Origin of the sequence: Roseovarius azorensis, from assembly GCF_900109455.1 — a bacterium.
Classification (GTDB): domain Bacteria; phylum Pseudomonadota; class Alphaproteobacteria; order Rhodobacterales; family Rhodobacteraceae; genus Roseovarius; species Roseovarius azorensis.
The window spans coordinates 561,632-616,539 of record NZ_FOAG01000001.1 but is presented as its reverse complement, the minus strand read 5'-3'; the positions used below and the strand labels follow the sequence as shown (position 1 = coordinate 616,539).

Annotated in this window: 58 protein-coding genes, 2 tRNA genes, 1 other RNA gene and 1 riboswitch (2 of these 62 running past the window's edge); of the genes, 19 read left to right on the top strand and 42 right to left on the bottom strand. The window is 64.3% G+C overall.

From position 1 onward, the window contains the following. The 12 genes from BSG08_RS03125 to BSG08_RS03070 form a co-directional block, all read right to left on the bottom strand. Positions 1-401 carry the 5' portion of an aminotransferase class V-fold PLP-dependent enzyme gene (locus tag BSG08_RS03125; protein ID WP_093031770.1) on the bottom strand. Its footprint begins 820 nt before the window's first position, so the window shows 401 of its 1,221 coding nt (coding positions 1-401); it begins with the start codon at positions 399-401; its stop codon lies beyond the left edge, outside the window. 98 nt (positions 402-499) lie between these two features. Continuing rightward, on the bottom strand, positions 500-2,209 hold the full coding sequence (locus tag BSG08_RS03120) for a BCCT family transporter (protein ID WP_093031767.1): 1,710 nt from the start codon (positions 2,207-2,209) through the stop codon (positions 500-502). Between the two features lie 308 nt (positions 2,210-2,517). Beyond that, positions 2,518-2,733: a ribbon-helix-helix domain-containing protein gene (locus tag BSG08_RS03115; protein ID WP_093031764.1), complete on the bottom strand. Its 216-nt coding sequence runs from the start codon at positions 2,731-2,733 to the stop codon at positions 2,518-2,520. Then, positions 2,730-2,909 carry a DUF4169 family protein gene (locus BSG08_RS03110; RefSeq protein ID WP_093031761.1) on the bottom strand — a complete coding sequence of 60 codons (180 nt, stop codon included), beginning with the start codon at positions 2,907-2,909 and terminating at the stop codon, positions 2,730-2,732. The genes BSG08_RS03115 and BSG08_RS03110 overlap by 4 nt, the downstream gene beginning before the upstream one ends. Next, positions 2,906-4,297, bottom strand: coding sequence for a class II fumarate hydratase (gene fumC, locus BSG08_RS03105; protein WP_093031758.1), 1,392 nt, complete (start codon positions 4,295-4,297; stop codon positions 2,906-2,908). The genes BSG08_RS03110 and fumC overlap by 4 nt, the downstream gene beginning before the upstream one ends. 94 nt (positions 4,298-4,391) lie before the next feature. Further along, positions 4,392-4,850 carry an SspB family protein gene (locus tag BSG08_RS03100; protein ID WP_093031755.1) on the bottom strand — a complete coding sequence of 153 codons (459 nt, stop codon included), beginning with the start codon at positions 4,848-4,850 and terminating at the stop codon, positions 4,392-4,394. A gap of 74 nt (positions 4,851-4,924) precedes the next feature. Beyond that, positions 4,925-6,178, bottom strand: coding sequence for a chromate efflux transporter (gene chrA, locus BSG08_RS03095; RefSeq protein ID WP_093031752.1), 1,254 nt, complete (start codon positions 6,176-6,178; stop codon positions 4,925-4,927). Between the two features lie 2 nt (positions 6,179-6,180). After that, the gene (locus BSG08_RS03090) at positions 6,181-6,993 is read right to left on the bottom strand and encodes a chromate resistance protein ChrB domain-containing protein (RefSeq protein WP_093031749.1); all 813 of its coding nucleotides are present in this window, start codon (positions 6,991-6,993) and stop codon (positions 6,181-6,183) included. A gap of 119 nt (positions 6,994-7,112) precedes the next feature. Next, positions 7,113-7,464, bottom strand: a transfer-messenger RNA (tmRNA) gene (ssrA, locus tag BSG08_RS03085). Positions 7,465-7,473: 9 nt separating this feature from the next. Continuing rightward, positions 7,474-8,835, bottom strand: a complete 1,362-nt coding sequence (locus BSG08_RS03080) for a cytochrome P450 (RefSeq protein ID WP_093031746.1) — start codon at positions 8,833-8,835, stop codon at positions 7,474-7,476. Continuing rightward, on the bottom strand, positions 8,832-10,037 hold the full coding sequence (locus tag BSG08_RS03075) for a hypothetical protein (protein WP_093031743.1): 1,206 nt from the start codon (positions 10,035-10,037) through the stop codon (positions 8,832-8,834). The genes BSG08_RS03080 and BSG08_RS03075 overlap by 4 nt, the downstream gene beginning before the upstream one ends. Before the next feature lie 53 nt (positions 10,038-10,090). Further along, entirely contained in the window at positions 10,091-10,843 is a 753-nt protein-coding gene (locus tag BSG08_RS03070; RefSeq protein WP_093031740.1) for a cytochrome c biogenesis CcdA family protein, read from the bottom strand. Between the two features lie 92 nt (positions 10,844-10,935). Here BSG08_RS03070 and BSG08_RS03065 point away from each other — a divergent pair, with 92 nt between their 5' ends. Then, positions 10,936-11,172: a sulfurtransferase TusA family protein gene (locus BSG08_RS03065; RefSeq protein ID WP_093031737.1), complete on the top strand. Its 237-nt coding sequence runs from the start codon at positions 10,936-10,938 to the stop codon at positions 11,170-11,172. Between the two features lie 142 nt (positions 11,173-11,314). Here BSG08_RS03065 and BSG08_RS03060 read toward each other — a convergent pair whose 3' ends face one another. The 6 genes from BSG08_RS03060 to purC form a co-directional block, all read right to left on the bottom strand. Continuing rightward, the gene (locus BSG08_RS03060; RefSeq protein ID WP_093031734.1) at positions 11,315-13,900 is read right to left on the bottom strand and encodes an Rne/Rng family ribonuclease; all 2,586 of its coding nucleotides are present in this window, start codon (positions 13,898-13,900) and stop codon (positions 11,315-11,317) included. Between the two features lie 407 nt (positions 13,901-14,307). Further along, positions 14,308-15,642, bottom strand: coding sequence for a sigma-54-dependent transcriptional regulator (locus tag BSG08_RS03055; protein WP_175544672.1), 1,335 nt, complete (start codon positions 15,640-15,642; stop codon positions 14,308-14,310). A gap of 5 nt (positions 15,643-15,647) precedes the next feature. Continuing rightward, positions 15,648-17,411: a sensor histidine kinase gene (locus BSG08_RS03050; RefSeq protein ID WP_093031728.1), complete on the bottom strand. Its 1,764-nt coding sequence runs from the start codon at positions 17,409-17,411 to the stop codon at positions 15,648-15,650. Between the two features lie 39 nt (positions 17,412-17,450). Next, on the bottom strand, positions 17,451-18,119 hold the full coding sequence (gene purQ / locus BSG08_RS03045; protein ID WP_093031725.1) for a phosphoribosylformylglycinamidine synthase subunit PurQ: 669 nt from the start codon (positions 18,117-18,119) through the stop codon (positions 17,451-17,453). Between the two features lie 187 nt (positions 18,120-18,306). Then, positions 18,307-18,546 carry a phosphoribosylformylglycinamidine synthase subunit PurS gene (gene purS / locus BSG08_RS03040; RefSeq protein ID WP_093031722.1) on the bottom strand — a complete coding sequence of 80 codons (240 nt, stop codon included), beginning with the start codon at positions 18,544-18,546 and terminating at the stop codon, positions 18,307-18,309. A gap of 15 nt (positions 18,547-18,561) precedes the next feature. Then, positions 18,562-19,323, bottom strand: a complete 762-nt coding sequence (gene purC / locus BSG08_RS03035; protein WP_093031719.1) for a phosphoribosylaminoimidazolesuccinocarboxamide synthase — start codon at positions 19,321-19,323, stop codon at positions 18,562-18,564. A gap of 163 nt (positions 19,324-19,486) precedes the next feature. Here purC and BSG08_RS03030 point away from each other — a divergent pair, with 163 nt between their 5' ends. Together BSG08_RS03030 and bmt are read left to right on the top strand one after the other, a co-directional pair. Further along, the gene (locus tag BSG08_RS03030; protein ID WP_093031717.1) at positions 19,487-19,801 is read left to right on the top strand and encodes a DUF1476 domain-containing protein; all 315 of its coding nucleotides are present in this window, start codon (positions 19,487-19,489) and stop codon (positions 19,799-19,801) included. 163 nt (positions 19,802-19,964) lie between these two features. Next, a complete protein-coding gene (gene bmt, locus BSG08_RS03025) occupies positions 19,965-20,975 on the top strand; it encodes a betaine--homocysteine S-methyltransferase (protein ID WP_093031714.1) in 1,011 nt (336 codons plus the stop codon). A 45-nt stretch (positions 20,976-21,020) separates the two neighbouring features. Here bmt and BSG08_RS03020 read toward each other — a convergent pair whose 3' ends face one another. After that, the gene (locus BSG08_RS03020; RefSeq protein WP_245770580.1) at positions 21,021-22,124 is read right to left on the bottom strand and encodes a PA0069 family radical SAM protein; all 1,104 of its coding nucleotides are present in this window, start codon (positions 22,122-22,124) and stop codon (positions 21,021-21,023) included. A 194-nt stretch (positions 22,125-22,318) separates the two neighbouring features. Between BSG08_RS03020 and BSG08_RS03015 the strand changes: the two genes are divergently transcribed. Together BSG08_RS03015 and BSG08_RS03010 are read left to right on the top strand one after the other, a co-directional pair. After that, complete coding sequence (locus tag BSG08_RS03015) at positions 22,319-23,023, top strand: corrinoid protein (protein WP_093031709.1); 705 nt, start codon at positions 22,319-22,321, stop codon at positions 23,021-23,023. Positions 23,024-23,087: 64 nt separating this feature from the next. Then, positions 23,088-23,735, top strand: a complete 648-nt coding sequence (locus tag BSG08_RS03010) for a DUF1638 domain-containing protein (RefSeq protein WP_093031706.1) — start codon at positions 23,088-23,090, stop codon at positions 23,733-23,735. Between the two features lie 66 nt (positions 23,736-23,801). Here BSG08_RS03010 and BSG08_RS03005 read toward each other — a convergent pair whose 3' ends face one another. Continuing rightward, complete coding sequence (locus BSG08_RS03005) at positions 23,802-24,212, bottom strand: SufE family protein (RefSeq protein WP_093031703.1); 411 nt, start codon at positions 24,210-24,212, stop codon at positions 23,802-23,804. Positions 24,213-24,339: 127 nt separating this feature from the next. Here BSG08_RS03005 and BSG08_RS03000 point away from each other — a divergent pair, with 127 nt between their 5' ends. After that, a complete protein-coding gene (locus tag BSG08_RS03000) occupies positions 24,340-24,858 on the top strand; it encodes a hypothetical protein (RefSeq protein WP_093032010.1) in 519 nt (172 codons plus the stop codon). Positions 24,859-25,202: 344 nt separating this feature from the next. Here BSG08_RS03000 and rnd read toward each other — a convergent pair whose 3' ends face one another. From rnd to purM, 3 genes are all read right to left on the bottom strand, one after another. Further along, positions 25,203-26,360, bottom strand: coding sequence for a ribonuclease D (gene rnd / locus BSG08_RS02995; RefSeq protein WP_093031700.1), 1,158 nt, complete (start codon positions 26,358-26,360; stop codon positions 25,203-25,205). Between the two features lie 99 nt (positions 26,361-26,459). Continuing rightward, on the bottom strand, positions 26,460-27,053 hold the full coding sequence (gene purN, locus BSG08_RS02990; protein ID WP_093031697.1) for a phosphoribosylglycinamide formyltransferase: 594 nt from the start codon (positions 27,051-27,053) through the stop codon (positions 26,460-26,462). After that, positions 27,050-28,096 (bottom strand): phosphoribosylformylglycinamidine cyclo-ligase, encoded by a 1,047-nt coding sequence (purM, locus tag BSG08_RS02985; RefSeq protein WP_093031694.1) that lies wholly within the window; start codon positions 28,094-28,096, stop codon positions 27,050-27,052. The genes purN and purM overlap by 4 nt, the downstream gene beginning before the upstream one ends. A 111-nt stretch (positions 28,097-28,207) precedes the next feature. Between purM and BSG08_RS02980 the strand changes: the two genes are divergently transcribed. Then, positions 28,208-28,284 (top strand) — tRNA-Ile (locus BSG08_RS02980). 10 nt (positions 28,285-28,294) lie between these two features. Here BSG08_RS02980 and BSG08_RS02975 read toward each other — a convergent pair. From BSG08_RS02975 to BSG08_RS02935, 9 genes are read right to left on the bottom strand one after another with little or no spacing between them, the layout of a single operon-like run. After that, positions 28,295-29,140 carry an energy transducer TonB family protein gene (locus BSG08_RS02975; RefSeq protein ID WP_093031691.1) on the bottom strand — a complete coding sequence of 282 codons (846 nt, stop codon included), beginning with the start codon at positions 29,138-29,140 and terminating at the stop codon, positions 28,295-28,297. Further along, on the bottom strand, positions 29,137-29,520 hold the full coding sequence (locus tag BSG08_RS02970; RefSeq protein WP_093031688.1) for an ExbD/TolR family protein: 384 nt from the start codon (positions 29,518-29,520) through the stop codon (positions 29,137-29,139). The genes BSG08_RS02975 and BSG08_RS02970 overlap by 4 nt, the downstream gene beginning before the upstream one ends. Before the next feature lie 4 nt (positions 29,521-29,524). Further along, positions 29,525-29,902, bottom strand: a complete 378-nt coding sequence (locus BSG08_RS02965) for an ExbD/TolR family protein (protein ID WP_093031685.1) — start codon at positions 29,900-29,902, stop codon at positions 29,525-29,527. After that, positions 29,902-30,543, bottom strand: a complete 642-nt coding sequence (locus tag BSG08_RS02960) for a MotA/TolQ/ExbB proton channel family protein (RefSeq protein ID WP_093031682.1) — start codon at positions 30,541-30,543, stop codon at positions 29,902-29,904. Before BSG08_RS02960 ends, BSG08_RS02965 begins: the two co-directional genes overlap by 1 nt. Beyond that, positions 30,536-31,198: an adenosylcobinamide amidohydrolase gene (locus tag BSG08_RS02955; protein ID WP_093031679.1), complete on the bottom strand. Its 663-nt coding sequence runs from the start codon at positions 31,196-31,198 to the stop codon at positions 30,536-30,538. Before BSG08_RS02955 ends, BSG08_RS02960 begins: the two co-directional genes overlap by 8 nt. Then, a complete protein-coding gene (locus tag BSG08_RS02950; protein WP_093031676.1) occupies positions 31,195-31,953 on the bottom strand; it encodes an ABC transporter ATP-binding protein in 759 nt (252 codons plus the stop codon). The genes BSG08_RS02955 and BSG08_RS02950 overlap by 4 nt, the downstream gene beginning before the upstream one ends. Then, positions 31,950-32,933: a FecCD family ABC transporter permease gene (locus BSG08_RS02945; RefSeq protein WP_093031673.1), complete on the bottom strand. Its 984-nt coding sequence runs from the start codon at positions 32,931-32,933 to the stop codon at positions 31,950-31,952. Before BSG08_RS02945 ends, BSG08_RS02950 begins: the two co-directional genes overlap by 4 nt. Beyond that, the gene (locus BSG08_RS02940; protein WP_245770579.1) at positions 32,930-33,766 is read right to left on the bottom strand and encodes an ABC transporter substrate-binding protein; all 837 of its coding nucleotides are present in this window, start codon (positions 33,764-33,766) and stop codon (positions 32,930-32,932) included. The genes BSG08_RS02945 and BSG08_RS02940 overlap by 4 nt, the downstream gene beginning before the upstream one ends. Next, complete coding sequence (locus BSG08_RS02935; RefSeq protein WP_175544671.1) at positions 33,753-35,573, bottom strand: TonB-dependent receptor plug domain-containing protein; 1,821 nt, start codon at positions 35,571-35,573, stop codon at positions 33,753-33,755. The genes BSG08_RS02940 and BSG08_RS02935 overlap by 14 nt, the downstream gene beginning before the upstream one ends. Positions 35,574-35,705: 132 nt before the next feature. After that, a riboswitch (cobalamin riboswitch) is annotated at positions 35,706-35,914 on the bottom strand. Between the two features lie 177 nt (positions 35,915-36,091). On the opposite strand from BSG08_RS02935, the gene BSG08_RS02930 reads away from it, so the two are divergent. The 4 genes from BSG08_RS02930 to BSG08_RS02915 all read left to right on the top strand — a co-directional run bounded on the left by BSG08_RS02930 (position 36,092) and on the right by BSG08_RS02915 (position 40,788). Continuing rightward, positions 36,092-36,553: a (2Fe-2S)-binding protein gene (locus tag BSG08_RS02930; protein WP_093031664.1), complete on the top strand. Its 462-nt coding sequence runs from the start codon at positions 36,092-36,094 to the stop codon at positions 36,551-36,553. A 2-nt stretch (positions 36,554-36,555) separates the two neighbouring features. Then, entirely contained in the window at positions 36,556-38,796 is a 2,241-nt protein-coding gene (locus BSG08_RS02925; RefSeq protein ID WP_093031661.1) for a xanthine dehydrogenase family protein molybdopterin-binding subunit, read from the top strand. Positions 38,797-38,838: 42 nt separating this feature from the next. Next, on the top strand, positions 38,839-39,894 hold the full coding sequence (locus BSG08_RS02920; RefSeq protein ID WP_342742582.1) for an AbrB family transcriptional regulator: 1,056 nt from the start codon (positions 38,839-38,841) through the stop codon (positions 39,892-39,894). A gap of 138 nt (positions 39,895-40,032) precedes the next feature. After that, on the top strand, positions 40,033-40,788 hold the full coding sequence (locus tag BSG08_RS02915) for an SDR family NAD(P)-dependent oxidoreductase (RefSeq protein ID WP_093031658.1): 756 nt from the start codon (positions 40,033-40,035) through the stop codon (positions 40,786-40,788). Positions 40,789-40,794: 6 nt separating this feature from the next. Here the strand turns inward: BSG08_RS02915 and BSG08_RS02910 are convergent, their stop codons facing one another. The 4 genes from BSG08_RS02910 to BSG08_RS02895 all read right to left on the bottom strand — a co-directional run bounded on the left by BSG08_RS02910 (position 40,795) and on the right by BSG08_RS02895 (position 44,761). Then, positions 40,795-41,559, bottom strand: coding sequence for a potassium channel family protein (locus BSG08_RS02910; RefSeq protein ID WP_093032004.1), 765 nt, complete (start codon positions 41,557-41,559; stop codon positions 40,795-40,797). A gap of 61 nt (positions 41,560-41,620) precedes the next feature. Further along, positions 41,621-43,444 carry an ABC-F family ATP-binding cassette domain-containing protein gene (locus tag BSG08_RS02905; protein ID WP_093031655.1) on the bottom strand — a complete coding sequence of 608 codons (1,824 nt, stop codon included), beginning with the start codon at positions 43,442-43,444 and terminating at the stop codon, positions 41,621-41,623. Positions 43,445-43,485: 41 nt separating this feature from the next. After that, entirely contained in the window at positions 43,486-44,223 is a 738-nt protein-coding gene (locus BSG08_RS02900; RefSeq protein WP_093031652.1) for a GNAT family N-acetyltransferase, read from the bottom strand. 79 nt (positions 44,224-44,302) lie between these two features. Next, positions 44,303-44,761, bottom strand: a complete 459-nt coding sequence (locus BSG08_RS02895; RefSeq protein ID WP_093031648.1) for an outer membrane protein assembly factor BamE — start codon at positions 44,759-44,761, stop codon at positions 44,303-44,305. 88 nt (positions 44,762-44,849) lie between these two features. Between BSG08_RS02895 and BSG08_RS02890 the strand changes: the two genes are divergently transcribed. The 8 genes from BSG08_RS02890 (at position 44,850) to BSG08_RS02855 (ending at position 50,296) form a co-directional block, all read left to right on the top strand. Next, entirely contained in the window at positions 44,850-45,407 is a 558-nt protein-coding gene (locus BSG08_RS02890; protein ID WP_093031645.1) for a YceD family protein, read from the top strand. A 151-nt stretch (positions 45,408-45,558) separates the two neighbouring features. After that, complete coding sequence (gene rpmF / locus BSG08_RS02885; RefSeq protein WP_093031642.1) at positions 45,559-45,765, top strand: 50S ribosomal protein L32; 207 nt, start codon at positions 45,559-45,561, stop codon at positions 45,763-45,765. A 23-nt stretch (positions 45,766-45,788) separates the two neighbouring features. Next, the gene (gene plsX / locus BSG08_RS02880) at positions 45,789-46,895 is read left to right on the top strand and encodes a phosphate acyltransferase PlsX (protein ID WP_093031639.1); all 1,107 of its coding nucleotides are present in this window, start codon (positions 45,789-45,791) and stop codon (positions 46,893-46,895) included. Next, positions 46,892-47,866: a beta-ketoacyl-ACP synthase III gene (locus tag BSG08_RS02875; RefSeq protein ID WP_093031636.1), complete on the top strand. Its 975-nt coding sequence runs from the start codon at positions 46,892-46,894 to the stop codon at positions 47,864-47,866. The genes plsX and BSG08_RS02875 overlap by 4 nt, the downstream gene beginning before the upstream one ends. 111 nt (positions 47,867-47,977) lie before the next feature. Further along, complete coding sequence (gene ihfA, locus BSG08_RS02870) at positions 47,978-48,280, top strand: integration host factor subunit alpha (RefSeq protein ID WP_093031633.1); 303 nt, start codon at positions 47,978-47,980, stop codon at positions 48,278-48,280. Between the two features lie 14 nt (positions 48,281-48,294). Then, positions 48,295-49,014, top strand: a complete 720-nt coding sequence (locus BSG08_RS02865; RefSeq protein ID WP_093031630.1) for a MerR family transcriptional regulator — start codon at positions 48,295-48,297, stop codon at positions 49,012-49,014. Between the two features lie 55 nt (positions 49,015-49,069). Next, a tRNA-Pro gene (locus BSG08_RS02860) sits at positions 49,070-49,146 on the top strand. Positions 49,147-49,222: 76 nt separating this feature from the next. Further along, positions 49,223-50,296, top strand: coding sequence for a 2'-deoxycytidine 5'-triphosphate deaminase (locus tag BSG08_RS02855; protein ID WP_093031627.1), 1,074 nt, complete (start codon positions 49,223-49,225; stop codon positions 50,294-50,296). A gap of 8 nt (positions 50,297-50,304) precedes the next feature. Here the strand turns inward: BSG08_RS02855 and BSG08_RS02850 are convergent, their stop codons facing one another. The 6 genes from BSG08_RS02850 to argS form a co-directional block, all read right to left on the bottom strand. After that, positions 50,305-50,499 (bottom strand): hypothetical protein, encoded by a 195-nt coding sequence (locus tag BSG08_RS02850; RefSeq protein WP_093031624.1) that lies wholly within the window; start codon positions 50,497-50,499, stop codon positions 50,305-50,307. A gap of 90 nt (positions 50,500-50,589) precedes the next feature. Further along, the gene (gene scpB, locus BSG08_RS02845) at positions 50,590-51,249 is read right to left on the bottom strand and encodes an SMC-Scp complex subunit ScpB (RefSeq protein ID WP_093031621.1); all 660 of its coding nucleotides are present in this window, start codon (positions 51,247-51,249) and stop codon (positions 50,590-50,592) included. A 4-nt stretch (positions 51,250-51,253) separates the two neighbouring features. Beyond that, positions 51,254-52,042, bottom strand: a complete 789-nt coding sequence (locus tag BSG08_RS02840) for a segregation and condensation protein A (RefSeq protein ID WP_093031618.1) — start codon at positions 52,040-52,042, stop codon at positions 51,254-51,256. After that, a complete protein-coding gene (gene nagZ / locus BSG08_RS02835; protein ID WP_093031615.1) occupies positions 52,035-53,042 on the bottom strand; it encodes a beta-N-acetylhexosaminidase in 1,008 nt (335 codons plus the stop codon). The genes BSG08_RS02840 and nagZ overlap by 8 nt, the downstream gene beginning before the upstream one ends. Then, complete coding sequence (locus BSG08_RS02830; protein ID WP_093032001.1) at positions 53,039-53,980, bottom strand: SPOR domain-containing protein; 942 nt, start codon at positions 53,978-53,980, stop codon at positions 53,039-53,041. The genes nagZ and BSG08_RS02830 overlap by 4 nt, the downstream gene beginning before the upstream one ends. 83 nt (positions 53,981-54,063) lie before the next feature. Next, positions 54,064-54,908: the 3' end of an arginine--tRNA ligase gene (gene argS / locus BSG08_RS02825; protein WP_093031612.1), read on the bottom strand. The gene runs 901 nt beyond the window's last position; 845 of the gene's 1,746 nt are visible here — the last part of the coding sequence; its start codon lies beyond the right edge, outside the window; its stop codon occupies positions 54,064-54,066.

Sequence of the window (54,908 nt, the reverse complement as noted above, 5' to 3'; positions counted from 1 at the left end):
AAGCCGTCATCGGCAAGCCGCCGCCAGGGGCCGGAATTGGCCTCGTGATCCTGATTCGTGACAATAATGGCATCGCCCGGCTCCATCCATTGCCGGAACGCCTGCGCCAGCACATAGGTGTTCTGCGTGGTCGAGGGGCCGAAACTCAGCTCATCCGTGGCGACCCCCAGCATCGCCGCCAGCCGTGCGCGTGCCTCGTCCATTTCCGCCCCCGCCAGACGACTCGTCTCATAGGGCGCATAGGGCTGCACCTTGCGTTGCCGGTAGTAACGCTCTAGCCGGGCAATAACCGGCACACAGGTATAGGATCCGCCAGCATTCTCGAAAAACGCCTGCCCCTGCAGGCTTGGTTCGGCGAAGGCCGGAAATTGCGCGCGCACAAAGTCGATATCGAGTGCCATCGGATGTCCCCCTGATCCTTTTTCCCCGCACAAAACAACAAAGCCCCCCGACGCGCAAGCGTCGGGGGGCTGCCGGGCCGGATTGCAACCCGTGCGTGTCAGAGGATGCGTCTTTCCCCCTGTAGTCCGCGAAAGATCGCCCAGCACATCACCAGCAACACCAGCGTGAATGGCAGCCCGGTCGAGATCACCGCCGATTGCAGCGCCGCCAGACCGCCGCCGATCAACAGCACGATGGCCACCGCCCCCTCGAAGATGCACCAGAACACGCGCTGCGAGACCGGCGCATCGACCTTGCCGCCAGCAGTGATCGTGTCGATCACCAGCGAGCCGGAGTCCGACGAGGTGACAAAGAACACCACCACCAAGATGATCCCGATGGTCGAGGTGATCGTCGCCAGCGGCAGCGGATCGAGCATCTGAAAGAGCTTAAGTTCCAGCGGCGCGTTCTTGGCCGCCTCATAGCCGTCGGCCACCACCTGATTGATTGCGGTGCCGCCAAAGACGCTCATCCACAACACGCAGACCAGCGACGGAATGAGCAGGACGCAGATCACGAATTCGCGCACCGAGCGGCCCCGGCTCACGCGGGCAATGAACATGCCCACAAAAGGCGACCAGCTGATCCACCAGGCCCAGTAGAACGACGTCCAACCCTGCATGAAATTGGTGTCCTCGCGCCCGAAGGGATTGGACAGCGCCACGAGATTTTGCAGATAGGCCCAGAGACTGTCAAAAAAGAAGGTCAACAGAAAGATCGGCCCTCCCACGAGCAGCACAAAGACGAGCAAAAGCGCCGCCAGCCCCATGTTGATCTCCGACAGAACCTTGACCCCGCCGTCAAGCCCACGCACCACCGAGATGAGCGCAATTGCCGTAATGCCGGAAATCAGCAGCACCAGAAGCATGCTGGAATTTTCCACGCCGCTTTCCTCGGTGTTGCCATAGGTGATGCCCAGAAAGCTGCGCGTGCCGTCCGCCGCATCGCCACTGCCATAAAGAAAGGTCAGCCCCGAGGCCGCCTGTTCCGCGCCAAAGCCGAGCGAGGTGGCGAGGCCAAAGAGCGTGGCAAAGACCGCCAGCGTGTCGATGAGATGACCCCACCACCCCCAGACACGTTCGCCCAGAATGGGGTAAAAGGCCGAGCGTAACGTCAGCGGCAGCCCCTTGTTGTAGCTGAACAGCGCCAGCGCCAGAGCCACCACCGCATAGATCGCCCACGGGTGCAGGCCCCAGTGGAAAATTGTGGCCGCCATGCCAAGCCGCGTCGCCGCAGCCTCGTCTCCGCCCGCAGCCCCCAGCGGCGCCCAGTCTGTGCGTGCGCCGTTCTCTATGGCCGTACCACCCAATGAACTGGAAAAATGACTCATCGGTTCGGACACGCCAAAGAACATGAGACCAATGCCCATACCGGCGGCAAACAGCATCGCGAACCAGCCGACATAGCTGTAATCCGGCGTCGCCTCTGCACCGCCGAGGCGAACGTTGCCAAACGGGCTGACGATCAGAAAAAGACAGAAGAGCACGAAAATATTGGCCGCGCTGAGAAAGAACCAGTCAAAGCCCTTGGTCACCGCCGAAAACAGCCAGCTGAACACGCCCGATGCCTGTTCCGGCAAGGCAAGGGCGTAAAATACGAAAATCACTACGGCCAGCCCGGAGATGAAGAAGACCGGGTTGTGGATATCGAGACCGAACGGTCCCAGCCGTGGCTGCAGATTGTCCTGCCCGACCTCGAAATTCGTTTCAATCAGATCCGCCTGCCCTTCGGGTGCGGGTATGCCCTGGTTTGCTGTTTCGTCGGCCATGTAAATCCCCCTCTCGCGTTGATCCGTTACGCATGATTTTCGGTCTGCAACACCGGATGTTGCCGATGTCGTGCGATAACGCGGTCACACCGAAAGCGTCGGCAGCTTCTTCATTCAGGGTTCAAACAGCGGATTCCCAATGGATATGGCGGATAAATCCTGCCTTATGAACACCCTGTGAATGGGACGAGCCTAACAGGCAGTTTGCCTTGATCGCAAGCCAAGCACGAAGAATAATGGCAAAAAACGACATTCCATAGATGTCGCAAACGATACAATCTTCAGGATCAGGTCCGCAGCCCGTGCAATCAACCGGACCGATACCGCCGCAGGACATAGAGCCGAATGGCCGAGGCGAGACCGGTTTCAGTACCCCGGCCTGCATCAATTTCAGCCGCCAGGACATTGATTGTCATGCTTTTCTCACGCGCAATCTCACGAAAGGCCTGCCAAAATTCATCCTCGAGCGACACGCTTGTACGGTGGCCACGCAACGTCAGAGAATGTTTGACCGGGCGGCTCATTCACCACCCTTGTGGCTGTCGAGATCACGCGCGGCCTTGTCGGCGCGCGCCTGCTCCAGCGTCTTGCGGGCCTTGGTTTGGCCGAACTTGACGGCGTTTTGGGTAGCGCGGACTTTTTCCGCCGACCGCGCTTTGGCCTTGCGCATCCGGTTCAGATTGACCAGCTGATTGCTCATTTCGGGCCGATCATGTCCTCTGGCCGCACCACGCGGTCAAAGGTTTCAGCGTCGACAAACCCCAGCGCAATCGCCTCCTGCTTCAGGGTCGTGCCGTTCTTGTGCGCGGTCTTGGCGACCTTGGTGGCATTGTCGTAACCGATGGTTGGGGCGAGTGCCGTGACCAGCATCAGGCTCTCTTTCATCAGCCTTTCGATGCGCGGGCCGTTGGCCTCGATTCCCAGCAGCATGCGCTCGGTAAAACTGTCGGCGGCATCCCCCAGAAGCTGTATGGACTGCAAGAGGTTATAAGCCATCATCGGGTTGTAGACATTCAGCTCGAAATGCCCCTGCGACCCCGCGAACTTGATCGCAGCGTCATTGCCCATCACATGCGCCGCCACCTGCGTCAGCGCCTCGGCCTGCGTCGGGTTGACCTTGCCCGGCATGATCGAACTGCCCGGCTCGTTCTCCGGCAGGATCAACTCGCCCAGACCCGAGCGCGGGCCTGAGCCGAGAAAGCGGATGTCATTGGCTATCTTGTAGCAACTGCCCGCCACAGTGGCGAGCGCCCCGGACATGAAAACCATGGCGTCATGCGCGGCCAGCGCCTCGAACTTGTTGGGCGCGGTCACAAACGGCAGGCTGGTGATCCGGGCCATGTTGGCCGCCACTGTCTCGCTCCAGCCCGGCGCTGTGTTAAGACCGGTGCCCACCGCCGTACCACCTTGCGCCAGTTCATAGATGCCGGGCAGACAGGTCTTTATCCGCGCGATCCCCTGTCGGATCTGATGGGCATAGCCCGAAAATTCCTGCCCAAGCGTCAGCGGTGTCGCATCCTGCGTGTGGGTGCGACCGATCTTGATGATATCCTTGAACTGTTCGGATTTCTGCTCCAACCCTGCCAATAGCTTTTCCAGTCCCGGCAAAAGCACGTCACGCACGCTCATCGCCGTCGCTATATGCATGGCGGTGGGGAATGTGTCGTTCGACGACTGTCCCATGTTAACATGGTCGTTGGGATGGACCGGTTTCTTGGACCCGATGACACCGCCGAGAATTTCAATCGCGCGGTTGGCGATCACCTCGTTGGCGTTCATGTTGGATTGCGTGCCCGATCCGGTCTGCCAGACGACGAGCGGGAAATTGTCGTCGAACCGACCCTCGATCACCTCGCCCGCCGCCTGAATGATCGCCTCCGCCAGGCCGGCATCCAGCTTGCCCGACGCCTTGTTCGCCTCGGCGCAAGCCTGTTTGATGACGCCAAGCGCACGCACGATGGCGATGGGCTGTTTCTCCCAACCGATGGGGAAATTCATCACCGACCGCTGCGTCTGCGCGCCCCAGTATTTGTCTGCCGGTACCTCAAGGGGACCAAAGCTGTCGGTTTCGGTGCGGGTCGCGGTCATGGCAAAGACTCTCCTCGGCGGTTTCACGCGTTCATACCGCACGTACGCGAAAGATCAATGCTGCATACCGTGGGATACCAGATATCACAGCGCCCTATTTGCGAAAGCTGTCAAGGCTCACGACATCGGCTTCGGTCTTGCCGGCGACGGGCTTGGGACCTGCCGGATCGGTGGGATGATCGTCGTCTTCCTCATCCGATTCCTGCGTTTCGAACCGCAGGCCGAACTCGACGGAAGGATCGACAAAGGTCTTGATCGCGTCATAGGGCACATAGAGCCGCTCTGGCGCATCACCGAAATTCAGCGTGACCGAAAAGCCCTCATCGGTGACGTCAAGACCCTCATACCAGTGTTGCATCACCACTGTCATCTCGGACGGATAGCGTTCCCTCAGCCATGCAGCCAGCCGTGCGTCGGGATGGGTCGTGTCGAAGGTGATGAAAAAATGATGCGCCCCGGGCAGGCCGTCACGCTGCACCCCGCACAGCACCTCCTGAATGAGGCCACGCATGGCGCGGTGCATGAGATTTCCGTAATCGATCGAGCGAGACATGCCTTACCCCGGAGAAATTCTGACGATCAGCATAGGGGATTCGAAGCAAAACAAAAGACCCGCAATGCGCGTGCTCAGATCAAAACATGCCACGCGCCCGAGAGCGCTGCCATCAGACCCAGAACCCGCAGCATCGACAATTGTGCGCCCCACAACAGCAGGCCCGCCACGCTGATCATGCCAAGATTTACGGCCGAGAACGTGCTCCATTCGGGCAATGGACCAAAGCGGGTGCCGGTCACCCGCTCGAAGAGAACATGCAATGCAAACCACAGCGACAGGTTCAGGATGACTCCCACCACAGCCGCTGAAATCCCGGCAAGCGCACCCTTTAGGCGTGGGCGGGCGAGGATCGATTCGATATAGGGAGCACCGGTGAAGATCCAGAGGAAACAAGGAACGAACGTCACCCAGAGGGTCAGAAATGCGGCTGTGACCGCCAGTCCGGGACCACCTTGCGCATAACCCGCCAGCAGGCCCACAAACTCTGTCACCAGTATGAGCGGGCCGGGCGTCGTCTCGGCCAGTCCGAGCGCGTCGATCATCTGCGGTGTTGTCAGCCAGCCCTTGGTCGCCACCACCGTGTCTGTCATATAGGCCAGCACCGCGTAAGCTCCGCCAAAGGTGACCACCGCCAGTTTGCTGAAAAAGAGCGCAAGATCGCTCAGGAACGTGGCCCCTGCGGCCCAGGCGGCGAGGATCGGCGCTGCCCAGAGCGCGCCCCAGACCAGTGCGGTCGTCAACGTCGCGGTTGCCTTCACGGTGGGCGCCGCAACCGGGTTTGCCTTTGCCGCAACGCCGCGATGCGACCACCAGCCCCATAGCGCGGCAACGGCGATGATCAGCGGAAAGGGTACCGACAGAAAGAACATCGCCACGAATCCCGCGCCCGCCAGAACCCAGCTGTCGCGACCCACCAACGCCCGGCGTGCCAGCTTGAGCAGCGCCTGCAGCACGATCACCACCACCGCCGCCTTGACCCCCACAAACACCACCTGCACCAGCGGCACCCCGCCCCAGATCGCATAACCCAAGCCCAGCACAAGGATCACCGCCGCCCCCGGCAGCACAAACAGTAGTCCCGCGATCAGCCCCCCCGGCACGCCGCGTAGCCGCCAGCCCGCATAAGTCGCCAGTTGCATTGCCTCTGGACCCGGCAAAAGCATGCAGAAGGACAGCGCCCCCAGAAAATGCTCCTCGCTCAGCCAGCCGCGGCGCTCGACCAGTTCCTCATGCATCACCGAAATCTGCGCCGCGGGTCCGCCAAAGCTGAGCAGGCCGATACGCAGAAAGCTGCGGAAAAGCAGGTTCATGGAAATATCGGCCATTTTCAGCCCCTTGATGCCGGCCAGTCATGGCCTTCGTCATAACCATCGCGCGCCCAGCGGTACAAAGCATCATAGAGCACCATCCCAGCCTCCAACTGTGCATGATCTTCGCGATATTGACGCGACAACCCTACGGAGACCGCCAGCAACCCGGCCGCAGCCGGATGCAGATCGTGCCGGTTTGTATCCGCGCCACGCACGACCAGCCCCAGACGGCCCAGGGCGGCAGAGGTCAATGCAAAGGTCTCCAGCATCGTGTCAAAGGTGCAGCTATCGCCCCTGTGACTAAAGAAAACCCCCTCGATATCAAAGGGCGTAGCCCCGTAGCGATCGGCGACCGCAGGCACTTCGGACGGCGACACAAAGAGAAACCTCGCCGACGGGTCGACGAATCGCCGGATCAGCCATGGGCAGGCAATCCGGTCCACCTTGGGCCGGTGCCGCGTGACCCAGAGCGTCGCGCCATCGACCAGCGCGGGCAGCGCTGCATAAGGCACGCGCATCGTTCCCTCTTCCGCGCGCCAGGCATGGATGCCGCCCTGCAGATACTCTGCCCGATGCCCCTCCGATGCCAGCCAGGCCGCAAGCCCCTGGCTGAGTTTCAAACCCTTCTGGCAGACGATGACCGCGCGCCTGCCGTCGAGGCGTTGAATCAGGCCACGGATATCGGTGTGAAGATGGCGGATTGAGCCCGGGATAAGATGAGGATCGGCCTCGAAATCCTCTTTCAGGCAGATATCGACGATCGCCGGACAATCCGGTGTGCCGATCAGACGGTTGAGTTGTGTTACTGTGATTTCGTTGGTTGCAGGCATGGCACATCCTCTGGGATTTCAGTGGATGCGACTTTGGGCCTTGACCTCACGGGGCAGTCGCTTTCGGCCCCATGCGATCATCTGTGCGCAACCGGCGCATCATGTCAATACTGTAATGAAGTGCAGGCTTCTGTTGCCAGGTGCCTGCGAACCCCGCCTTACGCTGCTAGGCGCAAGGGCTTAGGTTTCGGTATGGTTACTGCTTACGCAGCAACGGCCACCGGAGCACGGTTGTCATTTGCAACTGTACGTTTCGGACCGATAACGGTGGTACCTCACCGGGACAAAGCATAACTCCTTTAGACGTTCGTCGATCCTGTTTCGACCCCATGATCCTCAAATGAAGGATTTTGGTGGAGTCGCCGGGTACCGCCCCCGGGTCCGATCCGCTTATTACGAGCGCGTTTATGTCCATAGTTCCATTGCGGGAACGCTTTGAATATAGGGACTTTCAGCGCGCTTGCAAAGGGGCCTGCGGCCTCAGCGTGGCGAAATCCTCAGCCAGATACCATCACGCGCCCTCACCGTGAGATACGCAACCGGCATCGCCGAACGCTCGGGCACCGGTTCGATCCGATAGGCACGCAGCAGCATCGCCAGCAGAAGCGGCCCCTCGATCATTGCGAAACCCGCCCCGGTGCAGACTCGCTGACCGGCGGAAAAGGGGATATAGGCACTGCGCAGACAGGACTTGCCGTTCTCGGTCTCGTAGCGCGCGGGATCGAATTCGTCGGGGTTATCCCAGAGCCGTTCGTGCCGGTGCAGATGCCACGGGCTGATCACCACCTGCGCACCGCAAGGAATGTCGCGCCCCCGGAACCGTTCCGCTTTCGTCGTTTCCCGCACCATCATTGGCACCGGAGGATAAAGGCGCAGCGTTTCGCGGAACACGTCACGCGCGATCCGTAACCGGGCCATGTTGCTGAAATCCGGCGAGGTCTCGCCAAAGATGATCTGTGCCTCTTCTGCCACCCGCTCCTGCCAGTCGGGATAAAGCGCCATGAGGCAGAGCGCCCAGGCAAGCGCCGAGGCACTGGTCTCGTGCCCGGCAAGAAAAAAGATCGCCACCTGATCGACCATCTCCTCGGCATCGAAGCGTTCGCCGGACAGCGGATCCGTGGTGGTCATGATCTTGGTCGCCAGATCGTCGGGCGCGGTGCCGGCGTCGATCTCGGCCATACGCCGTTGCGTCAGATCCGCCATGAGCGCACGAATGGCATTGGCCGTCCGTCGGGTTTGGCGGCGGTGAAAGCGCGGGAACCACCGTGGCAGGGGCACAAAGGCCGCCAGATTGAGCACCGGCTGGCTGCGCTGATGCTCTCTGAACTCGGCAAAGACGCGGGCCGCCACGGCGTTCTCGATCGGGATGGAAAACAACGTGCGAAAGATCACATCCGCCGCCAGATGGCTGGTTTGCGCTTCGATTTCAACGGGTTTTCCGGTCGCAACAGCCTGCAGGCGGGCAATCGCCCCCTGCCCCGCCGCGACCATGGCCGGAAATGTATCGCGCAATCGTCCTCCCTCGAACGCGGGGTCGATGATGCGCCGCTGCCGCTTCCAGAGATCACCGTTGGTGACAAAGATCGATCGCCCCAGAAGCGGGCGCAATCCTTCGCCGACACGGTTCGACTTGGGAAAATCGTCGGGGCGTTCACGCAGCACTACATCGACTAGGTCCGGCTGATTGCAGAGGTAAGAACGAAAGAACGGCGTACGAAATTCGGCCATCCATGCACGATAGAGCCGTGCGGGCTGAGCCGACAGAATATCGGACCGGAAAAGCCTCAGATAGCGCCAGAGCGAAACGCGCCCGGGCCTTGCCGGCGGTTTGGGCGGGATCATGATGCGAGGCTCTTGTAGCGTGAGGTGGCGCGCTCGATGCGGCTTTTCGACGGGGCGCGGGTTGCGAACCGCTCGGCCAGTGTCATCGGCCCGGCAGTGATCCGGAAATAGTCGTAGTCGCCGGGCCGGTCAAAGGCACAGAGATACTGAAAATGTAGCCGAAAGAACCGCCAGCGCAGCGATTTCCAGCGTTCCGGACTCAGTGTCCGGCTGAAGGCGGCCGAAATCACCAGCGGCCAGCGTTTGCCGGGTGGCGCGACGCCTGAGACGCTGACCGGATCGCAGAGCGCAAAGGCGCAGCCATCGCCGGGTGCGGTTATGTCAACCCATGTCAGTTCATCGCGCGCCGAGAGATAGGCCAGATCCGCGCGCAACCGCTCTGCGCGCGGCAGGAACGACACCATCGGCACGACCTGCCCTAGACTGAGGAGGGACAATGCAGGGCCACCGTCCGGTACGCGACCAGTGCGGATGAGATCCGCAAGGATCGACACCGCAAGATGTGCCCCCGAGGAGTGGCCAACCACCAGCACCTCGTCACACTCCGGCGTGAACGCCTCTGCAATGTGATCGGCAAATGTGCCCATCCGGACCTCGAGTTCCGGCGGATAGGCCCCCAGATGCCGCGCCGAATGGGCGTAGTCATGCATCAGGTAATAGGCAAAGAACCGGCTGTCCTGACGGCGAAACCAGAGAAGAATCAAGGGAACGATACCTAGGCCAGCCCAGACGGCAAGGGGATGCCAGAGCGCCAGAATCTGCCCCAGCCCCCACGCCACGGCAAGGGCCAGGGCGAGTTGCACCAGCAGGGCCGCCACCGGATACAGGGCCGCGATCACCGGCCCCTTGCGCAGCCGCATCAGGCGAAAGAGCGTGCCGGTCGCGATGTAGATCGCGGCGGTGCGGATCAGTTGGGCGTAGGTGCCGACGATACCCTGATCCATGCTGCGCTTGACGATATCCGACCAGACCAGGACCGCAATGTCGCTCTGCACCTCGGCATCCTCAATACGCGCCGTAACCCGCCAGCCGAAATCCACATCACCTTTCCACGGCAAGACGTTGATTTCATAGCCTGAAACGATTGCCTGCCCGGCACTTTCCCGGCGGTAAAGCTCGCGGTAGCGGCGCGGCGGAACAGGATCGTAGCCCGGAATGTAGAAGACGCGCCTGCGGCGCACGGGGTGGAAATTTCTGCTCATGGCCAACCTCTTGTGGCGATGAACCTAGCGCAGGATTTGGGTCAGCGTAAGCCTCAACCAAGCACGGCAAGCGCCGGAAAGACCTCAAGCAGCCAGAACGAGAATGCCGAGAACCCGCCGGTCAGCATCAACAGCCCGATGGTCCACAAAAGCAGGCCCATCACCCGCTCAACCTGTTCTGCGTGCCGCCTCATCCAGCCCATAAGCCCCTGAAGACGCCGAAGAAAAACGGCGACCAGAATGAACGGAACACCCAACCCAATCGCATAGACCCCAAGCAGCGCAGTGCCACGGGTGACCGACGCCTCCGATGCGGCAAGCGACAGGATCGCCCCCAGGATCGGACCGATGCAGGGTGTCCAGCCAAAGGCGAAGGCAAGCCCCATGACATAGGAGCCAAAGGACTTGCCGCCGCGGTCGCCCGCCTCAAGCCGAGCCTCGCGGTCGAGAAATCCGATACGGTAGACGCCGACGAAATGTGCCCCGAATCCCATCACAAGAATCCCTGCTATCGTATTGAAATAGATCTGGTTTTGCAGAAAAATCGTTCCAATCGCCGACGCGGTGAAGCCAAGGAACAGGAACACTGTCGAAAGACCCAGCACGAAAAACAGCGCGGGTACGAGGGCGCGGGTGCGATTAGCGGAACTGTCCGAGAGGTCATCGAGACTGACACCGCTCATATAGGCCAGATACGGCGGCACGATCGGCAGCACGCAAGGGCTTAAAAATGAAATGATTCCAGCAGCTAACGCCACGAATATGGCGGGCAGGAGGGCGGCGTCTATGATTTCGATTCCGAACATGAGGCAGACATAAAACTTTATGCCTGCCGCGTCATCTGCCAAAGCGTCACATGCCGGTGGACAGGCTGTAACAACCTCGCTATCTCAGCGTGATGATGCCGTTGAACACCCTCGATGCCTGTGGCCTGTTGTGCCCCCTGCCCGTTCTGAAGCTGCGCAAGCGGTTGAAATCGCTTGAAAAAGGTGACGTGATCGAATTGCTGGCGGACGATCCGGCAGCCGTTATCGACGTGCCGCATTTCTGCGCCGAGGCGGGGCATGACCTGCTGTCCGCGACCGAGAGCGAGGGTATGCAGGTCTATCTGATCCGCAAATCAGGCGGGGTCTGACTGCAATTCCAGGGCCCCCGCCGGGCAGAGTCTGGACAAGTCGACCCGTACGGTTCAGAGCGTTTTTCGTACGGAATTAACCATGCAGCGCGCGGTGGTGGTCCCGGCGCGTTGGCCGGGACACGCTGTCACGATACCGGCCCTAGCTGCTCAGGGACCACCAACCGCGGCGTTTCGGTTTGGTGTCGTCCTCGCCTGACGGCGCCTCTGCGGCGACCGGTTCGGAGGCGGTTGGCTGAGCGGCGACCGGTTCTTCGGGGGTCGGCGCGGGTTCCGGGGTGGCCTCTTCGGGAGCCGGTTCTGGCGTCACGCTCGTCGTCACCTCCGGCACAGCATCGGCGGTCGCTCCGGACGCCTTTTTCTTGCTTGGCGCGCGGGTGCGTTTCGGCTTGTCCTCGGCGACCGGCTTTGTGTCGGGCGTTTCTGCAACCGCATCATCCGATTCTGCTGCCTTCGACGCAGGTTTCTTGCGCGATGTGTTGCTGCGTTTCGATTTGGACAGGGGCTTTTGCTCTGCCTCAATCTCGGCCTCGGAGGTTTGCGTCTCCGCAGAGGGGTCCTGCTCTACCGCCACCGGAGCCTGTGCTTCGACCACCGCATCGTCGTCGCGTTCCGGGCTGTCGCCATTCGCATCCTGACCGTTGCCGCCAGACTTGGACTTACGGCGGCGGCTGCGGCGGCGGCGGCTTTTCTTGGGTTTGTCCTGTTCGTCGGAAACTTCTTGCGGAGTTGCCGTATCCTCAGCCTCGTCCCCGACCGCCTCGTCGTCTATATCCTTCATCAGAGAGGAACTGGCCGAGACGAACTGCGGCGCGGGCGCCTCGGGCACGTTGCGGGTCGCGGTCTTGAATTTCTCCATCGTGAAATCTGGACTGACCAGGCTGGGATCGCCCTCGATCCGCACCGAGAGGCCATAGCGCATCTCGATCTGGGCCACGTGCTCGCGTTTCTGGTTCATCAGGTAATTGGCGATACCCACCGGGCATCTGACCAGAACCTCGCGCGAGCGGCGGCGCACGCCCTCTTCCTCGATCTGGCGCAGGATGCTGAGCGCCAAGTTATCATCCGAGCGGATGAGGCCGGTGCCGTGACAGGCCGGACAAGGCTGTGTGGTCGCCTCGATCATCCCCGGACGCAGCCGCTGGCGGGACATTTCCAGGAGGCCAAAGCCCGAGATACGGCCCATCTGGATGCGCGCGCGGTCGGTCTTGAGCTTGTCCTTGAGCCGCTTTTCCACCGCCGTGTTGTTGCGGCGCTCGTCCATGTCGATGAAGTCGATCACGATCAGGCCCGCAAGGTCGCGCAGGCGCAACTGGCGCGCCACCTCTTCGGCGGCTTCGAGGTTGGTCTTGAGCGCGGTATCCTCGATCGAGCCTTCCTTTGTGGCGCGACCCGAGTTGACGTCGATGGCAACCAGCGCCTCGGTCACGCCGATCACGATGTAGCCGCCGGATTTGAGCTGCACCACCGGGTTGAACATGCCCGACAGGTAGCTTTCAACCTGATGACGGGCGAAGAGCGGCATCGAATCGCTGTAGTGTTTCACGTTCTTGGCGTGGGACGGCATGATCATCTTCATGAAGTCCTTGGCGATGCGATAGCCGCGCTCGCCCTCGACCAGAACCTCGTCGATGTCGCGGTTGTAAAGATCGCGGATCGAGCGTTTGATCAGATCGCCCTCTTCGTAGATTTTCGCGGGCGCGATGGACTTAAGCGTGAGTTCCCGGATCTGTTCCCAGAGCCGTTGCAGATATTCGTAGTCGCGCTTGATCTCGGCCTTGGTACGCTGGGCGCCGGCGGTGCGCACGATGAGACCCGCGCCGCGCGGCACGTCGATCTCGGTCGCGATTTCCTTGAGTTTCTTGCGGTCGGCGACATTGGTGATCTTGCGGCTGATGCCGCCGCCGCGCGCGGTGTTGGGCATAAGCACGCAATAACGGCCAGCGAGACTGAGATAGGTAGTGAGTGCCGCGCCCTTGTTGCCGCGTTCTTCCTTGACCACCTGAACCAGCATGATCTGGCGGACCTTGATGACCTCCTGGATCTTGTAGCGGCGCGCACGCGGTTTGCGGACCGGGCGGATATCCTCGCTGTCATCCTCTTCGGCGACAGACTCGATCTCGTCGTCGCGGTCGGCGTTATCGCGGGTGTCCATGTCAGAGCCGTCCGCCGACTCGTTCATGGCGGGGTTTTCCGTCGTATCCTCGGGTTCTTCGACCGGGGTTTCGGCGACACGCTCCATCGGCGAGGTGGCCTCCGGCGCGCCGGTAGCGTCCTCTTCGAGGTCGATGGTTTCCATTCCGTTGATTTCGGAAGAGACGACCGCATCGTCGGACCGTGCCTTTTCCGCCTTGGCGGGGGCGCGGTTGCTCGAATTCGAGCGCGACCGCGAGCGTGACCGGCTCCTGGGTTTTTCATCCTCTTCCGCCTGCGCCTCGGCGAGGGCCTGTTCCTCGGCCATCAGCGCCTCGCGGTCGGCGACGGGGATCTGGTAATAATCGGGGTGAATCTCCGAAAAGGCCAGAAAGCCATGGCGATTGCCGCCATAATCCACGAAAGCCGCCTGAAGCGACGGCTCGACCCGCGTTACCTTGGCGAGATAGATGTTGCCGGCAAGCTGGCGCTTGTTCTCGGATTCAAAATCGAATTCCTCGACCTTGTTTCCGTCGACCACCACGACGCGGGTTTCCTCCGCGTGGGTGGCATCAATGAGCATTTTACTGGGCATGATTTCCGTTCGCACCGCGGCGCGGTGACCGGCCCCGGTGGGGCGGCCCGTTGCGGCAGGTGTCTGATAGGGGCGAATGCGGGCGCACGGTCGAGGGGGCCGGTTGCGGCCCCTGCTCTGACATCGTGTTGTCTCGCGCGCTTCATCGCGGTTCTTCTTCTCCGACACCCATGGGGTGCCAATTCAAGGCCTGACTTGCCATTTTCAGGGGCTCAGGCGTGTATTTGGTCCTTTTTCAGGACCCAATCGGTCTGCTCAGATGTGAGGAAAGGTCTTCCACAGAATGTCTGAAACAGCGAATCTCTGCTGGCAGGGGCCGCTTGGACCCGGTTTTGCCATGCCCTCACACTAAAGCGTCAGAGGCAACAATTACAATGCTGAAAATGCAGATCGCCCGCAAAGTGCGCTCAGATATAGTCTGAGCGCTGCAGGCCATATTTGGCCATCTTCTCGTTCAGGGTGCGCCGCGGCAGGCAGAGTTCGTCCATCACCGCGGCGATCGAGCCCTTGTGGCGGCGCATGGTGTTGTCGATCAGCATGCGCTCGAACGCCTCGACATATTCCTTGAGCGGCTTGCCTTCGGTGGTCATCACCGGCTGCATGTCCTGATGGTCGGACATCAGCAGCGAGGTGAGCGTGCCGCTGCCCCGGCGCGATTGCAGCACCGCGCGTTCGGCGACGTTGAACAGCTGCCGCACGTTGCCCGGCCAGGGCGCCTGGAGCAGTTGCGTGGCCTCCTGCGCGGAAATCTGCGGCGCGTCGCAGCCGTAATCATCGGCGAACTGGTCGCTGAAACGGGTAAAGAGGGTGAGGATATCCTCGCCCCGCTGGCGCAGCGGCGGCACGATGATGCGCAGCGAGGCGAGGCGGTAGAACAGATCCGGGCGCAGCGCATCCTCGCAGGTGCGGCCCTCGTCCTGCATGTTCGAAATGGCGGTGATGCGGGTTTCGGGCGGCGTGCCCTCTTCGTTGATGAAGGTCAGCAGCCGCGCCTGGGCGGAGTCCGACAACGATTCGACATCCTCGAGCACGAGTGTGCCGCCACGGGCCTCTTCGACGGCGGGCAGAGTGCTGTCCTCGGGCTGCATCGGGCCGAAGAGGCGCTTGATCAGCGCGTCGTCCTCGAAGGCGGCGCAGGAGACCGACACGAATTTGCGGCCCGCGCGCGCGCCCACGGCGTGCAGCGCATGGGCCACCAGCGTCTTGCCGGTGCCGGTCTCGCCCTCGATCAGCACATGGCCATCGGCCTGACCGAGATCGAGGATGTCTTCCTTGAGGCGTTCCATCGCGGTGCTGGTGCCGATCAGTTTCTTCATCAGCTGGCCGCCATCGGACAACTCGCGGCGCAGCGCGCGGGCGTCGAGCACCATCCGCCGCGCCTTGGTCGCCTTTTTGGCCAGTTCGCTCATCCGGTCGGGATTGAATGGCTTTTCCAGGAAATCAAAGGCGCCGATGCGCATTGCCTCGACCGCCATCGGCACGTCGCCATGGCCAGTGATCATGATCACCGGCAGCGAGGAGTCCGCGCCCATCAGTTTCTTGAGAAACTGCATCCCGTCCATGCCGGGCATCTTGATATCGGTCACGACAATGCCCGGATAATCCGGTCCGAGCGATTTGAGCGCCTCTTCGGCGCTGGCGAATGCCTCTGTGTCATAGCCCGAGAGGGCAAGCCACTGGCTGATCGACTGACGCATGTCCTTTTCGTCATCGACGATGGCGATCTTCATGGCTGTTGGCATGTCACTTACTCCGCTGCACGGGTCTCTTCTGGCAAGATAGGCAGTTGCATCTCGAATACAGCCCCCCCATCAAGCGCATTGCGCGCCACAAGGCGTCCGCCAAGGTCGTTGACGATCCCCGAGGAAATGGCAAGCCCCAGACCCACCCCGTCACCGGGCAGCTTGGTGGTGTAGAAGGGCTCGAACAGCTTGTCCAGGTCAGTGATGCCATGGCCATTGTCGCGCACGGTCAGCACCGCCGTCTCGCCCGCGGCGAGCAGAATATCGATTGCCGGGTCGGTTTCATTCTCGGTGGCGTCCATCGCGTTGCGCAACAGGTTGATGATCACCTGCTCGACGCGCACCCGGTCGCCCATGATCATCACCGGCTCGCCAGGCAGGGTGCGGGTGATCCTGACCTTGCGCTGGCGCAGTTGCGGTTCCATCAGCGCAAGCGCCGAGGCCACCGCATCGCCCATGTTTACAGGGGAAAACACATCGCCCGACTGACGGGCATAGGACTTGAGCTGTTTGGTGATGGTGCCCATTCGCTCGATCAGGTCGTCGATCCGCTGGAACGACGACAGCGCCTCGTCCGGGCGGTTGCGGTTGAGCAGCAGGCGCGCGCCCGCAAGATAGGTCTTCATCGCCGCGAGCGGCTGGTTGAGCTCGTGGCTGACCGCCGCCGACATTTCGCCCAGCACCGCCAGTTTCGAGCTTTGCTGAAGGGTCTGTTCGGCCTGTGCAAGGTTTTCCTGAACCCTCTGGCGTTCGGCGATTTCCCGCTGGAGCCGTGCGTTCAATGCGCGGAGCTCTGCCGATTCCCGCTGAAACAGCGCCATGCGCAGCGCCGCCTTGCGGTTGAGAAAGTAGAAGGCCAGCGCCAGGAGAATCGCGAATCCCATGATCTCGAGCGCGAGATAGCCGTTCACCTTGTCGCGCACCGCCTGATAGGTGGTGAAACTGGCGATCCGCCAGCCGCGGAACGCCACCCGACCCTCGACCCGCATCACCGCCTCGCCGCGCACATAGGCATCTGCGGGCAGCGCGGTCCAGTCCGAGGTGGCCTGAAGCGCACGCTGAATGGCGCTGTTGGCCGGTTCACGGCGCAGGGCGTCGGCCTCGGTCAGGCCGCGCCACCGCGGCTCGGTCGCGAGGATGATCTGACCCTCGCTGTCGGCGACCATCACGGCATCCGATATCCCGGCCCAGGCGCGTTCGTATTTGCGCAGATCGACCTCGACGAGGATCACCCCTAGCACGCCGTTCTGGGTTTCGATCCGGCGCGAGTAGTAGAAGTTGAACTGCCCGCTTTCCTGGCGCAACACCTTGAAAACAGTATCTCTTGAACGCAGCGCATCGACATAGTAAGCGGCTTGCTTGTGGCTTTCGCCCAGCCGGTTGCGTTCGGTCGTGGCGACCGCGCGCCCGTCCTTGTCGAGAAGCGTGAGCGAGGCGGCCCCGATCTCTTCGATAAAGGAAATCAGGCGCTGCGTGGACTGGGCGTAATCCTGCGTGTTGAGCGCGGTGATCAGCGCCGGGTCGCGCGCCAGAAGCTGGGGCACAATGGCGTTCTGGCGCAATTCACTGAGCAGGTTGCCGCTGTAGAGCACGAGTCGCAGTTCGGCGCGGTTGCGGGTGTTTTCCGTAAAGCGGTCGGTCAGCAGGCGGTTGGTCGTGACCACCACCGCCACGGCCAGCGCGAAGAGCGCGATCAGCACCAGGCGCGCGCGCCATGAAATGGTGCGCGCGCGGGGCGCAGGAACTTTGCCGGGTTTGCGGGTGCTCATGAATCGAGATTAGGCCGACGCGCGTTCCGCCTCAAGCGTTCAGGCGTCGGTCAGCTGATCGACAAGGCCGCCGAACAGCGCGGCGCCGTCGCTGCCGCCATGCAGCGGCTCTGCCATGCGCTCGGGATGCGGCATCATGCCCAGCACCCGGCGGTTTCGCGACAGGATGCCCGCGATGCCGCGGGCCGAGCCGTTGGGATTGTCCGCATAGGCAAAGGCGATGCGGTCCTCGGCCTGAAGGCGGTCGAGCGTGGCGGTGTCGGCGAAATAGTTGCCGTCATGATGCGCGATCGGCACGGTGATGGTCTGCCCTGCCTCGTAGCGCCGGGTAAAGGCGCTGTCTGTGGTGGCGACGGTCAGGTGAACCGGCTTGCAGACGTATTTGAGGCCCGCGTTGCGCAACAGCGCGCCGGGCAGAATGCCCGTCTCGGTCAGGATCTGGAAACCGTTGCAGATGCCCAGCACGAATCCGCCCTTGTCCGCATGCGCCACGACCGACCGGCAGATCGGCGAATTCGCGGCAATCGCGCCGCAGCGCAGGTAATCGCCATAGGAAAAGCCACCCGGCACGCCGACGATATCGACGCCCGCGGGCAGCGCGATATCCTTGTGCCAGACCATCGTCACCCGCGCGCCCGCGCGCTCGAAGGTGACGGCCAGATCGCGGTCGCAGTTCGAGCCGGGAAAGACGATGACGGCGGCGTGCATGGCGGGATCCTCTGCTGATGCTCTGGCGATGCTCTAGCGCGCTGTGGCGCACTTGTCCATCATGCGAGGTGTGGCGAGGTGCGATGAGTTCGTTGCGGCCCGGTCAGACCGGAAGGGACATTTGTCATCAATGGCCCGAGGCGAACATCCGAACCCGGCGAGGGGTCGCGCGAATGGCAGCCATGGCTCAGACCAGCTCCACCCGGTAGCTTTCGATCACGGTGTTGGCGAGCAGTTTCTCGCACATTTCGGTCACGGTCTTCTCGGCGCGGGCGGTGTCGGTTTCAGCCAGGTCCAGCTCGATCACCTTGCCCTGCCGCACCCCTTCGACGCCTTCAAAGCCCATCGCGCCGAGCGCGTGGCGCACCGCCTCGCCCTGCGGGTCGAGAACGCCGTTCTTCAGCATGACATGCACGCGTGCCTTCATGATGGTCTCCTGCACTCAGTTGATCAGCGTCGGCCGCGCCATCGGCGTAGCGTTCTTGGGCATCACGCCCAGACGGGTGGCGACCTCTGTATAGGCGTCGGTGAGGCTGCCCAGATCGCGGCGGAACACATCCTTGTCCAGCTTGCGCCCGGTGGCGATGTCCCACAGGCGGCAGCTGTCGGGGCTGATTTCGTCGGCCACGATCAGGCGTTGAAAATCGCCGTCATAGACGCGACCGATCTCGATCTTGAAATCCACCAGCCGGATGCCGACGCCATACATGACGCCCGACAGGAAATCGTTGACGCGCAGCGCAAGGCTGAGGATGTCGTCCATGTCCTGCTGGCTGGCCCAGCCGAAGGCCGCGATATGTTCCTCTGTCACCAGCGGATCACCCAGCTTGTCATCCTTGAGGCAGTATTCGACGATGGGCCGCGGTAGTTGCGTGCCTTCGTCGATGCCCAGCCGCTTGGCCATGGTGCCCGCCGCATAGTTGCGCACGATCACCTCGAGGGGGATGATCTCGACCGCGCGCACCAGTTGTTCGCGCATGTTGATCCGCTTGATGAAATGGGTAGGCACACCGATGGTGTTGAGCCCGGTCATGAAATATTCCGAGAGCATGTTGTTCAGGACACCCTTGCCCTCGATCACGGCCTTTTTTTCGGCGTTGAAGGCGGTGGCGTCATCCTTGAAATACTGGATGATGGTGCCCGGTTCCGGCCCTTCGTAGAGGGTTTTGGCCTTGCCTTCATAGATTTTCTTGCGCCGCGCCATGGAAACTCCGTCGCTGGGGTGGGGGGCGTGAGTCCCCCCATGCCGATGCGCTCTCATAGTGCATGGACCGGGACGTCGCAAGATCGCGTTGGCCTCTTGCCCTTTTGGCCGTCAGATTGCATATCGGAAGATGACTTGAACGCCATGCAGGGGGACCGGCCCGATGACCACCTTCGACGACCGCGAAAGCGCATTCGAAAACAAATTCGCCCATGACGAGGAAATGGCGTTCCGCGCGGTGGCGCGGCGCAACAAGCTGTTGGGGCTGTGGGCGGCGGAACTGCTGGGCAAGACCGGCGATGACGCGAACGCCTATGCGCTGGAGGTTGTGAAAGCCGATTTCGAAGAAGCGGGGCACGAAGACGTGGTGCGCAAGGTGGCGAATGACCTGGGCGACATCGCCGATGCCGACACGATCCGCGCCAAGATGGACGAGCTGCTGAAGATCGCGAAGGGCCAATTGGTCAGGGAGGTCTGATATTTCCTAATCATTTCCAAGGGCGCGCGTCCGCGACGAGGCGCCCTTTTCCCGGCGCGGGATAAAATACAAACGCGCCTCACCATTTACATGAAAATAATGCATTTGCGCGATGCGGCCATGGGTGGCAAACCTGCAAGGTCGCAGATTACGGGACATCGACATGAAAAACGCCCTTACCAAGCTGATGGCCACGCGCGACTGGATTCTCGCCGACGGGGCGACGGGCACCAACCTGTTCAACATGGGACTGCAATCGGGCGATGCGCCCGAAATGTGGAACGATCAGCATCCCGAGCGGATCGAACTGCTGTATCGTCAGGCGGTAGATGCGGGTAGTGATCTTTTTCTGACCAATTCCTTCGGCGGCAACGCGGCGCGGCTGAAACTGCACGGCGCGCAGGGGCGCGCGCGGGAGTTGTCGCGCATTTCTGCCGAAATCGGCCGCGAGGTGGCGGACCGCCAGGATCGCCCGGTAATCGTGGCCGGCTCTGTCGGTCCCACCGGCGAGATCATGGCGCCGATGGGCGCGCTCACGCATGAACTGGCGGTCGAGATTTTCCATGAACAGGCCGAGGGGCTGAAAGAGGGCGGGGCCGATGTGCTCTGGCTCGAGACGATCTCGGCCCCCGAGGAATACAAGGCCGCCGCAGAGGCGTTCAAACTGGCCGAAATGCCTTGGTGCGGCACGATGAGTTTCGACACGGCGGGGCGCACGATGATGGGCGTCACCTCGGCGGATATGGCGGCGATGGTGGAAAAACTGGCCAATCCGCCGCTGGCCTATGGCGCCAATTGCGGCGTCGGCGCATCCGATCTCCTGCGCACCGTCCTGGGCTTTGTGGCGCAGGGGTCCGAGCGGCCCATCGTGGCCAAGGGCAACGCGGGTATCCCGAAATACCACGACGGACATATTCATTACGACGGCACACCCGCATTGATGGCGGAATATGCGGTGCTGGCGCGCGATGCGGGGGCGACGATCATCGGCGGCTGCTGCGGCACTATGGCGGAACATCTGTCGATGATGCGCGCCGCGCTGGAGAGCCGCCCGCGCGGGCCACGCCCGACGCTGGACCAGATCACCGATGCGCTTGGGCCGTTCTCGTCCGCCGACGACGGCACAGGCGAGGACGCCGCCGCGCCGCGCCGCACGCGGCGCAGGCGGGCTTGATCAGTTAGGCTCTCGGTGAATGGTGGGCGGCACCCACCATATCCCTCAGAACAACGCCAACTGATCGCCCCGCGCCAGCGGCACCTCGAAAAGATCGCAGCGCAGGTCCGGCTGTGCCGCGTCCAGCCCCAGCCGTCGCGCCGCCAGATCGAAACGGCGCGCGATCATCCGTGCATAGACCCCCTGCCCGCGCATCCGCCGGTGCCAGTCGGCGCTGTAATCCTTGCCGTCATGCATCTCGCGCAGCCGGTTCATGACACGCCCCGCCCGGTCCGGATAATACGCGGCCAGCCATTCGCGAAACAGCGGCGACACCTCCAGCGGCAGGCGCAGCATGATCCAGCTTGCGGCTCCTGCCCCGGCCTCGTGCCCCGCCTCCAGCAGCGTCTCGATCTCGTGGTCGGTCAGGCCCGGAATCACCGGCGAGGCCATCAGACGCACCGGCACCCCGGCGATGGCGAGTCGGCGGATGGTTTCGAGCCGCCGCAGGGGCGAGGGCGCGCGCGGCTCCAGCCGGCGCGCCAGATCCGCATCGAGAGTGGTCACCGAAATCCCGACTCGTGCCAGCCCGCGTCCGGCCATGTCCGACAGGATATCGAGATCACGCTCGATCAACGCGCCCTTGGTGACGATGGCAACCGGATGACTGAAGCGGCTCAGCACCTCGAGGCAGCGGCGCGTTATGCCATATTCCCGCTCGATCGGCTGATAGGGATCGGTATTGGTGCCGATAGCGATGGGTGCGACCCGATAACTGCGCGCGCGCAGCTCCGCCTCCAGCCGCGCCGGGGCTTCGGGACGCGCGATCAGCCGGGTTTCGAAATCCAGTCCCGGCGACAGACCCAGATAGGCATGTGTGGGCCGGGCAAAGCAGTAGATGCAGCCATGCTCGCAGCCACGATACGGGTTGACCGAACGGTCGAAGGGCAGATCGGGCGAACGGTTATAGGTGATGATCCGGCGCGGGCGTTCCTCTGACACATGGGTGCGCAGCGGCCTTTCCTCGGGTTCCCGGTCCCAGCCATCGGCGACATAGCCCGTGGCCTGCGTCTCGAAACGCCCGGCGCGGTTGCTGCGCGCGCCCCTGGCCCTGATCCGCAGATCGGGGGAAATGGTCGGGTCCTCTGTCATGGCGAGAGAATGGAACATTTCATGAACATTTGCAAGAAACTGAACTTCATCATGACGATAATTCAGTCACACCGCGCGCAAATCCCGACTATAAGTCGGTTGCAGCGCGGGCAGTGTCGCAATTCGGAAAGTGGCGGTCCGACAAATTGACGAAAGCTGCGCCAGACCCAACACAGGCTGCGCGCGCGCAGAGCAATCAAGGATTTTCCGCAATGTCTGACCAAGAAGACGACATCATCCTGTCGGAGCTGGACGACGAAGAGCTTGTTCAGCAGATGTTCGACGACCTTTACGACGGTCTCAGGGAAGAGATCGAGGAGGGTGTGAACATCCTGCTGGAACGTGGCTGGGAACCCTACCAGATTCTCACCGAGGCGCTGGTCGGCGGCATGACCATCGTGGGCAAGGATTTCCGCGATGGCATTCTCTTTGTCCCCGAGGTTCTGCTGGCGGCCAATGCGATGAAGGGCGGCATGGCGATCCTCAAGCCGCTTCTGGCCGAAACCGGCGCGCCGCGCGTGGGCAAGATGGTGATCGGCACGGTAAAGGGCGACATCCACGACATCGGCAAGAACCTCGTCTCGATGATGATGGAAGGCGCCGGATTCGAGGTGGTCGACCTGGGGATCAACAACGCGGTCGAGAAATATCTCGCGGCGCTGGAAACCGAACAGCCGGACATCCTGGGCATGTCGGCGCTGCTGACCACCACGATGCCCTACATGAAGGTCGTGATCGACACGCTGATTGAACAGGGCAAGCGCGATGACTATGTCGTGCTGGTGGGCGGCGCGCCGCTCAACGAGGAATTCGGCAAGGCGATCGGCGCCGACGCCTATTGCCGCGATGCTGCCGTCGCCGTGGAAACCGCCAAGGATTTCATGGCGCGCAAACACAACCGGCTGGCGGCGGGCTGAACCGGCACGATTGCGTGAACGCGGCCCGCCGGATGCGCGGGCCGTTTTCGTTTGGGGAGTGGAGATGAGCAACAGCCCGAGCGATGAGGTGCTGACACGGGATGGCCTGTCGCCGCAGGGCACAGGCCGCATTCTGCTGATCGCCTGCGGCGCACTGGCGCATGAGATCCTTGCGCTCAAGCGGAGGAACGGCTGGGATCACATGGATCTGCAATGTCTGCCCGCCAAGCTGCACCTCTACCCCGACCGGATCACCGAAGAGGTGGAAAAGGCGGTCGCGCGGCACCGCGACGACTATGCGCGTCTCTTCGTGGTCTATGCCGATTGCGGCACCGGCGGGCAGTTGCAGGCCAGATGCGCCGAACTGGGTGTCGAGATGGTGGCCGGGCCGCATTGCTATTCCTTCTTCGAGGGCAACGACCGATTTGCCGCCCATGACGACGAGATCACGGCCTTTTACCTGACCGATTTCCTCGTCAGGCAGTTCGATGCCTTTGTCTGGAAACCGATGGGGCTGGACAAACACCCCGAGCTGCGCGACATGATCTTTGGCAATTATACCAAGCTGGTCTATCAGGCGCAGACCGATGACCCGGAGTTGCGCGCCAGGGCAGAGACCTGCGCCGCGCGCCTGGGGCTGGCCTATGAATATCGTTTCACCGGCTACGGAGACCTCAGGACCGCACTTGAAGAACAGGCCGCAAAGCCCTGACTTCAAATTCATCTGGCGAAAAATACCTCGGGGGTTCGGGGGCAGAGCCCCCGACCTTTCCCCTGTTCACGCCGCCTCGGAGGCGACCATACGTATCCGCTCGACCATGGCACGCAGCCCGTTCGAGCGTTGCGCCGAAAGGTTGTCGTGCAACCCCAGTCGCGCCAGTTCGCCCGCCGCATCGACCTTTGGCACCTCGCTCACCGGCAGCCCGTTGTAGAGCGCGCGCAGCACCGCGATGAGGCCTCGCACGATCATCGCGTCGCTGTCGCCGTCAAATGAAAACCGGCCCGCCTCGATCCGCGGATGCAGCCAGACCTGGCTGGCGCAGCCCTCGACCTTGGTGGCGGGTACCTTGAGGGCGTCGTCCAGCGCCCGCATGGCGCGACCATAGTCGATCACGTAGCGATAGCGGTCCTCCCAGTCGTCGAGGAACTCGAAATCGCCGACAATCTCTTCAAAGGCCCGGCTTGCCATGGCGTGCTCCTTTTCTCATGTCATTCACCTAGGCGCGGCCCGGCCCAAGGTCCAGCCCCCGCTTGCACCTTTTCAAGCCTGCCCGGATAGGGTAGTCCGAAAAGAAATGGCGACAGGGGCAGATGGCATGCGACGGCGGGTTTTTCTCTCATTGGCGGCGGCATCCGTTGTGGCGGGTTGTGGCGGGTTTCGGCAGTCGCGGATCAATCCGCGCAACTGGTTTGGCCGGAGCCGGTCGCGCCGGGTGGCGGAGATGTCGGCGGAGAACACCAATCCGCTGATCCCGCAGCAGGAGGACAGCATATTCCGCCGCCGGCGCACCGAGGTCTATGCGGGCACGCCCGTGGATCAGATCAGCGAGATGGTGATCGAACGCACCAGCGACGGGGCGATCATCCGCGTGACCGGCCTGCCGCTGCGGCAGGGCGCCTATGATGTGCGCCTGATCCCCGAGAACAAGGACGGCAAGCCGGAGAATGGTGCGCTGGTCTATCGTCTGATGGCCGTGCAGTCCGACACGATGCCGCAGGGCCAGCCCCGCATGCGCGAGGTGCGGGCGGCGGCATTCGTCTCGGCGCCAAAGCTGGAACGCACCGATATCATCCGGGTGGTCGGCGCGCGCAACGAGCAGGTCAGCCGCCGCTGACGCGGTGGCAGGCTGGTGACAAGGGCCGGGGCCGAAGGTCCCGGCATACGTTCCGGCATCCGGGACGGAGCGGGCAGGTGGCAGGTGGCAGGTGGCAGACGCCTGACACACCGGCCCCTGCCGGAAGAAGCCGACGGATCATGACCACTCTCGGATGACATGTCATATATGACATGTCATGCAGGTTGTCGGCAGAGGTCGGAACCAGGCAGCCCGGACGGGAATCGGGGAACGTTCCAGAGTCCAGGCGAAAACAGACAGAGCCGGACTGAAGAGTTCCGACGCGTCCGACCCTGGCCGCTGACAGCAGGGGGCTGCCGACAATCTGCCGCTGGCGCGGCGCGTCACAAATCGACCGTTTCGACCCCGTTGCCCCTGACCGCCAGCGCGACCTCGCCCTGGCAGAGCCGCAGCGCGTCGCGGCCGAACACATCAAGCCGCCAGCCGTGCAGCGCCGCCACGTCGCGCCCGCCCGCCGCCATGGCGTCGAGATCCGCCGCACTGGCGATCAGTTTCGAGGCGACGCCATAGCTGTCGCTCTTGGCCTTGAGCAGCACGCGCAAGAGATCGGCCAGCGCCGGATTGACCTGCACCCTGTCGTCGCTCGAATCCGGCCGGGGCAGTTGATCGGGCGGGCAGTCGAGCCCCGCCCGGACCGCGCGCAGGATGCCCTCGGCAATCTCTCCCCTGCGAGCTTCGCGCAGCAAGAGCCGCGAACGGCCCAGATCGTCCAGCGACTGCGGTCTGGTCGAGGCCAGTTCGACCAGCGCATCATCCTTGTATACGCGGCTGCGCGGCACGTCGCGCGCCTGGGCATATTCCTCGCGAAAACGCGCCAGTTCGCGCAGTATGGCGAGGAACCTGCCCGAGGTGTTGCGCGTCTTGATGCGTTGCCACGCCTCGGACGGGTCGGTGCGATAGGTGGCCGGATCGGTCAGCACGCTGAGTTCCTCGGCCACCCATTTGTCGCGCCCGGTGCTCTGAAGTTTCTTGGCGAGGAATTCGTAGATGTCGCGCAGATGCGTCACATCGGCCAGCGCATAGGTCATCTGCGCCTCGGTCAGCGGGCGGCGCGACCAGTCGGTAAAGCGCGAGGTCTTGTCGAGCGTATGTCTGGCGATCTTCTTGACCAGCGTCTCATAGCCCGCCTGTTCGCCAAAGCCGCAGACCATGGCTGCGACCTGGGTGTCGAACATCGGCTCGGGGATCACGCCCGCATCGACCTGAAAAATCTCCAGATCCTGACGGGCCGCGTGGAACACCTTGACCACCGAGGTGTCGCGAAAGAGCGTATAGAGCGGGTCGAGCGAAAGGCCATTGGCCAGCGGATCGACCAGAACCGCGCTGTCCGCGTCCTTGCCGGGCACGGCGAGTTGCACGAGGCAGAGTTTGGAGTAATAGGTGCGCTCGCGCAGGAATTCGGTGTCGACGGTGACATAGGGATGTGTATGCGCCACGGCGCAGAACGCGGCGAGATCGTCTGTCGTTGTAATGGTTCTCATAGGTATTTCGTCTTTTTGCTCTTGTCGGATGCCCTGCCCCGTCCTGCGGCTCAGCTTTAGACCAGATTGCCGGAAATGCAAATGGCTCAAGCGGCGGGGTCAGGGCAGGTAGATCGGGGTCTTGTCACCGGCGGCAAAGCGGCGCAGCACCGTCGGATAGAGCAGGTGTTCCTGCGCCAGGACGCGGGCGGCAAGGCTGTCGGGTGTGTCATCCGGCAGAACCGGCACGCGGGCCTGCCCGAGGATCGGGCCGTCATCCAGTTCCGCCGTCACCTCATGCACCGTGCAACCCGCCTCTTGTTCGCCTGCTGCCAGTGCGCGGGCATGGGTGTCGAGGCCACGGTATTTGGGCAACAGCGAGGGGTGGATATTGATCATTCGCCCCTGCCAGGGCGTCACAAAGCCTACCGTCAGCACCCGCATGAAGCCTGCAAGGCAGATGATATCAATTTCATAGGGTGCGATCCTTGCGGCGATTTCAGCCTCGAACGCGGCGCGGTCGGGGCCGTGCGGGCGGTGATCGATCACTTCGGTGGAGATTCCCTGCGCGGCGGCCCAGGCGATGCCGCCCGCATCGGCGCGGTTCGACAGCACCAGCGCGGGCCGGGCCGGGTGATCGCCGGTCATGCTGGCCACCAGCGCACGCATGTTCGAGCCCCCCCCGGAGAGGAAGATCGCAACCCGTCTGCTCACAACAGGCGGCCCCTGTAGGTCACGCCCTTGCCCGGTGTCACATGGCCAAGGCGGCAGACGGTCTCGCCCGCCTCGCGCAGGGCGCTCTCAACCGCCCCCGCGCGGTCCGGATCAACCACCGCAATCATGCCGATGCCCGCATTGAAGGTCTTGAGCAGTTCCATCTCGGCCATGCCGCCGGTTTCGGCCAGCCAGCGGAACACCGGCGGCAGATCCCATGCGCCGAGGTCGATCTCGGCGCCCAGCCCTTCGGGTAGCACGCGCGGCAAGTTCTCGGTCAGCCCGCCGCCGGTGATATGGGCAAGGCCGTGGATGCCGCCCGCCGCCAGCGCGCCCAGCACGGGGCGCACATAGAGCCGCGTCGGCGTGAGCAGCGCCGCACCCAGGCTGCCCTCTGCCCAGGGGCAGGCGTCGTCCCATCCCAGCCCCGACATCCCGACGATCCGGCGCACGAGAGAATAGCCGTTGGAATGCACCCCGTCAGAGGCCAGCCCCAGCAGGACATCGCCCTCCGCCACGCCTGCGGGCAGTTCCGTGCCCCGCTCCATCGCGCCCACGGCAAAACCGGCGAGATCGAAATCGCCCGCCGGATACATGCCCGGCATCTCCGCAGTCTCGCCGCCAATCAGTGCGCAGCCCGAGGCGGCGCAGCCCCGTGCGATGCCTTCGATGATCCGCGTCGCCTGATCCAGTTCCAGCTTGCCGGTGGCGAAATAGTCGAGGAAAAATAGCGGCTCTGCCCCCTGACAGATCAGATCGTTGACGCACATCGCCACCAGATCGACGCCCACGCCTTCGACATGGCCGGTATCTATGGCGATCCGCAGCTTGGTCCCTACCCCGTCCGTGGCGGCGACCAGCACCGGGTCGGCAAAACCTGCGGCCCTGAGATCGAACAGCCCGCCAAAGCCGCCCAGCCCCGACATCACGCCCGCGCGGCGGGTGGCGGCGGCGGCGGGCTTGATCCGTTCCACAAGCGCGTTGCCCGCGTCGATATCAACGCCCGCATCGGCATAGGTGATCCCGTTCGTGTGCTCGCTCATGGCCCGGCGCTCCGCTCTGTGATGGGGCCACCCGTTAGCCGATTGGCCCGCGTGGTGCAATGTGAAAGCCTTGACCTGTTCCAAGCCTCGGCTTACGAGGTGCAGCAGGTCGGGCCTGTAGCTCAATTGGTTAGAGCAGAGCGCTCATAACGCTTTGGTTGGGGGTTCGAGTCCCTCCGGGCCTACCATTTCCCCGTTTCAGCGCGCGAAGGCCACCGGCAGGTTGAAGCGGTGGCTGTCGCCGGGCAATGCGCGCGGCTTGGCGGGCAGGCGGGCGTTGCGGACCGCCGCGAGCGCCGCACGATCCAGCAGCGGATCGCCCGAGGATTGCCGCAGCGCCACCGAGATCAGCGCACCCCTGCCCGAGACGGTCAGCGTCAGATGCGCCGTGCCGGTGGCGCGGGTGCCGTGCGGATAGCGTTTCTGCCGCTCGATGCGGGCGCGAATTTGCCCGCCCCATTCGGCCATCAGGCTCTGCTGTGCTGCCGCGCTGAGGCTGGGGGCCTCGCTTGGTTGTTGCGCGGCACCCGCAGCACCACCCGCCTGCCCCCGTGCGATTTCCCTAGGGTGCGCGGTGCTGGCGGCGCGGGGTTTGGGTAGTGCTGTCCCGGCGTTGGATTCGGGCGCAGGCCGCGCCACGGGCCGGGTTTCGGAGGTGATTTCCTGAAGGGTGGGATTGCGCTCGGGGGGCGGCGGCGGAGTGGCATCGACCTGCGGCAGATCGGGTGCCGCTGCGATCTCTGGCAAGCCCGCCAGCGAGCGGCCGGGCGGGGCTTCGGCGATGGGGTTCATGCGTGGCATGGCCGCCTGTTGCGGCTCTGCCTCTGGCCGCGCCAGTTCCGGGCTGTCGCGCAGCACATCGACCGGGCGCTGCCATGCCTCGACGAGCGATGCAAGCTGCGCGTTCGACGCCTCGATCGTGACCGTCGATTGCCCGCCCGCGCCGCCCGCCTCGGGCACCCCCGGCGACGACGCCCCCCAGACGCCTGCATGCACCGCCGCCGCCACGGCGAGAAATCCGGTGAATTCCAACCCGCGTTTCATCGCGCCCTCGTCAGCAGTTCGATCATGGTCACGCCGCGCGTCGCCAGCTCCGGCAGCAGCCGCGCCAGCACCTGCGCGTCGAGTGCCGCATCGGCGCGTATTTGCAGCGGCGTATCGGTGGTGGCGCGCGCGGCGAGCGCGTCATAGACCGCATTGCCGCGCGCGGCGTTGAAGGCAAGCTGGCCCCCGGCGTCGATATGCAGCGTGTCGGCGGGCGCCGCCACCTCTGCGCCCGTCGCATTGGGCAGGGTCACGTCAAAGGGCGCGGGCGGGGGGATCTGCGCGCTCATCAGAAAGAAGATGAGCAGCAGAAAGACCACGTTGATCATCGGCACGATGGCCTCTTTCGGGCGACGGCGGCGGGGGGCTGAAAACTCCATCGCGCTACTCCACCACCACAAGCCGCGTGAGGCCCGCGGCGCGCAGCGCCACGGTCACATCCATCAGCCGTTGCAGCGAGGCCCCCGGCAGCGGGCGCAGCACGACCGCCTCGTCGGGGCGCGTCATCAGCGGGTCGAGCGCCACCGGCAAGCCGGCAAGCCCAACCGGCGCGCCGTTGAGGCGCAGCGTGTCGGGCGCAATCTCGATCAGGCGGGGCGGGCCGGACCACTCTGCGCCCGCTCCGCCGGTGACGAGCGGCAGCGTCATGTCCTGACCAAAACGCGCGGCCAGCATGAAAAAGACCAGCAACAGGAACACCACGTCGATCATCGGCGTGAGACTCGGGCGGCGGTGACCGCGCGCGGGGCCGAAGGCAAACATCACGCGGCCTCCGCTGCGGGCGGGGGCGCGGTGAATATCTGCGTCGCCGCATCCTCCATATCGGCCTGCACGGTGTCGGCCACGCTTTCGAACCAGGAGAGCGCCATCGAGGCCGGAATTGCCACCGCCATACCTGCCGCGGTGGTCAGCAGCGCCTCCCAAATGCCACCCGCCAGCACCGCAGGATCGGCGCTGCTGCCGCTGTCCTGAAGCGCCTTAAAGGCCGCGATCATGCCCAGCACGGTGCCCAGCAGGCCGATCAGCGGCGCGATGGTGGCGATGAGATCGAGCGCGCGCAACCCGGTGCGCGCCTCGTGCAGCAGGCCCTTGGCCACGCGCGTGGTTTCCTCGCGCGCCTGCGCCTCGGTCCAGCGGGGGCTGCATGCGCTCTGCATCGCGGCCAGTGCGAGCCGCGCCCGCAGGCTGCGGCGCGGTTGCAGCAGCGCAATCGCCGCATCGTGCGCACCCTCGCGCCAGAGCGCCACGGCGCGGGCGGTGGCGGCCCCGGCCCAAGCGCCGGTGAGCATCAGCCGCCAGCTTTTCCACAGGATCAGCGCCAGCGTCAGAACCGACAGCGCCGCGATCAGCCAGAGCGCCGGTCCGCCCCGGTCGAGAAAGCCCCAGAGGGTTGCGTCATCCATGCTGAACCTCCCTTGCTGTCTGTGTGCCGAGCCATGCCGCCGCCCCCTGCCGCACCGCCTGATGAACCGCGCGCCCCACCGCCTCGCCCACGCCGGTGTGCAGGCCCGCGTAACGCAGCGCGCCCGCAGGCGCCGCCACGGCGATGCAATCGGTGCCGGTGCCTGTGGCGATGCCGGTGGCGAGGCGCAGCCCGGTTTCCATCACGGCCACGGTGCGCGCCTGCGTGGCGATGCTCAGCACCTCCAGGCGGGCGGCCTCCGTGAGGCTGCAGTCAAGCTGCACCGCGATGTTGATCGTGCCCCAGCCGTGGGTGGCGGGCGGCAGGCGGGAGCCTACGGATTCCGCGTTAGACAGGCCCACGGTGGCCACGGCATGCGCGGTGACGCCATCGGCAGTAGCGGTGGCCTGCGTATGGGCAGCGATCCTGCAGGAGGTAAGGAAACACACCGTGTTCTGTGCCCCGCGCGCCGCCAGTTCGCGCCCCAGCCAGCCCCCGACATCGAGATCGACAGGCAGATCGGCGTTGCGGACCTCGCGCCAGAGGATGTGCCGTGCATGTGCGAGACCCGGACGGTTGACCGCCCAACTCAAAACCGGCATTTCGACCCCGAGATCAAGACAAAGCCAAGGCGGATCGAGGGTGAGGCGGTTCATTCGATGACCTCCAGCGGCTGAAAGACTGGGCCTTGGGCTGTCTGCGCGTAATGCGCGGTGACGCGGAAGATGCGCGCCAGATGGTCGGGCGTCAGCACCTCTGCGGGCGGGCCGTCGGCAACGATGCCGCCCTCACCCAGCAGGATGAGCCGGGTGCAATGGCGCGCCGCGAGGCCAAGATCGTGAATCGAGGCGATGACCGCCCTGCCCTCGCCCGCCAGTCGCGCAAAGACGCGCATCGTGGCTATCTGGTTGGCCGGATCGAGGCCCGCGATGGGCTCGTCCGCCATCAGAAGCGGTGTGTCCTGCGCCAGCGCGCGGGCGATCAGCACCATCGCCTGCTCGCCACCCGAGAGGCGCATCGCGGTGCGGTGGCGCAGGTGGTGCAGGCCCATTGTTGCGAGTGCCGCCTCGACATGCGCGTGATCGGCGGGTTTCGGTCCCTGAATGCCCCGCAGATGTGGCGTGCGCCCCAGCATCACCAGCCGTTCGACCGTCACCGGCCAGGCGATCTGACGGGCCTGCGGCATCCAGGCGGCGGCGCGGGCGCGCATATCGGGCGGCAACGCGGCAAGGCTGCTTGTGCCCGTCGCGGGCAAGAGGCCAAGGGCGGCGCGCATCAGCGTGGTCTTGCCCGCGCCATTGGGGCCGATAAGACCGATACAGTCACCCTCGGCCACGCGAAAGCTGACATCGCGCAGGATGGCGCGTCCGCGCAGCATGACCGAAAGATGATCGACCGACAGGAGCGTCATGGCATCTCGGCCCTTGTCTTGTAGATCAGGTGCAGAAAGAGCGGCGCGCCGACAATCGCCGTCAGAACCCCGAGTTTCAGATCGCGCTCGGGCAGGACCAGCCGCACCGCGAGATCGGCGGCCAGCACCATCGCCGCCCCGCCCAACGCCGAGGCCCAGAGCAGCCGCGAGGGCTGTGCGCCGACCAGCGGGCGCAGCAGATGCGGCACCACGAGACCGACAAAACCGATCGCACCCGCCACCGCCGTGGCCGCCCCCACCACCGCCGCCGTACCCAGCACCAGCGTGAGGCGCAGGCGTCTGAGGCGTACGCCCATCGCCTCGGCCGCGTCCTCGCCCAGCGTCAGCGCATCGAGGCCGCGCCCCAATGTGGCCAGCGCCACCCAGCCCGCCACCATGAAAGGCAGCGCCAGCCAGACATGGGTCATCGAGCGGTCGGCGAGCGAGCCCATCATCCAGAACACGATCTCGCTCGCGGCATAGGGATTGGGCGAGAGGTTGAGCACCAGCGAGGTGAGCGCCGCCGCCAGCGCCGAAATGGCGATACCCGCCAGAATGAGCGTGATCGAACCCCCGCGCGGCCCGGCCAGCATGAGGATGAGCAGCACCCCCGTCCCCGCCCCCGCCAGCGCCGCAAGCGGCAGGCCGAGCGCAAGTGTCGCCGCAAGGCCGGTCTGCAGCGCCAGCACCGCGCCAAGCGCCGCCGCACCCGACACGCCGATCAGCCCCGGCTCGGCCAGCGGGTTGCGAAGGTAGCCCTGAAGGGCGGCCCCCGCCAGTCCGAGGCTTGCCCCGATCATCACGCCCAGCAGGGCGCGCGGCAGACGGATCTCGCGCATCACCAGCGGCACGGGGCCATCGCCGCCCGCAACCAGCGCAGCGAGGCCTTCGCCCACGCCGATGCCCGCAGGCCCCACCGCCAGCGAGGCGGTGAAAAGCGCCAGCACCGCAAGGCACAAGAGCAGCGCCAGCCGGGTCATCGCCCCGCCCCGTCGAGTGTCTGGCGCACCGCCACCAGCCCCTCGACCGCACCCAGCAGATGCGGCGTGCCGCAGATCCAGTCGGGCGAGGCGATGCGCAGCGCGGCATGGCTTGCGCGCAGATCCTCCAGCGCCGGATGCACCAGCACCTCTTCCGAACGCGAGGCGCCGGGCAGCGTCTCGGCGCTGATCAGCAGATCGGGTGCGGCCATCACCAGCGCCTCGAGCGGCAGGGTGCCGCCGCCGTGATGCCCCAGTTCCGCCGCGACATTGGCAAAACCGCCCGCGCGCAGGATGTCATTGGCCAGGGTTCCGGCCCCCAGCGTATAGCCGTTGGGGTGGTAGAGCGCCGCGCGCGGGGCATCACCCGATGCGGCCTGCAACGCGGCGAGATCCGCGTCAAAGCGGGCGATAAGGGCTGCGCCCTCTGCCTCACGCCCCAGGAGCGCCGCCATCTGCGCAATGCGGTCACGGGTGTCCGAGAGCGAATTGGCGGGTGCGAATTCGACGACTTCAATGCCGGTGCGGCGCAGCATGTCCACCGTGGCGCGCGCGGTGTAGCGCCCCGCCAGCACCAGATCGGGATGCAAGAGGTAAACCTCTTCGGCGCGGGCGTGGTTGACCGGATAACTGCGCGCCTCGTCCGCCATCGCCGAACTGACCGGATCGGCCGCGAGATCGGAGACCGAAACAAGCTGACCGGGGGCCGCCAGCAGCATCGCCAGCTGATCGGTACACAGGTTGATCGACACGACACGGGCCGGTTCGGCCATGGCTCCGGCCCCCGCCACCGCGAGGGCCAGCCCGAGCGTTATGACCCTAGAAAGACGCACGCAGCCCCACATAGGCGGCAGCGCCCGACTGATTGAAGCCGCCCGCCGTCTCGTAATCCTCGTCAAACAGGTTCTCGACGCGCAGGACCGCCTCGACCTGATCGGTCAGGGCATAGGCGGCGTTGAGATGCACCAGCGTGTGATCGCCGACCTTGTTGGTGGGCGGGGCAAAGGGCGAGGGCGTGATGTCGGCTATGTGCTGGATCGTGATCTGCCCCGAAAGGCGCGGCGTGATCTGCGCATCCAGCCCGAGCGCCACATCATGGCGCGGCACGCGCACGGCGTCCTCGCCATTCTGCTCGGCGTCGGTAAAGGTATAGGCGCCCTGGATCGCGAGGAACGGGTTGATCGCGTAGCGGCCCGAAAGCTCGATCCCCTGCCCCTTGAAATCGCCCTGCTCAAAGCAGCCGAATCCACTCCCGCACCGGGTGGAAGCACCGTCAAAGAAGATCTGATCGTCGATTTCGGTATGAAACAGTGTGGCGCGGACAAAGCCGTCATTGGCAAAGCGTTTCTCCAGGCCAAGGTCATAGCTGATGCTGGTCTCAGGCTGAAACGCAGGGTTGCCGAAGAACGGATCAAGCTGCACCAATGTGGGCGCGCGGAACCCGTCGGAGGCCGAGGCGCGCAGGATCAGATCCTCCTGAATCCGCCAGGCGAGCGCGGCGCGCGACGACAGTTCGCTGTCATATTCTGAGTGATCGTCGTTGCGGACCGAAAACGCCAGATCGAGCGCGTCGGTCGGCGCCAGCAGCAGTTCGGTCTGAAGTCCTGTGATGTCGATCTTCTGGTTAAGATCCTCTTCTTCGGTGTAATCCGCACCGAAATTGAGCACCCAGATCCCGCCCGTGTCATAGCTGCCGCGATAGTCGATGCGGCGGCGTTCGCCCTTGAAGGGGCTGGCCACGCCGTTGCTGAAGCTTACACGGTCGGATTCGAAGGTGGACAGGGCCACCTCGTGACTGACCGCACCGGTCTGAATCTCGGTAAAGAGGCGCGCGCCGATGCTTTCGTTGGTGTTGAATTCGTCGAAGGGCGGCACGCCGTCACCACCGAATTCGTCAAATTCGGTGCGCGAGTCGATATAGATGGCGCTCAGCCCCACGGCGATGTTCTCGGCGACCTGGTGGCGCAGGTAGAGATTGGCCTGCGTCGCCTCGTGCCCGTCCTTCTCGGTGCCAAAGGCCGATGCCGAGAACCCGTCGGTCTCGATCCGGCTGATCGAGAACGACAGATCGGTGCGCGCTGTGCGCGCGGTCAGCCCCAGAACCCCGCGTTGAGTGTCAAACCTGCCTGCCTCGACCTCGACAAAGCCATGCACGCCGTCCTCGGTCGGGCGCAGGCTCTGGATGTCGATGACGCCGCCGATGGCGTTGAGGCCAAAGCGCGCCGACTGCGAACCCTTGAGCACCTCGATCCGACCCAACCCGCTGCGCGTCAGCCCGCCGAAATCGAAGCCGCCGCCGCTGCTGGCGGGATCGGTCACGTCGATGCCGTCGATGATGACAGGCACATAGGCCCCGCCCAGACCCCGGATGCGTACCGTCGCGGTGGTGCCGAGCGGCCCGTTGGACGAGGACGAGATGCCCGGCTGGAAGGTCAGGAAATCGCCAAGCCGCGCGTTCGGGGCGGTGCGCACCTCGTGCTCGGCGATCACCTCGACGGTCGAACCGCTGCGGTCGAGCGAAGTGGCGGTCTGGTTCGCGATCACTGTGATCGTATCGAGATCGAATGCCTCCTGTGCGACCGCAGGTGCGGTTGCGAGAGCACAAAGAGCGCAGAATACGGGTCTGAGATTCGGGGTCATCTGATGTCCTTTGATGCCGTTGCCGACATGTTTCCAGTGTGTGGTCATTGGAAAGGACAGACCCTCCCCGCAGACGGTGAATGATGTCACCACTACGGAATTGTCCGTTACCCGCGACGCACCCCGCGCGCAGATAGGGTGATCACCTTGGCAGGTCTCCTGACTTGCGGGTCGCTGCTCTACCGGGCCTTCCCGTCCGTTGGCGGACAGTGGCATATGCCGGTATCGCTCGCCGCTTACAGTTGCGGGGGCAGTTACGGAATTGATCCGAGATCCGAATCGCACCGTATTCCCTATTACCCGGGGACGTGAATCCCCGGACCAAAGCTGTGCCTGTCATAGTCATTTTAACAGAACGCGACAAGACCGGATTGTTGCGGACAGGCCGATTGTGTTCCGGGTCGGCCTTTCATCGCGCTGTCACACAGGAGCCGCTGTGAAGGGATGTCACGTCATTCTGGACAACTGAACCGAGCGGTTTATTATCCGCGCCGAATACACCCGAAGGAGCCGTCACAGTGCAACTGACCGTAAATGGCGCCGATTATCCGCTGGACGATCTTGAACCCGACATGCCGCTCTTGTGGGCGCTGCGCGATGTGCTGGGTATCCGGGGGGTTAAATACGGCTGCGGGATCGCGCAATGCGGGGCCTGCACGGTGCATATCGACGGCGAGGCCGTGCGGTCCTGTCAGGTGGCGGTCGGCGATGTCTGGGGGCCGGTCACCACCATCGAGGGGCTGGGCACGCCCCGGAATCCGCATCCCGTTCAGGCCGCGTGGATCGCGCATCAGGTGGCGCAATGCGGTTATTGCCAGTCCGGCCAGATGATGCAGGCCGCGAGCCTGCTGGCCGGCAATCCCGATCCGACGGATCAGGACATAGACGATGCGATGTCCGGCAACCTGTGCCGCTGCGGCACCTATCCGCGCATCCGCGCCGCGGTGAAAACCGCCGCCAAAGCGTTGAAAGAGGTGTGAGCATGGGGCGCATCGGGACCATCGCGCGGCGCACGTTCCTGATCGGCTCTGCCGCTATAGCGGGGGGCGTCGCTTTTGGCGTCTGGCGTTACCGGACGCCCCATGCCAATCCGCTGCTGGATGGATTGCCCGAGGGGGCGGCGGCGCTGACGCCCTATGTGCTGATCACGACAGAGGCGATCACCCTGATCACCCCGCGCGCAGACAAGGGACAGGGGGCCGTTTCCGTGCAGGCGGCGCTGATTGCCGAGGAACTGGACGTGGATCTGGATCAGGTGGAAACCGATCCCGGCCCGCCCGATCCGGCCTATTACAACACCGCGCTCTCTGGCGACGCGGTGCCGTTCCGGTCGACCGATGACAGCTTTCTGGCCGAAACCGCGCGCACGGTGATGGATGCGCCGATGAAGTTTCTCGGGATCCAGATCACCGGCGGATCGACCACGGTGCCGGATGGCTATGAAAAGCTGCGCCGTGCCGGTGCGGTGGCGCGCGAGACGCTCAAGGCCGCCGCCGCCCGTCTGCATGGCGTGGCGGCGGCCGACCTGCGCACCGAACGCGGCGCGGTGATCCTGCCCGACGGTGCGCGCCTGTCCTATCAGAGCCTTGCCGCGGCGGCGGCGGCGACCGATCCGGTCACCGATGTCGCCCTGCGCGCGCCAGACCAATGGCGGCTGATCGGCAAGCCGATGCAGCGGGTCGATATCTTGGCCAAATCCACCGGCACGCAGAGCTATGGCATCGACATGGCCCTGCCCGGCATGGTTCACGCCGCAGTCCGCCTCAGCCCGGTGCAGGGTGGCACGGTTCTGCGCCATGATGCACGCGCCGCCGAGCAGATGCGCGGCGTTCTCAGGGTTGTGCCGGTCACGGGCGGCGTCGGGGTCATCGCCGACAATACATGGCGCGCCATGCAGGCCGCGCAGGCAATCACGCTGGAGTCGGACCCGGCCCCCTATCCCGCCGACATGGCCGGTCACTGGCAAACGCTGTCCGAGAGTTTCACCCCCGACCGGCAGGACAGCCGATTGCGCGATGATGGCGATGTTGACAAGGCGCTTGCCGGGGGGGCCGATATCGAAATCGAATACCGCGCGCCCTATCTCGCGCATGCGCCGCTGGAGCCGGTCAACGCGACGGTTCTGGTAACTGACGCTCGCGTCGATGTCTGGACCGGCACGCAGATCCCGCGATTCGTGCAAAAGAACGTGGCGCGGATCGCCGGGGTCGATACCGCGCGGGTTCACCTGCACGCTCAGATGATCGGCGGCAGCTTTGGGCACCGGCTGGAGGATCAGGTGGTGCGCCACGCCACCGAACTGGCGATGGCCATGCCCGGCCGTCCGGTCAAGCTGACCTATTCGCGCGAAGAGGACATGGCGCATGATTTCCCCCGGCAGATCGCCATGGCGCGGGGGCGCGGGCAGGTCAAGGATGGCCGGATAGAGGCGTATGATCTGGGCATCGCCATGCCCTCGGTCATGGCCTCGCAGATGGGGCGGCAGGGGTTGCCGGTGCCCGGCCCCGACCTGCAGATCGTCGCCGGGGCCTGGGATCAGCCCTATGCCGTTCCGCATTACCGCGTCACCGGCTATCGCGCGCCGGAGCTGGCGCCGGTCAGTTCCTGGCGTTCGGTCGGCGCCTCCTCGAACGGGTTTTTCCACGACAGCCTGCTGGACGAGCTGATTCATGCCGCCGGGGCGGATCCGCTGGAGGAACGGTTGCGGCTGTGCAGTCACGCCCCCTCGCGCAAGGTGCTGGAGGCGGTGGGCGAAATGTCCGGTTGGGGCAGCGCCCTGGCCCCCGGACGGGGACGCGGCGTGGCCCTGTGCCTGTCATTCAGCGTGCCCTGCGCGCAGGTGGTCGAGGTGACGGATACGCCCGCCGGGATCCGCATCGACCGGGTTTTCGTCGCCGCCGAGGTGGGCCGGGTCATCGACCCGGTGAATTTCGAGGGGCTGGTCAAGGGCGGTGTGATCTTTGGTCTGGGGCATGCGATGAACTGCCAGATCACCTATGCGGATGGCGCAACGGAGCAGCGAAATTTCGACGTCTATCAGGGGATGCGCCTCTATCAGTGCCCCGAGATCATGGTGCGGGGGCTGGAAAACGACGACAAGGTGCGCGGCATCGGCGAGCCGCCCGTGCCGCCCGCCGCGCCCGCACTGGCCAATGCGATCTTTGTCGCCACGGGTCGGCGTCTGCGCGAGATGCCGTTCGACAAATTCGTGACCTTCGCCTGACGCCCCCTTGCCCTTGGTCGCACGCGATGCTTGAACGGGGCCATGTTGCCTCGCACAGTGACCACCCTTGCGCTTCTTGCGCTGGCAGCCCTCTGCGGCCCGCTGGCGCAGGCGCTTGGCCTGCCGCTGCCCTATCTGCTGGGGCCGCTTGCGGGATCGGCGCTGGTGGCGACGGTCTGGCCGCATCGCCTGCCGGAAGGCTACACATTCCCGCAGCCGCTGCGCCAGATGTTTCTGGCCATCATCGGGCTGATGATCGGGGCGCAGGTGACGCCTGCGCTGTTGACCGAGGCGCATCAGTATCTGCTGACCTTTGGCGCGATCACCGTCTTTGTCGGGCTGGCGCATGGCATGGGCTATGCGATCCTGCGGCATGTGGGCGGCTATGATGCAACCACGGCGTTTTACGCCAGCACGCCCGGTGGCCTTTACGAATCCATCGCCATGGGCGAGGCGGCGGGCGCCGATCTGACGCGCCTCATGATGCAGCAGTTCCTGCGCATCATCGTGGTGGTGACGGCCCTGCCGCTTGGCCTGTCGCTGTGGATCGGAGAACCCGTGGGCAGCGCGGGCGGCATGACGCTGGCACGCGCCGATGTGCCGTGGTCCGACCTGCCGCTCATCGTTCTGGCGGGGCTGGGCGGGCTTGCCCTGGGTCATGTGCTGCGCCTGCCCGCGGGTCAGATGACCGGGCCGATGGCGCTGGCGGCGGTGTTGTCGCTGACCGGCTGGCTGGGGTTCGAAATACCGCAATGGCTGGTCAATCTGGCGCAGATGGTGATCGGCACGGCGCTTGGCATGCGCTTTACCGGGCTCAGCCGGGGCCTGCTGCTGCGCGGTGCGGGGCTGTCGCTGTTGTCGGTGGGCGCGATGCTCACGCTGGGCGTGGCGCTGGCGGCGGGGCTGCACCGCGTGACCGGCGAGGCGGTCGATGTGCTGGTGATCACCTTTGCCCCCGGCGGGGTCACCGAAATGGCGCTGATCGCGCTGAGTCTGCAGGCCAATCCGGCCTTTGTCACGCTGCATCACATCTATCGCATCATGCTGACGGTGGTGGTGCTGGGAATGGTCACGCGGTTGCGGCGCCGCGCGCCCTGACCGGGATGTGCCCATGCGGGACCTGCGGAATTGGGTATTTTCGCCAAGAAGAATCCCGGGCAGCGCAAGAGAAGGCTTTGACAGATCGGCGCATGCGGGTTATCTGAACAAATGTTCATTTAAATCGGAGAGGCCGACATGCGCATTCAAGACACAGCCGCAATCATCACCGGCGGGGCCTCTGGCCTGGGTGAGGCGACGGCGCGGTTTTTCCGCGAGCGGGGGGCGCAGGTCACGCTGCTGGACCGCGACAGCCAACGCGGGCCGCAGGTGGCCGCCGAGATCGGCGCCGCCTTTGTCGAGACCGATGTGACCGACGAGGATTCGGTCGGGGCGGCGATCAAGGCCGCCATATCCGCCATGGGGCGGATCACTGCGGCGGTGAACTGTGCCGGCATCGCGACGGGCGAAAAGACGCTGGGGCGCGAGGGGCCGCATTCGCTGGCGGCGTTCCGACGCACCATCGACATCAACCTTGTGGGCACGTTCAACGTCGCCCGGCTGGCCGCCGCCGCGATGGCGCAGAACCCGCCCGAACCGGACGGCGCGCGCGGTGTGATCATCAACACCGCCTCGATCGCCGCCTTTGACGGGCAGAAGGGTCAGGTCGCCTATGCCGCATCAAAAGGCGGGATCGTCGGCCTGTCGCTGCCGATGGCGCGCGATCTGGCGCGCGAGGGCATCCGCGTGATGGCGATCGCGCCGGGGATCTTTGCCACGCCGATGCTGCGCGGCCTGCCGCAGGAGGTGCAGGACAGCCTGGCGCAGGAGGTCACCTGCCCCAGGCGGCTGGGCGATCCGGCGGAATATGCCGCACTGGCCGCGTTCATCGTCGAATGCGGCTATCTCAACGGCGAGGTGATCCGGCTGGACGGTGCGCTGCGCATGCAGTGAGGCGCGTCAGCCCGCGCCTTCGGTCTCGATATTGAGCTCGCGACCACAATGTTTGCAATGGATGGCATCTGGGTCGTGTTTCAGAAGCCCGCAATCAGGGCATTTATGGCGCACCCTGGCGGGCAGAAAGATCGCCCGCGCCAGCCGCAGAAACAGCCCCACCCCCACCACCATGATCCCCACCGCCAGAAGCCGCCCCAACCCGGTGGTCATTGCAATATCGCCAAACCCCGTGGTGGTCAGCGTTGATACGGTGAAATAGAGCGCATCAACATAGGTCTCGAGCCCCGGTTCCTGTCCGCCGCGCGTGAGCAGCACCAGAGCTGTCATCGCAAAGATGAACACCGTCAGGTTGACTGCGGCGACGATCGTGTCCTCATGCCGTCGGAACAGGATCGAATCGCGCCGCAGGTCGCGCAGCAGGTAATAGGAATGAATGAGCCGGAGGGCGCGCAGCAGCCGCAGTGCCGCAAGTCCCTGCCCCAGAAACGGCGCCGCGACGAGCGAAGCCAGCACGATCACGTCCACGAGCACATAGATCTGCCGGATGTGGCGCAGGCGGCTCTCGGAAATCCAGAGCCGCGCAGTGAAATCGGCGAATATGACAAGACCGATCACAGTGTCGGCGGCAAGCAGCCACGGCGTAAGCGGCAAAAGTGCCGTGGAAAGAAAAAACACGATGCTGAAAGCATCGAAGATCAGCAAACCATAGCGAAAGCGCGTGGCGCGCCTGCTGCGTCCCTCGTAGAGCAGTCTGATCGCGTCTTTCATGCCATCGGTCTCCTGATCTGCGTGGTCAGGCATAATGGCCTGCGAAGGGATCGAAGGGAAATCATCCTTCCTCTTCGGCCCTTTCGGCGAGGGTCAGCCATTCATCTTCGGCCTCGTTCAGCGCGGTCTGACGGGTTTTCAGGGCCTCGGTCGCCTTGTTGAACCTGGCTGGATCGCGGGTGAAGAGTGCCGGATCGGCCAGCAACTCTTCCAGCCTGGCGATCTCGGCCTGAAGGCGCTCGATCAGCGCGGGCAGATGTTCCAGCCGGTGCTTTTCGGTAAAGCTGAGACGTTGGGAGGATTGCTTTTCTGACTTGAGATTCGCTGTATTTTTGATTGATTTAATGTTATTTTTTTCAACTTCATCAGATGGAACCGCACCCCTTTGCGCGCGGTAATCCGACCAGCCGCCCGCATAGGCGGTGGCGCGCCCGTCGCCCTCCATCGCGATCGTGACGGTGGCCACCCGGTCAAGAAAGTCGCGATCATGGCTGACCAGCAGCACCGTGCCGTCGTAATCGTCGAGCAGTTCCTGCAAAAGATCGAGCGTCTCGATATCGAGATCGTTGGTCGGCTCGTCGAGCACCAGAAGGTTGCTCTCGCGCGCCATCAGCCGGGCCAGCAGGAGGCGCGCCTTTTCCCCCCCCGAGAGCGATTTGACCGGCGCGCGCGCCTGCCGCTCGTCGAACAGGAAATCCTTGAGATAGCCGACCACATGGCGCGGTTGGCCGCGGACCAGCACCTGATCCGCCTGCCCCGAGACGCGCATTTCGGCGTCGCCTGTCAGGCTCTCCCACAGGGTCATTTCCGGGTCGAGCCGCGCGCGGGCCTGATCGAAAACCGCCGGCATCAGGTTGGTGCCGTGAATGACCGTGCCGCTATCCGGCGCGATCTCTTTCAGCAGCATCCTGAGCAGCGTCGTCTTGCCCACGCCATTGGGTCCGACAAAGGCCACGCGGTCGCCGCGCAGGATCCTGATATCAAAACTTCTCAGGATGAGGTTTTCACCATAGGTCTTTGAAATACCAGTTGCTTCTATCACCTTGCGACCGGAGGGCGACCCCGCCTCGAGCGCCATGGCCGCCGCCCCCTGCCGCCGTATCTGGCTGCTGCGTTCGGCGCGCAGATCGGCCAGCGCGCGCACCCGGCCCTGATTGCGCTTGCGTCGGGCGCTGATGCCCTCGACGGCCCAGCGCGCCTCGGCCCTGATCTTGCGGTCAAGCTTGTGACGCTGCATATCCTCGTCTTCCCAGACCTTGTCGCGCCATGCCTCGAAATGCTCGAACCCCCTTTCCTGACGTCTGGTTATTCCTCTGTCTATCCAGAGTGTTGCACGGCTAAACTCACGCAAAAAGGCGCGATCGTGACTGATCAGGACGAAACCCTTGCGGGTGTCGCGCAGTTCGGATTCGAGCCAGGCGATCGCCTCGATATCGAGATGGTTGGTCGGCTCGTCGAGCAGCATCAGATCCGGCGCCGCGGCCATCAGCCTGGCCACCGCCGCGCGCCGCCGCTCGCCACCAGAGGCGGTGGCCACCGGGCGGGCGGGATCGAATTTCAGCCCCTCGCCCGCCATCTCGACGCGGTAATGCTCGTTCTCGTCCAGACCGCTCGTCGCATAGTCGCCCAGTGTGACAAAACCCGCCATGTCCGGGTCCTGTTCCATATAGCCCACGCTGACGCCGGGTGTGACGATGCGCGCGCCCCGGTCAGGCTCGACCAGCCCCGCCATCACCTTCATCAGCGTTGACTTGCCAGAGCCGTTGCGCCCGACCAGCGCCACCCGGTCGCCGGGCTGAATCACCAGCGAGAGGTCGTGAAACACCGGCTCACCCCCGAAAGTGAGCGAAATGTCGGTAAGTTGCAGAAGCGGTGCACGTGCCATGCGCGCGGGCTATCCTGCCGCCCCCGCACCGTCAAGGGACCTCAACACGCCAGCGCCCGCAACAGCCGTTTGCGGGCCTCGGGAATTGCGCCGACCTCGACCCCGGTAAAGACATGCAGCGTGTTCATCTGCCGGTCGATCACCGCATGGTCGCTGACCCAGCCGCCCATCATCAGATAGGTGCGCAAGAGCGGCGGCATGTGGCGCATCGCCAGTTTCAGGTCCGGCTTGCGCAGGCGCAGCGCCTGGGCAAAGCGGAACACGCTGGGCGCCTTGACGCGCGGCCACCAGCGGCGCGGCGCAAGGTGACGCTCGCGCAGCATGGCGAAAGAGTCGAGATAAGCCTCTGCCTCGGTTCCCTTGAACGAGGAACAGCCAAACAGCATCTCGATACCGTTCTCGTCGACGAACCGCGTCATCGCCGCCCAGGCCACCCGCAGGATATCGGGATCCATGACGTCGGGCGCAATGCAGAATCGACCCATTTCCGCCATCCGTCCGGCAAAGCCCGACAGCGCAGACAACTCGTAGAATTGCGCCGAGTAACTTCTGGCGATGTCGCAGCCGTCGGTCAGGATCAGAATGCGAAAGCAGCAGACCAGTCGGTCTGTCGCGCTGTCCTCGACCAGAACATGGGTGCAGATGTGGTCAAACGGGTCATCATCCAGCCCGTCCTCCAGCCCCAGGAAAGCATGTGCCCGGAGCCTTTGCGCGGCGCGGATATCGTGTGGCGCGGCAGCAATGCGCGCCTGATACCGCCCGTTCCGCAAGCCCGGCATGATGAAATCCCCAACCCCTGAGCGACCGTATTCGAGAGATCTCTATCACACAAGCCGTGACAGGGATATGACCCCCCGGTCAGCTCCCGAAGGCGCCCTCCGGGTTGATGTTGCCGATATTGCCCAGCAATTGCCGCAGGAAGCCGCCGCTCACCACCGAGGAATCGGTCACACGGCGGGCGAGCGGCACGACCTGCCCGTCCGCGAGGCTGAACCGCTCGATATTGGCAATCGTGTCGTCGTCGTTGAACGATATCGCCAGCACCTGCCGCTCGACGACTTCGGGGCGATACATTCCATAGGTGCGGATGCGGCTGCGGACGTAATAGTAATCGCCGTCGCTCAGCATGCCAGAGGCCGAGGGTGCCCCGATCACATCGTCAACGGTGGCGCGGCTGTCCACGCCCACGACAAGATTTTCAAGGTCTTCTTCCGGCGGTACATAGCCGTGATTGCGGTAGGTGGCCGAACAGGCCGTGAGGATCAGCAGACAGCAGAGCGCCACGGCACGGACCACCCGGTTTTTGGTTGCTGTCATCTCTGCCCTCTTGTCTTGGCCGCCAGCGGCTTCTATCCCGCTTACAACAAGGTGGTGCAGAGGTTCAAGAAAGGAAGCAAGGGCAGAAATGACTCAGCGACCGCAAAATCCCGATATCCTGCGCGTTGCCGACCTGTCTCAGCGCCGCCCGGTGAGGTTTGATCTGGCGCCGGATGCCGGGGCGCTGGCAGAGATCGCCGCAGAGCTTGATCTCTCGGGCCTGCGCAAGCTGCGTTTTCGCGGCTCGTTGACTGCGCTGGGCCAGAGCGCGTGGCTGTTGCGGGCCGATCTGGGCGCGACGGTGGTACAGCTCTGTGTGATCACCCTTGTGCCCGTCACCACCCGTATTGACGAGCCCGTCATCCGCCGCTTTTCGCCCGAGACGGACGACCGCGAGTCGGATCCGGGCGAGGAAATCGAGATGCCCGATGACGACACGCTGGAGCCTCTGGGCACCGAGATCGACCTGCGCCGCGTGATGATCGAGGCGTTGGCGCTGGCGCTGCCCGCCTATCCCCGCGCCGAGGGTGCCGAACTGGGGCAAATAAGCGCCGCCGAAGAGGGGGTGACCCCGCTCAGCGACGAGGATACAAAACCCTTTGCCCAACTGGCAGCGCTGCGTGACAAACTGCAAAAGTATGAGTAGCGCACCACGAATCGCTTGCCCCGACTGCAAATCGCTGTATTTTCCGCCTCTCATCGGAATTTGGGGTTGAACCGGCGGCTCGGAACGGATTAAGAGCCGCGGATACTCGTGAAACAGGGCCAGAGCGGCCCACAGGAATTGAGGTTGCGACATGGCTGTCCAACAGAACAAAGTATCGAAATCGCGCCGCAACAATCGCCGCGCCCATGACGCCTTGGTGGCGGGCAACCCGAACGAATGCCCCAACTGCGGCGAGCTGAAGCGCCCGCATCACGTCTGCGCGGCCTGCGGGCACTATGCCGAGCGTGAAGTCGTGTCGATGGTGGACGAAATCGACCTGGAAGACGACGCGGCCTGAACGCGGATTAGGCGATTGACTGCATGACCGCTCTGACGAACCATTCGAAGGCGGGTGCAGGGCGCACCATCATCTCGGTTGACGCGATGGGCGGCGATCAGGGGCCGGCGACCGTTGTCGCCGGCATCTATGCCTCTGCCCGCAAGAATCCCGATATCGGTTTCATTCTGCACGGCCCGCGGGACGAACTTGAGCGTCTTGTGACCAAGCGCAAGGGACTGGCGGCGCGCTGCGAAATTCGCCATGCCCCCGAAACCGTAACCATGCAGGACAAGCCCAGCCATGTGGTGCGCCACGGGCGCGACACCTCGATGTGGTCGGCGCTCGAATCGGTGCGCAACGGCGAGGCGACGGTCTGTGTGTCCTGCGGCAATACCGGCGCGCTGATGTTGATGTCGGTCATGCGCCTGCGCAAGCTGCCGGGCATCTTTCGCCCGGCGATCGCGGTGATGTGGCCCTCGCAGAATCCGCAAAAGCATAACATCATGCTGGACGGCGGGGCCGATATCCGGGCCGATGCCAAGGATCTGATGCAATACGCCCTGATGGGGGCTTCTTATGCGCGTAATGGCTTTGGCCTCGCACGGCCACGGATCGGCCTTCTCAATGTCGGCACCGAAGAGCACAAGGGGCGCGCCGAGTTGAAAGAGGCCTATGATCTGATTGCCGCCAATGCCAGGGTCGCGAATTTCGAATTCGTGGGTTTTGTCGAGGGGCGCGACCTGCCTGGCACGCGCTGTGACGTGATTGTGACCGACGGCTTCACCGGCAATGTCGCGCTCAAGACCGGCGAGGGCATTGCCAAGCTGATCTCGGACCTGCTGCGCGAGGCGTTTCAATACACGCCGTTGTCGCGGCTCGCCTCGCTATTGGCTTATACATCGCTGCGGCGCCTGAAAAAGCGGGTAGATCCGCGCCGCGCCAATGGCGGGGTGTTTCTAGGGCTGAACGGCACGGTGGTCAAATCTCATGGCGCTGCGGATGCAACCGGGGTATCCTCGGCCATCAAGCTGGCGTTTGAACTGGCGCAGTCCGGGTTCTCTGCAAAGCTGGCGGCACGGGTTGCATCTGCCGCATTGCTGGATCAGGATACGCCAACCGAAGCTCAATCCAACGGTGAGACTGAATGACATTACGCGCCGTTGCCGAAGGGATCGGGCATTACCTGCCGGATCGTATCGTTCCTAATTCCGAATTCGAAAAGACGCTCGACACCTCGGACGAGTGGATTCGCACGCGCTCGGGGATCGAGCGGCGGAGGTTTGCCGCCGAGGGGCAGACCACCTCTGACATGGCCACGCGCGCCGCACGGGCGGCGCTGGCGCAGGCGGGACTGACGCCCGATGATATCGACGGAATCATCGTCGCCACATCCACGCCCGACCTGACCTTTCCCTCGGTCGCCACCATGGTGCAGAACGAGTTGGGCATGACGCGCGGGTTTGGCTTTGACGTGCAGGCGGTCTGCGCCGGGTTCATCTATGGGTTGACCACAGCCAATGCGCTGATCCTCGCCGGACAGGCGCGGCGGATTCTGGTGATCGGCGCCGAGACCTTCAGCCGGATCATGGACTGGTCCGACCGCTCGACCTGTGTGCTTTTCGGCGATGGCGCGGGTGCGCTGGTTCTGGGTGCGCAGGATGGCGAAGGCAGCAACGCGGATCGCGGCATCCTGTCGTCCGATCTCAATTCCGACGGGCGCTATCGCGACATGCTATATGTCGATGGCGGGGTGTCGACCACCGGGCAGGCGGGCAAGCTGCGCATGCAGGGCAATCCGCTGTTCCGTCAGGCGGTCGAGAAACTCACCGCGACCGCCGATGCGGCGCTGGGAAAGATCGGGCTGACGGGGGCGGATCTGGACTGGATCGTGCCACATCAGGCCAATATCCGCATCATCCAGGGCACCGCCAGGAAGATGGGCCTGCCGATGGAGCGGGTGATCGTGACCGTGCAGGATCATGGCAATACCTCGGCAGCCTCGATCCCGCTGGCGCTCTCGGTGGGCGTGGCCGAGGGCAGGATCAAGCGTGGCGATCTGGTGCTCACCGAGGCGATCGGCGGCGGTCTGGCCTGGGGTTCTGTGGTTCTGCGCTGGTAAATCTGCTGAAAACAGGCAAAAAATCGCGCTTTAACCGCAAGGTCTAAGTTGTTGACATTGACTCGTAAAATCCTTCGGCCCTACAATCCGCCGCAAAACAGCGGGGATGTGATGACCGAGAAAACATTGACACGAATGGATTTGAGCGAGGCGATTTTCCGCGAGGTCGGATTGTCGCGTAACGATGCGTCGCAACTGGTGGAAAGTGTGCTCGACCATATGTCGGATGCGCTGGTGCGTGGCGAGCAGGTCAAGATATCGTCTTTCGGGACTTTTTCGGTGCGTGACAAGACCGCCCGCATCGGACGCAACCCGAAGACCGGCGAAGAGGTGCCGATCAATCCCCGCCGAGTTCTGACCTTTCGCCCCTCACACCTGATGAAGGATCGTGTTGCCATCGGCAACAAGACCTGAGGATTACAGCCCAGATGGCCAAATCCGTCGACGCCTTTCGCACCATCAGCGAAGTGGCCGAATGGCTTGAGGTTCCGCCGCATGTTCTGAGATTCTGGGAAAGCAAGTTCTCCCAGGTAAAACCGGTCAAGCGCGCTGGCGGGCGACGCTATTACCGGCCCACCGACATGCTGTTGCTGGGCGGCATAAAGATGCTGCTGCACGACGAGGGAATGACGATCAAGGGCGTGCAGAAGCTGTTGCGCGAGCAGGGTGTGCGCCATGTCTCGGAATTCTCGCAGGCGCTGGACGACCTGACCGGCGAAGAGGAAAGCGGCATCGCGCTCGATGTGACCGAAGAGGCCCCCGCCGCCGCGCAGGTGCTGCGGTTCGATCGTGTCGGCCGCGCGCAGGATCGTTCAGCCGCCGAGGACGCCGAGGAGGTCACCGGGGAAGAAGAAGCCCCGCCGCCGGACATGCCCGAGGAGGTCGCAGTGCCCGAGCAGGTGGCGCCAGAGGACGGCGCGAAAACACCTGCGGAGGGCCGGGAGGCCGCCGCTGCCCCGCGCCCCCTGCCCGATCTGCCCGAGGATGCCGATGACGACATGCCCGCAGCCCCCGCCGGCCCGCTGACGGCGCTCGCCGCGCTGAGGCAGCCGCTCGCGCCCGGCGATGCGGCCCGCCTGCAACCCTTTGTCGAACGGCTGCGCGCGCTTGCCGCGTCATCCGCCCCGGACGCCCGCGGCAGAGAATAAAATTGGGATTTCCCCCTTGCTCCCGCGCGCAAAACCGCTATGAACGGCCCATCGTCGGGCTATGGCGCAGCCTGGTAGCGCGTCCGTCTGGGGGACGGAAGGTCGCAGGTTCAAGTCCTGCTAGCCCGACCAATACAACCGACGATCCCGCCCATCCGGCCCCCTCGGGCACCGCAATCAGGATGCGGGGCGGCCAAGGGGGACAGGGATGACCGGGGTTCTTTCCAGCCAGCAGATACGTGCGATGATCGCCGATGGCGCGCTGACCGGCGCGCCCGGGATCCTGCCCGAACAGGTACAGCCCGCCAGTCTTGATCTGCGCCTTGGGCAGGTGGCCTACCGGGTGCGCGCCTCGTTCCTTGCGGGTGCCGGGCGGACCGTCACCGAGCGTCTGACCGAATTCGAGATGCACCGGATCGACCTGAGCCAGGGCGCGGTGCTGGAAAAGGGCTGTGTCTATGTCGTGCCGCTGATGGAATCCCTCGCCCTGCCCGAGGGTGTGCAGGCGGTGGCCAATGCCAAATCCTCGACCGGGCGGCTGGATCTGCTGACGCGGATGATCACCGATGGCGGGGTCGAATTCGACAGGGTGGCGGCGGGCTATGCCGGGCCGCTCTATGCCGAGGTCTGTCCACGCTCGTTCTCGGTGCTGGTACGGCCGGGAATGCGGCTCAACCAGATCCGGTTTCGCCGCGGTCAGGCGGTTCTGACCGATGACGCGCTGCGCGCGCTGCATGATGCGACGCCGCTGGTCGACAGCCCTGCGGTGATCGACGACGGGCTTGGCTTTTCCGTCGATCTGCGCCCCACCGGCGGCACGCTGGTCGGCTATCGCGCCAAGCCGCATACGGGGGTGATCGACCTGGATCGGATCAGCTATTACGACCCCACTCGGTTCTGGGAGGAGGTGCATGCCGAATCCGGGCATATCATCCTTGATCCCGGTGCGTTCTACATTCTTGTCAGCCGCGAGGCGGTGCACATTCCCCCCGAATATGCCGCCGAGATGGCCCCCTATGTGGCGATGGTGGGCGAATTCCGCGTGCATTACGCGGGCTTTTTCGATCCTGGTTTCGGACATGACGCGGCGGGCGGCGGCGGGTCACGCGGCGTGCTGGAGGTGCGTTGCCACGAGGCGCCGTTCGTGCTGGAGCATGGGCAGATCGTCGGACGGCTGGTCTATGAGCGAATGGATCAGCTGCCCGATCAGCTATATGGTGCCGGGATTGCGTCGAATTATCAGGGCCAGGGCCTGAAACTGTCCAAGCATTTCAAGGCGTGAGCCGCGGTTCAGAACCGCCCGAACCTGCGCCCCAGCCGCAGCGCCTGACGGCTGCGCTGCACGGTTTTGCGGCCATCCGGTCCGCTTGCGGCGTCGCCGCCCATGCGCTTGCCCATGGCCCCTACCCCGGCATTGATACCGCCGCGCAAGAGGCGGCGCATCACCATGCGCAGCACCATGCCGATGATCTGATTGGCGTTCATTTTATCTCTCCCCTGTCTGCCTCGAACACAGCTAGCATCAAAGCGCGCGGATTTCAGAACATGATATGAGGTTTTCCGCGAATCCCTCCCTCAATCCTCGAACAGTTCGTTCTGCCCCGGCGCGCCTTCGTCCTCGTCGGCGTCCTCCTCGCCCATCTGCGGCATCAGGCCCGGTGGCGGGCGGTTTTCCAGCAGACCCGCGGCGCGCAATTCCTTGAGGCCCGGCAGATCGCGGGCGCTTTCCAGTCCGAAATGGTCGAGAAATTCCTGCGTGACCACGAATGTCACCGGACGACCCGGCGTCATCTTGCGGCGGCCAAAACGGATCCATTCCATTTCCAGCAGTTGATCCACGGTTCCCCGGCTGACCGAAACGCCGCGGATTTCCTCGATCTCGGCGCGGGTCACGGGCTGATGATAGGCGATGATCGCCAGCGTCTCGATCGCGGCGCGGCTCAGCTTGCGGGTCTCGACCGTCTCGCGACTCATCAGATAGCCGAGGTCCGGCGCGGTGCGGATGGCCCAGGCGTCGCCCACGCGCACCACCCGCACGCCACGCCCCTCGTAGCGGCGACGCAGATGCACCAGCGCCTCTGCAGGATCGCAGCCATGGGGCATGCGTTCGGCCATGTCGCGGGTCGTCAGTGGTTCTGCGCTGGCAAAGAGGATCGCCTCGACCATGCGTTCCTGCTCGGCGACAGGCGGAGCTTCAAACAGGCTTTTTTCTTTTTTTTCAGAGTCTTGCTGCATTTAGTTAATCCTTGCGTCGCAGCTCTATCGGCGCGAATGTATCTGATTGCCGGATTTCGGCGCGCCCCTCCTTGACCAGTTCCAGAGAGGCTGCAAAGGTCGAGGCGGTGGCCGAGCGGCGGCGCGCAGGATCGGTGGTGAATCCGTCCGGCAGATAGCTGGCGATATCGGTCCAGGTCCCGGCAAAGCCGATCAGTCCGCGCAACCGTTCCAGCGCCTGTTCCATGGTGAAGATCGCATCGCGGTCCATCACGAAGGGGCGGAAATCGTCACGGGTGCGGATGCGGGCATAGCCCTGCATGAGATCGAGCAGCGTCGCCGTATAGCTGATCCGGCGCAGGCGGGCCACGTCCTCGGGAATGCCGCGGGCAAAGATATCGCGCCCCAGACGGTCGCGCGCCATCAGCCGCGCGGCGCAGTCGCGCATCGCCTGCAACCGCTCCAGTTGAAACGCCAGATGCGCGGCCAGATCCTCGCCCGAGGGGCCCTCCTCTGTCGGGTCGGGCGGCAGCAGCAGGCGCGACTTGAGAAAGGCGAGCCAGGCCGCCATCACCAGATAATCGGCGGCGAGTTCCAGCCGCAGCGCCTTGGCCCGCTCGACGAAGGCGAGGTATTGACGGGCCAGTTCGAGCACCGAGATCCGGCGCAGATCCACCTTTTGCGTGCGGCTGAGCGTAAGCAGCAGATCGAGCGGTCCCTCGAAGCCGTCCACATCGACGATCAGTGCCTCGGCAGACAGCCGGTCGGCGATGTTCGTCGGTTTCCCGGTGTTGTCGAAATCGTCCTCAGCCATGCCCGTGCCCGCCCATCAGCGCGTCAAGCTGAGCCGAGAGGGCGGAAATGTCAACCGGATCGGGGGTCTTGCGAAGGGTCAACGCGCGTTCGGCACGGGCCTGCGCGCGGGCGGACATCCGGCCTGCGGCCTCGGCCACCTCCTGCCGTTCGGCCAGGGTGCCGTTGCAATGCAGGATCACGTCGCAGCCCGCATCGAGCGCCGCCCGCGACAGTTCCGTGAGCGAGCCATTGAGTGCCTTCATCGAGATGTCATCGGTCATGATCAGCCCGTCAAAGCCGATCTCGTCGCGGATCACCTGCATCATCCGGGGCGAGGTGGTCGCCGGGGCGTCATCCATCGCCGCATAGACCACATGCGCCGTCATCGCCATGGGCAGGTCGCGCAGCGCGTGGAACGGCGCGAAATCGGTGTAGCGGAGCAGATCGTGTGACGCCCCGACCACCGGCAGATCGTGGTGGCTGTCGGCCTCGGCGCGACCGTGGCCGGGAATGTGCTTCACGACCGGCAATACGCCCCCGTCCAGCAAACCATCCGCCACCGCACGGCCAAGCAGCGCGACGGTCGCGGCGTCGAACCCATAGCAGCGGTTACGCAGGAACGGATGCGTCATCGGCCCCGCCACATCCACCAGCGGCGCGCAGTTGCTGTCGATGCCAAGCGCGTGGAGTTCCACCGCGATCAGGCGATAGCGCAGATACATCACCTCTTTTGCCACGGTTCCGGCGTCCTGCACCTGATCGAGCGGCGCGGGCCATTCGGTCCATTGCGGCGCGCGCAGGCGCTGCACCCGCCCGCCTTCCTGATCTATGGTAATGAGGGCGTCATGGCCTGCCGCCTCGCGCATATCGGCGCAGAGCGCGCACACCTGATCGGGGCTGTCGATATTGCGCGCGAAGAGGATGAAGCCGAACGGGCGCGTCGCGCGAAAAAACGTCTTTTCCTGCGGTGTCAGGCGCAGCCCTTCGGCGTCGAGGATCACCGCCCCGAAGGGCGTCACCGGGCCACCACGGGGATGCAGTCCGCGCGTTCGGCCACCAGCGCCGAGCAGAAGCGCCGGGTATCGCTGAGGTCGGCAAAGCCCATGGCGCGCAGCCGGTAGAAGGTGCGCCCGCCGCTTTCAGCGCGCTGGACCACGCGCTGTTTGCCGTCAAGGTAGTCCTGAAACCTGTGCGACAGCCGGTCCCACTCGGCGCGTGCCACCTCGGGCGACTCGAAGGCGCCAAGCTGCGCCAGGCGGGTGCCGACGGGAATACTGGCGGGATCCACCTCTGTCGCGGTCGTGGCGGACTGTGCCGAAGCGACCGCCCTCGCCACCGCTTCGGGCAGGTTGTCGAGCGTTTCCGGGCGCAGACGCGGGCGCAGCGATTGGCCTATACCGCCCTCGATCACGGCAACGGCAGCGGCAGTCTCTTCTGCTTCCGGTTCTTCCTCGACCGCGCCCGGAGCGGCATCAGGGGCGAGATCGGTTGTCGCCAGTCCGACAGCAGGCTCCACCGCAGCCCGGAGAAGCGTTTCGGGCGCGACCTCAGGCGCGGGCTCTCCGGCCTCTGCCGTGGGGGTCGCATCCGCGACCTCTGCGGGCGCGGATGCGGGTTGCGGAATATCCTCCAGCGACAGGTCCAGTGGCGGCGGCGCCAGCACCAGCCGGTCGGCAGGAGCCGCCGCGACGCCCTCGGCGGCAACCGCATTGACCGCGAGGCCCTGATGATCCGCCGCCTGTCCGCCGGGGTCCTCGGGTTGCACCCGCATCGGACCCTCGATGGCTCGCACCACCGGCACGCCCGAGACATCGCGGATGATCAGCTTGTAGCCCCAGACCGCAATCCCTGCGACCAGCGCCAGCGACAACGCCGCGCCGAGGAGATTGGTCAGCCGCGCCACGGTCCCCGCACGCCCTTGCCCAGCCTGAAACCGTGCATCCTGAAATTGTGCCATGCTCCGCCTCTTGCGCTCCGGCGATACATGGCCGCCGGGGATTATGATCTCTGCCTCGTCCCCGGCGCACATCGTGCGCCTTGCTAGCGCATCTCTTCCGCCGGAGTGACGCCAAGAATACCAAGACCGGCAGAAATAACAACGGTTACGGCACGCGCGAGGGCGATTTTCGCCTGTGACGTGGCCGGATTGCCCTCTTGCAGGAAGCGCAGGGCGGGTTCGTCATGGCCGCGGTTCCAGAGTGCGTGCAGGTCGCTGGCCAGATCGTAGAGGTAAAAGGCCACGCGATGCGGCTCGTTGGTGCGGCTTGCGATCTCGACCTGGCGTGGCCATTCGGTGATCTTTCTGGCTACCGCGATTTCAGCCTCGTGGGTGAGGATCGACAGATCCGCCCCCGCAAGCGCCGCGTCATCCACCGCAATCCCGGCCTCGGCGGCCTTGCGCAGCACGGAATTCACCCGCGCATTGGCATATTGCACGTAAAAGACCGGGTTCTCGCGCGACTGTTCCAGCACCTTGTCGAAATCGAAATCGAGCGGCGCGTCGTTCTTGCGGGTCAGCATCACGAAACGGGTCACGTCCGGGCCAACCTGATCGACCACATCGCGCAGGGTGACGAATGTGCCCGCGCGTTTGGACATCTTGAAGGGTTCGCCGTTCTTGTAGAGCTTGACCAGTTGGCAGAGCTTGATGTCGACCGGCACACGCCCGTCCGACAGCGCCGACACGGCCGCCTTCATCCGCTTGACATAACCGCCGTGATCCGCGCCGAACACGTCGATCAGAAGGTCAAAGCCGCGGGAAATCTTGTCATAGTGATAGGCGATGTCGGGGGCAAAATAGGTCCAGCCACCATCGGATTTCATGATCGGGCGGTCCACATCATCGCCATGGGCGGTGGATTTGAACAGCGTCTGCTCGCGCGGTT

Bases quoted from the DNA above. Each gene is read 5' to 3' on its own strand.
- scpB (WP_093031621.1), bottom strand. From the start codon at position 51,249: ATGCAGCAAGACTCTGAAAAAAAAGAAAAAAGCCTGTTTGAAGCTCCG.
- BSG08_RS02950 (WP_093031676.1), bottom strand. From the start codon at position 31,953: ATGACGCTCCTGTCGGTCGATCATCTTTCGGTCATGCTGCGCGGACGC.
- BSG08_RS03120 (WP_093031767.1), bottom strand. From the start codon at position 2,209: ATGGCCGACGAAACAGCAAACCAGGGCATACCCGCACCCGAAGGGCAG.
- purS (WP_093031722.1), bottom strand. From the start codon at position 18,546: ATGAAGGCACGCGTGCATGTCATGCTGAAGAACGGCGTTCTCGACCCG.
- BSG08_RS02965 (WP_093031685.1), bottom strand. From the start codon at position 29,902: ATGTTTGCCTTCGGCCCCGCGCGCGGTCACCGCCGCCCGAGTCTCACG.
- BSG08_RS03005 (WP_093031703.1), bottom strand. From the start codon at position 24,212: ATGGCAAGCCGGGCCTTTGAAGAGATTGTCGGCGATTTCGAGTTCCTC.
- BSG08_RS03080 (WP_093031746.1), bottom strand. From the start codon at position 8,835: ATGATCCCGCCCAAACCGCCGGCAAGGCCCGGGCGCGTTTCGCTCTGG.
- BSG08_RS02840 (WP_093031618.1), bottom strand. From the start codon at position 52,042: ATGGCTGAGGACGATTTCGACAACACCGGGAAACCGACGAACATCGCC.
- BSG08_RS03010 (WP_093031706.1), top strand. From the start codon at position 23,088: ATGAGCAACAGCCCGAGCGATGAGGTGCTGACACGGGATGGCCTGTCG.
- BSG08_RS02895 (WP_093031648.1), bottom strand. From the start codon at position 44,761: ATGACAGCAACCAAAAACCGGGTGGTCCGTGCCGTGGCGCTCTGCTGT.
- BSG08_RS03070 (WP_093031740.1), bottom strand. From the start codon at position 10,843: ATGTTCGGAATCGAAATCATAGACGCCGCCCTCCTGCCCGCCATATTC.
- BSG08_RS02920 (WP_342742582.1), top strand. From the start codon at position 38,839: ATGTTGCCTCGCACAGTGACCACCCTTGCGCTTCTTGCGCTGGCAGCC.
- BSG08_RS02935 (WP_175544671.1), bottom strand. From the start codon at position 35,573: ATGACCCCGAATCTCAGACCCGTATTCTGCGCTCTTTGTGCTCTCGCA.
- plsX (WP_093031639.1), top strand. From the start codon at position 45,789: ATGACCGCTCTGACGAACCATTCGAAGGCGGGTGCAGGGCGCACCATC.
- BSG08_RS03065 (WP_093031737.1), top strand. From the start codon at position 10,936: ATGATGCCGTTGAACACCCTCGATGCCTGTGGCCTGTTGTGCCCCCTG.
- BSG08_RS03050 (WP_093031728.1), bottom strand. From the start codon at position 17,411: ATGAGCACCCGCAAACCCGGCAAAGTTCCTGCGCCCCGCGCGCGCACC.
- BSG08_RS03055 (WP_175544672.1), bottom strand. From the start codon at position 15,642: ATGCCAACAGCCATGAAGATCGCCATCGTCGATGACGAAAAGGACATG.
- BSG08_RS03100 (WP_093031755.1), bottom strand. From the start codon at position 4,850: ATGTCTCGCTCGATCGATTACGGAAATCTCATGCACCGCGCCATGCGT.
- purC (WP_093031719.1), bottom strand. From the start codon at position 19,323: ATGGCGCGGCGCAAGAAAATCTATGAAGGCAAGGCCAAAACCCTCTAC.
- BSG08_RS02865 (WP_093031630.1), top strand. From the start codon at position 48,295: ATGGCCAAATCCGTCGACGCCTTTCGCACCATCAGCGAAGTGGCCGAA.
- fumC (WP_093031758.1), bottom strand. From the start codon at position 4,297: ATGACCGCGACCCGCACCGAAACCGACAGCTTTGGTCCCCTTGAGGTA.
- BSG08_RS02955 (WP_093031679.1), bottom strand. From the start codon at position 31,198: ATGAACCGCCTCACCCTCGATCCGCCTTGGCTTTGTCTTGATCTCGGG.
- BSG08_RS03110 (WP_093031761.1), bottom strand. From the start codon at position 2,909: ATGAGCAATCAGCTGGTCAATCTGAACCGGATGCGCAAGGCCAAAGCG.
- chrA (WP_093031752.1), bottom strand. From the start codon at position 6,178: ATGGCCGATATTTCCATGAACCTGCTTTTCCGCAGCTTTCTGCGTATC.
- BSG08_RS03015 (WP_093031709.1), top strand. From the start codon at position 22,319: ATGTCTGACCAAGAAGACGACATCATCCTGTCGGAGCTGGACGACGAA.
- BSG08_RS02925 (WP_093031661.1), top strand. From the start codon at position 36,556: ATGGGGCGCATCGGGACCATCGCGCGGCGCACGTTCCTGATCGGCTCT.
- BSG08_RS02855 (WP_093031627.1), top strand. From the start codon at position 49,223: ATGACCGGGGTTCTTTCCAGCCAGCAGATACGTGCGATGATCGCCGAT.
- BSG08_RS03020 (WP_245770580.1), bottom strand. From the start codon at position 22,124: ATGTTCCATTCTCTCGCCATGACAGAGGACCCGACCATTTCCCCCGAT.
- BSG08_RS02850 (WP_093031624.1), bottom strand. From the start codon at position 50,499: ATGAACGCCAATCAGATCATCGGCATGGTGCTGCGCATGGTGATGCGC.
- rnd (WP_093031700.1), bottom strand. From the start codon at position 26,360: ATGAGAACCATTACAACGACAGACGATCTCGCCGCGTTCTGCGCCGTG.
- BSG08_RS02975 (WP_093031691.1), bottom strand. From the start codon at position 29,140: ATGAAACGCGGGTTGGAATTCACCGGATTTCTCGCCGTGGCGGCGGCG.
- BSG08_RS02960 (WP_093031682.1), bottom strand. From the start codon at position 30,543: ATGGATGACGCAACCCTCTGGGGCTTTCTCGACCGGGGCGGACCGGCG.
- BSG08_RS03075 (WP_093031743.1), bottom strand. From the start codon at position 10,037: ATGAGCAGAAATTTCCACCCCGTGCGCCGCAGGCGCGTCTTCTACATT.
- BSG08_RS02915 (WP_093031658.1), top strand. From the start codon at position 40,033: ATGCGCATTCAAGACACAGCCGCAATCATCACCGGCGGGGCCTCTGGC.
- BSG08_RS03000 (WP_093032010.1), top strand. From the start codon at position 24,340: ATGCGACGGCGGGTTTTTCTCTCATTGGCGGCGGCATCCGTTGTGGCG.
- BSG08_RS02830 (WP_093032001.1), bottom strand. From the start codon at position 53,980: ATGGCACAATTTCAGGATGCACGGTTTCAGGCTGGGCAAGGGCGTGCG.
- BSG08_RS02900 (WP_093031652.1), bottom strand. From the start codon at position 44,223: ATGCCGGGCTTGCGGAACGGGCGGTATCAGGCGCGCATTGCTGCCGCG.
- BSG08_RS02945 (WP_093031673.1), bottom strand. From the start codon at position 32,933: ATGACCCGGCTGGCGCTGCTCTTGTGCCTTGCGGTGCTGGCGCTTTTC.
- BSG08_RS03115 (WP_093031764.1), bottom strand. From the start codon at position 2,733: ATGAGCCGCCCGGTCAAACATTCTCTGACGTTGCGTGGCCACCGTACA.
- BSG08_RS02910 (WP_093032004.1), bottom strand. From the start codon at position 41,559: ATGAAAGACGCGATCAGACTGCTCTACGAGGGACGCAGCAGGCGCGCC.
- bmt (WP_093031714.1), top strand. From the start codon at position 19,965: ATGAAAAACGCCCTTACCAAGCTGATGGCCACGCGCGACTGGATTCTC.
- purM (WP_093031694.1), bottom strand. From the start codon at position 28,096: ATGAGCGAGCACACGAACGGGATCACCTATGCCGATGCGGGCGTTGAT.
- BSG08_RS02890 (WP_093031645.1), top strand. From the start codon at position 44,850: ATGACTCAGCGACCGCAAAATCCCGATATCCTGCGCGTTGCCGACCTG.
- BSG08_RS03030 (WP_093031717.1), top strand. From the start codon at position 19,487: ATGACCACCTTCGACGACCGCGAAAGCGCATTCGAAAACAAATTCGCC.
- ihfA (WP_093031633.1), top strand. From the start codon at position 47,978: ATGACCGAGAAAACATTGACACGAATGGATTTGAGCGAGGCGATTTTC.
- rpmF (WP_093031642.1), top strand. From the start codon at position 45,559: ATGGCTGTCCAACAGAACAAAGTATCGAAATCGCGCCGCAACAATCGC.
- BSG08_RS02875 (WP_093031636.1), top strand. From the start codon at position 46,892: ATGACATTACGCGCCGTTGCCGAAGGGATCGGGCATTACCTGCCGGAT.
- BSG08_RS02905 (WP_093031655.1), bottom strand. From the start codon at position 43,444: ATGGCACGTGCACCGCTTCTGCAACTTACCGACATTTCGCTCACTTTC.
- BSG08_RS03060 (WP_093031734.1), bottom strand. From the start codon at position 13,900: ATGCCCAGTAAAATGCTCATTGATGCCACCCACGCGGAGGAAACCCGC.
- purQ (WP_093031725.1), bottom strand. From the start codon at position 18,119: ATGCACGCCGCCGTCATCGTCTTTCCCGGCTCGAACTGCGACCGCGAT.
- BSG08_RS03090 (WP_093031749.1), bottom strand. From the start codon at position 6,993: ATGCCTGCAACCAACGAAATCACAGTAACACAACTCAACCGTCTGATC.
- BSG08_RS02970 (WP_093031688.1), bottom strand. From the start codon at position 29,520: ATGGAGTTTTCAGCCCCCCGCCGCCGTCGCCCGAAAGAGGCCATCGTG.